This is a genomic window from Coriobacteriia bacterium, from assembly GCA_034370385.1.
In the GTDB taxonomy this organism is placed as follows: domain Bacteria; phylum Actinomycetota; class Coriobacteriia; order Anaerosomatales; family PHET01; genus JAXMKZ01.
The window spans coordinates 57,672-113,024 of sequence record JAXMKZ010000004.1; the positions used below are offsets into that span (position 1 = coordinate 57,672).

Annotated in this window: 61 protein-coding genes and 1 riboswitch (2 of these 62 running past the window's edge); of the genes, 20 read left to right on the top strand and 41 right to left on the bottom strand. The window is 66.2% G+C overall.

Translation table 11 applies throughout. The annotated features are described in order from the left end of the window. The 3 genes from U1E26_00320 to U1E26_00330 form a co-directional block, all read right to left on the bottom strand. Window positions 1-543: the 5' portion of a quinate 5-dehydrogenase gene (locus tag U1E26_00320; protein MDZ4168084.1), read on the bottom strand. The gene continues 378 nt to the left of window position 1, outside the view; 543 of the gene's 921 nt are visible here — the first part of the coding sequence; its start codon is at window positions 541-543; its stop codon lies beyond the left edge, outside the window. Continuing rightward, entirely contained in the window at window positions 522-1,139 is a 618-nt protein-coding gene (locus U1E26_00325) for a transcriptional regulator (GenBank protein ID MDZ4168085.1), read from the bottom strand. The genes U1E26_00320 and U1E26_00325 overlap by 22 nt, the downstream gene beginning before the upstream one ends. A 141-nt stretch (window positions 1,140-1,280) precedes the next feature. Further along, the gene (locus U1E26_00330) at window positions 1,281-2,045 is read right to left on the bottom strand and encodes a type III pantothenate kinase (GenBank protein ID MDZ4168086.1); all 765 of its coding nucleotides are present in this window, start codon (window positions 2,043-2,045) and stop codon (window positions 1,281-1,283) included. Between the two features lie 188 nt (window positions 2,046-2,233). Between U1E26_00330 and U1E26_00335 the strand changes: the two genes are divergently transcribed. Together U1E26_00335 and U1E26_00340 are read left to right on the top strand one after the other, a co-directional pair. Then, window positions 2,234-2,938, top strand: coding sequence for a response regulator transcription factor (locus U1E26_00335; GenBank protein ID MDZ4168087.1), 705 nt, complete (start codon window positions 2,234-2,236; stop codon window positions 2,936-2,938). A gap of 1 nt (window position 2,939) precedes the next feature. Further along, window positions 2,940-3,947, top strand: a complete 1,008-nt coding sequence (locus U1E26_00340) for a HAMP domain-containing sensor histidine kinase (protein ID MDZ4168088.1) — start codon at window positions 2,940-2,942, stop codon at window positions 3,945-3,947. A 16-nt stretch (window positions 3,948-3,963) separates the two neighbouring features. Here the strand turns inward: U1E26_00340 and U1E26_00345 are convergent, their stop codons facing one another. The 16 genes from U1E26_00345 to U1E26_00420 all read right to left on the bottom strand — a co-directional run bounded on the left by U1E26_00345 (window position 3,964) and on the right by U1E26_00420 (window position 19,112). After that, a complete protein-coding gene (locus tag U1E26_00345; GenBank protein MDZ4168089.1) occupies window positions 3,964-4,530 on the bottom strand; it encodes a biotin transporter BioY in 567 nt (188 codons plus the stop codon). A gap of 98 nt (window positions 4,531-4,628) precedes the next feature. Continuing rightward, entirely contained in the window at window positions 4,629-5,591 is a 963-nt protein-coding gene (locus U1E26_00350) for a biotin--[acetyl-CoA-carboxylase] ligase (protein ID MDZ4168090.1), read from the bottom strand. Beyond that, entirely contained in the window at window positions 5,588-6,343 is a 756-nt protein-coding gene (locus U1E26_00355; protein ID MDZ4168091.1) for a DedA family protein, read from the bottom strand. The genes U1E26_00350 and U1E26_00355 overlap by 4 nt, the downstream gene beginning before the upstream one ends. Beyond that, window positions 6,333-7,244 (bottom strand): carboxylating nicotinate-nucleotide diphosphorylase, encoded by a 912-nt coding sequence (gene nadC / locus U1E26_00360; protein ID MDZ4168092.1) that lies wholly within the window; start codon window positions 7,242-7,244, stop codon window positions 6,333-6,335. The genes U1E26_00355 and nadC overlap by 11 nt, the downstream gene beginning before the upstream one ends. A gap of 13 nt (window positions 7,245-7,257) precedes the next feature. Further along, window positions 7,258-8,931 carry an L-aspartate oxidase gene (nadB, locus tag U1E26_00365; GenBank protein MDZ4168093.1) on the bottom strand — a complete coding sequence of 558 codons (1,674 nt, stop codon included), beginning with the start codon at window positions 8,929-8,931 and terminating at the stop codon, window positions 7,258-7,260. Beyond that, window positions 8,924-9,847 carry a quinolinate synthase NadA gene (gene nadA, locus U1E26_00370; protein MDZ4168094.1) on the bottom strand — a complete coding sequence of 308 codons (924 nt, stop codon included), beginning with the start codon at window positions 9,845-9,847 and terminating at the stop codon, window positions 8,924-8,926. The genes nadB and nadA overlap by 8 nt, the downstream gene beginning before the upstream one ends. Next, window positions 9,840-10,718 carry a pantoate--beta-alanine ligase gene (panC, locus tag U1E26_00375; protein ID MDZ4168095.1) on the bottom strand — a complete coding sequence of 293 codons (879 nt, stop codon included), beginning with the start codon at window positions 10,716-10,718 and terminating at the stop codon, window positions 9,840-9,842. Before panC ends, nadA begins: the two co-directional genes overlap by 8 nt. After that, on the bottom strand, window positions 10,715-11,596 hold the full coding sequence (gene panB, locus U1E26_00380; GenBank protein MDZ4168096.1) for a 3-methyl-2-oxobutanoate hydroxymethyltransferase: 882 nt from the start codon (window positions 11,594-11,596) through the stop codon (window positions 10,715-10,717). The genes panC and panB overlap by 4 nt, the downstream gene beginning before the upstream one ends. Before the next feature lie 123 nt (window positions 11,597-11,719). Further along, a complete protein-coding gene (gene folK / locus U1E26_00385; GenBank protein MDZ4168097.1) occupies window positions 11,720-12,529 on the bottom strand; it encodes a 2-amino-4-hydroxy-6-hydroxymethyldihydropteridine diphosphokinase in 810 nt (269 codons plus the stop codon). A gap of 81 nt (window positions 12,530-12,610) precedes the next feature. Beyond that, window positions 12,611-13,384: a dihydropteroate synthase gene (gene folP / locus U1E26_00390; protein ID MDZ4168098.1), complete on the bottom strand. Its 774-nt coding sequence runs from the start codon at window positions 13,382-13,384 to the stop codon at window positions 12,611-12,613. 68 nt (window positions 13,385-13,452) lie between these two features. Beyond that, window positions 13,453-14,016 carry a GTP cyclohydrolase I FolE gene (gene folE, locus U1E26_00395; GenBank protein ID MDZ4168099.1) on the bottom strand — a complete coding sequence of 188 codons (564 nt, stop codon included), beginning with the start codon at window positions 14,014-14,016 and terminating at the stop codon, window positions 13,453-13,455. A 26-nt stretch (window positions 14,017-14,042) separates the two neighbouring features. Continuing rightward, window positions 14,043-14,510: a hypothetical protein gene (locus tag U1E26_00400; GenBank protein ID MDZ4168100.1), complete on the bottom strand. Its 468-nt coding sequence runs from the start codon at window positions 14,508-14,510 to the stop codon at window positions 14,043-14,045. A 23-nt stretch (window positions 14,511-14,533) separates the two neighbouring features. Next, window positions 14,534-16,516 (bottom strand): ATP-dependent zinc metalloprotease FtsH, encoded by a 1,983-nt coding sequence (gene ftsH, locus U1E26_00405; GenBank protein ID MDZ4168101.1) that lies wholly within the window; start codon window positions 16,514-16,516, stop codon window positions 14,534-14,536. A 42-nt stretch (window positions 16,517-16,558) separates the two neighbouring features. Then, complete coding sequence (hpt, locus tag U1E26_00410) at window positions 16,559-17,098, bottom strand: hypoxanthine phosphoribosyltransferase (protein MDZ4168102.1); 540 nt, start codon at window positions 17,096-17,098, stop codon at window positions 16,559-16,561. 15 nt (window positions 17,099-17,113) lie between these two features. Next, a complete protein-coding gene (gene tilS / locus U1E26_00415; GenBank protein MDZ4168103.1) occupies window positions 17,114-18,538 on the bottom strand; it encodes a tRNA lysidine(34) synthetase TilS in 1,425 nt (474 codons plus the stop codon). A gap of 73 nt (window positions 18,539-18,611) precedes the next feature. Next, window positions 18,612-19,112 (bottom strand): C-GCAxxG-C-C family protein, encoded by a 501-nt coding sequence (locus U1E26_00420; protein MDZ4168104.1) that lies wholly within the window; start codon window positions 19,110-19,112, stop codon window positions 18,612-18,614. Between the two features lie 165 nt (window positions 19,113-19,277). On the opposite strand from U1E26_00420, the gene U1E26_00425 reads away from it, so the two are divergent. The 4 genes from U1E26_00425 to U1E26_00440 are packed head-to-tail and all read left to right on the top strand — an operon-like array spanning window position 19,278 to window position 23,192. Beyond that, the gene (locus tag U1E26_00425; protein MDZ4168105.1) at window positions 19,278-20,246 is read left to right on the top strand and encodes a glycine betaine ABC transporter substrate-binding protein; all 969 of its coding nucleotides are present in this window, start codon (window positions 19,278-19,280) and stop codon (window positions 20,244-20,246) included. Between the two features lie 11 nt (window positions 20,247-20,257). Then, a complete protein-coding gene (locus tag U1E26_00430; GenBank protein ID MDZ4168106.1) occupies window positions 20,258-21,442 on the top strand; it encodes an ABC transporter permease in 1,185 nt (394 codons plus the stop codon). Beyond that, a complete protein-coding gene (locus tag U1E26_00435; protein MDZ4168107.1) occupies window positions 21,439-22,443 on the top strand; it encodes an ABC transporter ATP-binding protein in 1,005 nt (334 codons plus the stop codon). The genes U1E26_00430 and U1E26_00435 overlap by 4 nt, the downstream gene beginning before the upstream one ends. Further along, a complete protein-coding gene (locus U1E26_00440; protein ID MDZ4168108.1) occupies window positions 22,440-23,192 on the top strand; it encodes an ABC transporter permease in 753 nt (250 codons plus the stop codon). Before U1E26_00435 ends, U1E26_00440 begins: the two co-directional genes overlap by 4 nt. Window positions 23,193-23,230: 38 nt before the next feature. Here the strand turns inward: U1E26_00440 and U1E26_00445 are convergent, their stop codons facing one another. The 3 genes from U1E26_00445 to U1E26_00455 are packed head-to-tail and all read right to left on the bottom strand — an operon-like array spanning window position 23,231 to window position 24,526. Further along, complete coding sequence (locus U1E26_00445) at window positions 23,231-23,908, bottom strand: cytochrome c biogenesis protein CcdA (protein MDZ4168109.1); 678 nt, start codon at window positions 23,906-23,908, stop codon at window positions 23,231-23,233. A gap of 3 nt (window positions 23,909-23,911) precedes the next feature. Further along, on the bottom strand, window positions 23,912-24,208 hold the full coding sequence (locus U1E26_00450; GenBank protein ID MDZ4168110.1) for a hypothetical protein: 297 nt from the start codon (window positions 24,206-24,208) through the stop codon (window positions 23,912-23,914). A 27-nt stretch (window positions 24,209-24,235) separates the two neighbouring features. Further along, window positions 24,236-24,526, bottom strand: coding sequence for a hypothetical protein (locus U1E26_00455; protein MDZ4168111.1), 291 nt, complete (start codon window positions 24,524-24,526; stop codon window positions 24,236-24,238). 111 nt (window positions 24,527-24,637) lie between these two features. Between U1E26_00455 and mqnE the strand changes: the two genes are divergently transcribed. After that, window positions 24,638-25,747, top strand: coding sequence for an aminofutalosine synthase MqnE (gene mqnE / locus U1E26_00460; GenBank protein MDZ4168112.1), 1,110 nt, complete (start codon window positions 24,638-24,640; stop codon window positions 25,745-25,747). A 36-nt stretch (window positions 25,748-25,783) separates the two neighbouring features. On the opposite strand, the gene U1E26_00465 is transcribed toward mqnE, so the two are convergent. Further along, the gene (locus U1E26_00465; GenBank protein ID MDZ4168113.1) at window positions 25,784-27,748 is read right to left on the bottom strand and encodes a cation:proton antiporter; all 1,965 of its coding nucleotides are present in this window, start codon (window positions 27,746-27,748) and stop codon (window positions 25,784-25,786) included. 100 nt (window positions 27,749-27,848) lie between these two features. Here U1E26_00465 and U1E26_00470 point away from each other — a divergent pair, with 100 nt between their 5' ends. Genes U1E26_00470 through U1E26_00490 form a run of 5 tightly spaced genes read left to right on the top strand, consistent with a single transcriptional unit; the run spans window position 27,849 to window position 32,276 of the window. Then, window positions 27,849-28,682 (top strand): menaquinone biosynthesis protein, encoded by an 834-nt coding sequence (locus tag U1E26_00470; protein MDZ4168114.1) that lies wholly within the window; start codon window positions 27,849-27,851, stop codon window positions 28,680-28,682. Further along, on the top strand, window positions 28,682-29,797 hold the full coding sequence (gene mqnC / locus U1E26_00475; protein ID MDZ4168115.1) for a cyclic dehypoxanthinyl futalosine synthase: 1,116 nt from the start codon (window positions 28,682-28,684) through the stop codon (window positions 29,795-29,797). The genes U1E26_00470 and mqnC overlap by 1 nt, the downstream gene beginning before the upstream one ends. Before the next feature lie 54 nt (window positions 29,798-29,851). Next, complete coding sequence (locus U1E26_00480) at window positions 29,852-30,073, top strand: hypothetical protein (GenBank protein MDZ4168116.1); 222 nt, start codon at window positions 29,852-29,854, stop codon at window positions 30,071-30,073. Window positions 30,074-30,115: 42 nt separating this feature from the next. Continuing rightward, on the top strand, window positions 30,116-30,967 hold the full coding sequence (locus U1E26_00485; GenBank protein ID MDZ4168117.1) for an MTAP family purine nucleoside phosphorylase: 852 nt from the start codon (window positions 30,116-30,118) through the stop codon (window positions 30,965-30,967). A gap of 7 nt (window positions 30,968-30,974) precedes the next feature. Continuing rightward, complete coding sequence (locus tag U1E26_00490; GenBank protein MDZ4168118.1) at window positions 30,975-32,276, top strand: amidohydrolase family protein; 1,302 nt, start codon at window positions 30,975-30,977, stop codon at window positions 32,274-32,276. 96 nt (window positions 32,277-32,372) lie between these two features. Here the strand turns inward: U1E26_00490 and U1E26_00495 are convergent, their stop codons facing one another. From U1E26_00495 to cysK, 7 genes are all read right to left on the bottom strand, one after another. After that, window positions 32,373-33,080: an ABC transporter ATP-binding protein gene (locus U1E26_00495; GenBank protein MDZ4168119.1), complete on the bottom strand. Its 708-nt coding sequence runs from the start codon at window positions 33,078-33,080 to the stop codon at window positions 32,373-32,375. 3 nt (window positions 33,081-33,083) lie between these two features. After that, entirely contained in the window at window positions 33,084-33,911 is an 828-nt protein-coding gene (locus tag U1E26_00500) for an ABC transporter ATP-binding protein (protein MDZ4168120.1), read from the bottom strand. Between the two features lie 27 nt (window positions 33,912-33,938). Then, window positions 33,939-35,177, bottom strand: coding sequence for an ABC transporter ATP-binding protein (locus U1E26_00505; GenBank protein ID MDZ4168121.1), 1,239 nt, complete (start codon window positions 35,175-35,177; stop codon window positions 33,939-33,941). A gap of 2 nt (window positions 35,178-35,179) precedes the next feature. Beyond that, window positions 35,180-36,124, bottom strand: a complete 945-nt coding sequence (locus tag U1E26_00510; GenBank protein ID MDZ4168122.1) for a branched-chain amino acid ABC transporter permease — start codon at window positions 36,122-36,124, stop codon at window positions 35,180-35,182. A 133-nt stretch (window positions 36,125-36,257) separates the two neighbouring features. Then, entirely contained in the window at window positions 36,258-37,475 is a 1,218-nt protein-coding gene (locus U1E26_00515; protein ID MDZ4168123.1) for a branched-chain amino acid ABC transporter substrate-binding protein, read from the bottom strand. Between the two features lie 163 nt (window positions 37,476-37,638). Beyond that, complete coding sequence (locus U1E26_00520) at window positions 37,639-38,055, bottom strand: Rrf2 family transcriptional regulator (protein MDZ4168124.1); 417 nt, start codon at window positions 38,053-38,055, stop codon at window positions 37,639-37,641. Continuing rightward, entirely contained in the window at window positions 38,056-39,021 is a 966-nt protein-coding gene (gene cysK / locus U1E26_00525; protein ID MDZ4168125.1) for a cysteine synthase A, read from the bottom strand. Between the two features lie 157 nt (window positions 39,022-39,178). Here cysK and U1E26_00530 point away from each other — a divergent pair, with 157 nt between their 5' ends. After that, complete coding sequence (locus U1E26_00530) at window positions 39,179-39,646, top strand: NfeD family protein (GenBank protein MDZ4168126.1); 468 nt, start codon at window positions 39,179-39,181, stop codon at window positions 39,644-39,646. Between the two features lie 51 nt (window positions 39,647-39,697). Next, the gene (locus tag U1E26_00535) at window positions 39,698-40,612 is read left to right on the top strand and encodes an SPFH domain-containing protein (GenBank protein MDZ4168127.1); all 915 of its coding nucleotides are present in this window, start codon (window positions 39,698-39,700) and stop codon (window positions 40,610-40,612) included. Here U1E26_00535 and U1E26_00540 read toward each other — a convergent pair. From U1E26_00540 to U1E26_00550, 3 genes are read right to left on the bottom strand one after another with little or no spacing between them, the layout of a single operon-like run. Further along, complete coding sequence (locus tag U1E26_00540) at window positions 40,516-41,058, bottom strand: hypothetical protein (protein ID MDZ4168128.1); 543 nt, start codon at window positions 41,056-41,058, stop codon at window positions 40,516-40,518. The genes U1E26_00535 and U1E26_00540 overlap by 97 nt on opposite strands. A gap of 12 nt (window positions 41,059-41,070) precedes the next feature. Further along, complete coding sequence (locus U1E26_00545; protein ID MDZ4168129.1) at window positions 41,071-41,733, bottom strand: Rieske 2Fe-2S domain-containing protein; 663 nt, start codon at window positions 41,731-41,733, stop codon at window positions 41,071-41,073. Window positions 41,734-41,767: 34 nt separating this feature from the next. Next, window positions 41,768-42,013, bottom strand: a complete 246-nt coding sequence (locus U1E26_00550; protein MDZ4168130.1) for a glutaredoxin family protein — start codon at window positions 42,011-42,013, stop codon at window positions 41,768-41,770. Between the two features lie 147 nt (window positions 42,014-42,160). On the opposite strand from U1E26_00550, the gene U1E26_00555 reads away from it, so the two are divergent. Both U1E26_00555 and U1E26_00560 read left to right on the top strand, forming a co-directional pair. Next, window positions 42,161-43,438, top strand: coding sequence for an NAD(P)/FAD-dependent oxidoreductase (locus U1E26_00555; protein MDZ4168131.1), 1,278 nt, complete (start codon window positions 42,161-42,163; stop codon window positions 43,436-43,438). A gap of 228 nt (window positions 43,439-43,666) precedes the next feature. Beyond that, complete coding sequence (locus U1E26_00560) at window positions 43,667-44,491, top strand: MBL fold metallo-hydrolase (GenBank protein ID MDZ4168132.1); 825 nt, start codon at window positions 43,667-43,669, stop codon at window positions 44,489-44,491. 16 nt (window positions 44,492-44,507) lie between these two features. On the opposite strand, the gene U1E26_00565 is transcribed toward U1E26_00560, so the two are convergent. The 7 genes from U1E26_00565 to U1E26_00595 all read right to left on the bottom strand — a co-directional run bounded on the left by U1E26_00565 (window position 44,508) and on the right by U1E26_00595 (window position 50,313). Further along, window positions 44,508-45,779, bottom strand: coding sequence for an ABC transporter ATP-binding protein (locus U1E26_00565; GenBank protein ID MDZ4168133.1), 1,272 nt, complete (start codon window positions 45,777-45,779; stop codon window positions 44,508-44,510). Beyond that, the gene (locus U1E26_00570; protein MDZ4168134.1) at window positions 45,776-46,798 is read right to left on the bottom strand and encodes an iron ABC transporter permease; all 1,023 of its coding nucleotides are present in this window, start codon (window positions 46,796-46,798) and stop codon (window positions 45,776-45,778) included. Before U1E26_00570 ends, U1E26_00565 begins: the two co-directional genes overlap by 4 nt. A gap of 1 nt (window position 46,799) precedes the next feature. Then, window positions 46,800-47,762: an ABC transporter substrate-binding protein gene (locus tag U1E26_00575; GenBank protein ID MDZ4168135.1), complete on the bottom strand. Its 963-nt coding sequence runs from the start codon at window positions 47,760-47,762 to the stop codon at window positions 46,800-46,802. Between the two features lie 156 nt (window positions 47,763-47,918). Continuing rightward, window positions 47,919-48,078: riboswitch (cobalamin riboswitch) on the bottom strand. A gap of 111 nt (window positions 48,079-48,189) precedes the next feature. Next, window positions 48,190-48,759, bottom strand: a complete 570-nt coding sequence (locus U1E26_00580) for a hypothetical protein (protein MDZ4168136.1) — start codon at window positions 48,757-48,759, stop codon at window positions 48,190-48,192. Continuing rightward, window positions 48,752-49,432, bottom strand: a complete 681-nt coding sequence (locus tag U1E26_00585) for a hypothetical protein (GenBank protein ID MDZ4168137.1) — start codon at window positions 49,430-49,432, stop codon at window positions 48,752-48,754. The genes U1E26_00580 and U1E26_00585 overlap by 8 nt, the downstream gene beginning before the upstream one ends. A 164-nt stretch (window positions 49,433-49,596) precedes the next feature. Then, window positions 49,597-49,755 (bottom strand): hypothetical protein, encoded by a 159-nt coding sequence (locus U1E26_00590; GenBank protein ID MDZ4168138.1) that lies wholly within the window; start codon window positions 49,753-49,755, stop codon window positions 49,597-49,599. Between the two features lie 117 nt (window positions 49,756-49,872). After that, window positions 49,873-50,313, bottom strand: a complete 441-nt coding sequence (locus U1E26_00595; GenBank protein ID MDZ4168139.1) for an Rrf2 family transcriptional regulator — start codon at window positions 50,311-50,313, stop codon at window positions 49,873-49,875. 179 nt (window positions 50,314-50,492) lie between these two features. Between U1E26_00595 and U1E26_00600 the strand changes: the two genes are divergently transcribed. Both U1E26_00600 and U1E26_00605 read left to right on the top strand, forming a co-directional pair. Next, entirely contained in the window at window positions 50,493-51,569 is a 1,077-nt protein-coding gene (locus tag U1E26_00600; protein MDZ4168140.1) for an acetoin utilization protein AcuC, read from the top strand. Between the two features lie 46 nt (window positions 51,570-51,615). Then, a complete protein-coding gene (locus U1E26_00605; GenBank protein MDZ4168141.1) occupies window positions 51,616-52,599 on the top strand; it encodes a hypothetical protein in 984 nt (327 codons plus the stop codon). On the opposite strand, the gene U1E26_00610 is transcribed toward U1E26_00605, so the two are convergent. Next, a complete protein-coding gene (locus tag U1E26_00610) occupies window positions 52,596-53,333 on the bottom strand; it encodes a vWA domain-containing protein (protein MDZ4168142.1) in 738 nt (245 codons plus the stop codon). The two genes, U1E26_00605 and U1E26_00610, sit on opposite strands and share 4 nt — an antisense overlap. Window positions 53,334-53,493: 160 nt before the next feature. Between U1E26_00610 and U1E26_00615 the strand changes: the two genes are divergently transcribed. Together U1E26_00615 and U1E26_00620 are read left to right on the top strand one after the other, a co-directional pair. After that, a complete protein-coding gene (locus U1E26_00615) occupies window positions 53,494-54,174 on the top strand; it encodes a helix-turn-helix transcriptional regulator (protein ID MDZ4168143.1) in 681 nt (226 codons plus the stop codon). 96 nt (window positions 54,175-54,270) lie between these two features. After that, window positions 54,271-55,353: the 5' portion of a DUF2779 domain-containing protein gene (locus U1E26_00620; protein MDZ4168144.1), read on the top strand. It continues 390 nt past the right edge of the window; the window shows 1,083 of its 1,473 coding nt (coding positions 1-1,083); the start codon lies at window positions 54,271-54,273; the stop codon falls past the right edge of the window.

Below are 55,353 nucleotides of genomic sequence, written 5' to 3' on the forward strand. Positions count from 1 at the left end.
GAACGGCAGCTGGACAGCGATGGGCGCAATGACCCGAATGGCGCGCTCGAGCGATGGACGCGTGGTCAGCATGAGCGGCACCCCGAGCGCGTAGAGCAGGTCGCCTGCGACCACCTGGCATCCGGCGTCGTAGAAGCCCTCGGTCATGCCCCAGCGATCGACCGCCGAGGTCACGAGCACGGACTTGCCGGCAAGCTCGAGGCCAAGATCCTCGACCATGAAGCGCACGACGTCGGCTTCGACGGCACCCTTGAGCCCGCTACCGTCCACGATCGGTGATCTGGAGACCGCGCGGCGAAAGCGCTTCGCATCGCGGAAGTAGTAGTCGTGTCCGACGGCCCGAAGATATAGGTCGATACCACCAAGCCCGAATGCGTCCACCGATCCGTCGAGCTCACTTAGACGTGTGACCGCCTTGTCCATCGACCCGTCGGTTCCCTCGCGCGCTATACGGAAGCGCTCCCCGAGCAGGTCGACTTCCACGGCGTGGTCCCTCGCGGACGAGCCGATCGAGACAGAGACTACTTCCTTGATTGCTGCCACCTCCCGGCGATCTCCTGCGCGGCATCTCGAAGCACGGAGCTGACGCTGCCCGTACGCCCACCCGGACCCGCGGGCCGGGCCATGATGCCCTCGAGCAGACGGTCGAGTTCCTCGACGTCGACCGCACGATCCTCGCGCAGCGGCGAAGACCCTAGGGGGATTCCCACCACCTCTGAGCCGAGGATCTTCTCGATGGTCGCGATGCGCCAGTCACTGGCCATCAGAAGCACCGTGTCGAAGTCGCGCAGGGTCGCAAGCGTCTCCAGGAGCCGGTTGAACACGTTGGCCGGAGACCCGGCCTCAATCGATTCTCGCTGGGCCTGGCTCATGACCAGCACGAAGTCGACGGCGTGGCGTTCGGCGACCTCCTGCACCTCACCGCAGTTGGCCACCGGGAATCCGACGAGTGCAACGCGCGGACCACGCCGAACCTCACCGAGCGTCTCAAGGAACGACACCACGCTGCGGGTCACACCCACGGCGCGCGCCGCCTCCTCCTGAGTGGCGCCGGCCTCACGGTCGGCCAGAATGGAGTCGACCGCGTCGACGAGCTTCTCCCGACTGATGACCTTCTCGCCGATCCTGAAGAAGCGCACCGCGCCATCCCCCCTCGAGCACTCGTGTACACGAAAATGTGCACAGCGAGTATACGCCGTAGGCGATGGCCACGGCCGGGCGCCCTCTTCGGGCAGCCGTCATGCCGGCATGCGTGCAGAACGCGGCCCCGGGCGTGTCCGTCAGCGGTTCAGATCGCGGATGAGGCGCAGTCCCGTCAGAGTCAGATCGACATCGACATGGCCGACGGTAGCGCACAGAGGGGCCATGATCGGAGCCAGCCCGCCGGTAGCGACGACAGCGGTTTCGACTCCCAGTTCAGCCCAGGCGCCCCTGACGAGCCCATCGACCATGGCCGCTTCGCCCAGCATGAGACCGGCCTGGACACTCGCACGCGTGTTGGTTCCGATGACTTTTGCCGGCGGTTCAAGGTCGACTTTGGACAGCCGCGCGGCTTTGGAGAACAGCGCCTCTGCACTCGTCTCGACACCCGGCGCGATCGCCCCTCCGAGGTAGGCGCCGTCGGCCCCCACGACATCGATGGTCGTGGCCGTGCCGAAATCGACCACGATGACCGGCGCACCCCAAGCGGCCACCGCGGCCACGCTGTTGACGATGCGGTCAGCTCCAACCTCGTGCGGGTTGTCGTAGTGAATCGGCAGCCCTGTCTTGAGGCCGGGGCCCACGATGATGAGCTCACAGGCCGCTGCGCCCTCGACCACGTCGTCCCAAGCCGCAGTGAGCCGGGGTACGACGCTTGACAGGATGACTTCGTCGATGTCGCTCCACGACCGAGCGTCCTGTGCGAGCAGCGCGCTCACGGTGATGCGCAGCTCGTCGGATGTGAGGGACGCGTTACTCGAGATGCGCCAGTGAGCGTCGAGGGCCTCCCCCGCGAACAGGCCGAGCACCGTTTGCGTATTGCCTACATCCACGGCGAGTAACATGTGACCCCCTCCCTCCCCCGAGCCGCCCTGCGTGCACCTGCGCGGGTGACGACACGGTGACGCCCCGCACCGAGTGGCGCAGGGCCGGTGCTATCATCGGCCCCGGGGCGATGCCCCACACCTGCGGGCGCGGATCGCTTGACCGCTGACCTGCCATGATACGCCAGTATCGCCGTAAGGAGGCGCGCATGAGCGACCTACCGGCCCGCATCCTGATCGTCGACGACGAGCCGTCCATCACCGAGTTCGTGAGCTACAACCTCGAGAAGGACGGTTACGAGGTCGAGATCGCATCAGACGGCGATACCGCCCTCGCTGCGGCCGCAGCTCGCAGCTTCGACCTGGTCGTCCTCGACGTGATGCTTCCGGGAATGGACGGGTACGAGGTGTGTCGCCGACTGCGTGCGACCTCCGACGTACCGGTCTTGTTCCTCTCGGCGCGCGACACCGAACTCGACAAGGTCGTCGGTCTCGAGATTGGTGGCGACGACTATCTCGCCAAGCCGTTCGGCGTCCGCGAGCTCTCGGCGCGCGTCAAAGCCCTCCTGCGCCGCGCCCAGCCGGGCGCTCGCGACGCTTCGGTCGCAGGCGAGCGCTTCGAGGTGTCGGGAGTGAGCCTCGATGAGGGTGCGCACTCCGCAACCTCGGCGTCGGGCCCGATCGATCTGACGCCCCGGGAGTTCGAACTGCTCGCCTGCCTCATGCGCCACGCCGGCAAGGTGCTCTCTCGCGAGCAACTCCTGCGCGATGCATGGGGGTGGGAGTACCTGGTCGAGACCAAGACCGTCGACACGCACGTGAAGCGCCTGCGCGACAAGCTTGAGGCGGCCAACGTGGATCCCGCGCTCGTGGAGACCGTGCGCGGATACGGCTACCGGTTCCGGACCTCGTAGCGTGTACACCCTGCGCTCGCGAATCGCCGTCACCCTTGCCGTGTTCGCGGTTACCGGAGCGTTCGCCGCGGTCGTGGCGACCGGTTGGGACGTCGAGATCGCCGTGGTCGTCCTCACGCCGATTCTGGCCTGGATGGCCGGGCGCGTCGTCGCGCGGTCCTTCTCCTCACCGCTCGAGCGGCTCGCCGCGACCGCCTCGTCCTTCGCCGCGGGCAACCTGGAGGTGCGTGCCGAGACAGGAGGGCCGCGCGAGGTACGCCTCATCGCCTCATCGTTCAACCGCATGGCCGACGAAGTGTCCGTGGCACTCGAACAGGTCACGAGCGAAGAGAGACGCAAGAGCCAGTTCGTCTCGGACGTCAGCCACGAGCTGAGGACGCCGCTCACGGCCATACGTGGCGCTGCCGAGACGCTCCTCGACGGCGACGTGGCCCCCGATGATCAGGAGCGGTTCCTGTCGACCATAGCGCTTGAGGCGGAGCGCCTGACGCGACTGGCCAACGATCTGCTCACGCTGCAGCGCATCGAGGGCGCAACCGGCGAACTGCCCATTCGCCGCTTCGGTCTGCGTCTTGCGGCCGACCGTGCCGCGGCGATGCTCGAGCCGCTCGTGGAGCACCGGGGTGTGACGTTGGCCATCCACGGTGAGTCACCTGACGTGCTCGGTGACGTCGATCGCATCCAACAGGTCGTGGCCAACCTCATCGACAACGCCACGCGCATGGTCGGCCCCGGAGGGCGTGTCGACGTAGAGCTGGGTGCCGACGCCGATGTCGCTTGGCTCACTGTCTCGGACAACGGCCCGGGCATCCCTGACGAGGACCTGCCCAACCTGTTCGACCGGTTCTACCGAGCCGATAGCAGCCGCACCCGGACGAGCGGGGGCGCGGGGCTCGGACTGGCGATCGTGAAGGCCATCGTCACCGCGCACGCAGGAACCATCGAGGCCACGAACCTTCCGGCCGGGGGCTCGTGCTTCACCGTGAGGCTTCCGGCGGCGCCTGCGTGACACCTCACGCGCGGCGCTAGCGCGTGCGCGCCTTCCTGACAGGACCGGCAACCGCAACCGCGGCTACGGCTTTGGCCACATCGAAGACGATGAACGGCGCAACCCCCGAAACGACCGCCTGCGCCAAGGACAGGTCCGCAACGCCCATCAGCTGCGCAACGCCGCACGCGTAGATGACGAACACCGCGGTTCCCGCTGCGATCGAATCGCTCGCGATCGGCCTGAGTGCCGTGCGACCGAGCCACGAGCGAATGAGCGAGGCCGCGACCGCTCCCAGAAGAAAGCCGATGAGGTATCCACCCGTCGGGCCGGCCAGCACGCCCAGTCCCCCCCTGCCACCCGAGAACACCGGGATTCCCGCGGCCCCCAGGGCGAGATAGGCGCCCATCGACGCGGCGGCCCAACCCGGAGAAAGCAGCAGCCCCGCAAGAACGACGAAGAACACCTGCAGGGTGAAGGGCACAGGCGTCAGCGGCACGACCAGGTACGCCGAGGCAGAGAGCAACGCCGTGAGCAGCGCTGCTGCAGCCAAGTCGCGTGTTCGGCCGCTGCCGGGGGTGGGGCCGGGTCGTGAATCAGCCACGTGGTGGACCTTTCCGTAAACATCACTGGAATCGTATGTTTACGGTAGCGAGTACCCGTCCTGGCAGTCAAGCGGCGTGGCCGCGCGGGTGCCGCCCGCTACGTTCGTAGCGTCGCCTCGCCGGACGACACTGCCTCGGTACCTGCCCGTCCCTGGACGATCAGGCGGCCCTCGTCGTCCACGCCGCGCGCGACTCCGCGCACCCGCACCGCGCCCGATGCATCGCTTACGACGACATCCCTTCCGTTGAGCAGCGAGCGTTCGTTGTAGGCCTCCTGGAGCGACCCGAAGCCCGCATCGAGCCACACCCCGTACGCCTCGGCGATGCCATCGAGCACCGATGCCGTCACCGCGGCGATGTTCGCGTCCGGCAGTTCGTCTCGCACGTAGGCTGCAACCAACGGGGCATCCGGCGGTCTGACGACGTTGAGCCCGAACCCGGCGACCACCCACGTCACCCGATCGGACTCCGCCGACATCTCGAGCAAGACGCCCGCGACCTTGGCCTCGCCCATCCACACGTCGTTGGGCCACTTGAGGCGCGGGCGCACTCCGACGCTCTCGAGCCCCTGCGCGATGCCCAGCCCGACCACCAGCGCGAGCGAGCCCGCGTCTGCCGGGGCAACAGGCGGACGAAGAATCACGGAGACGTAGGCGCCTCCCGCCGGAGACTCCCACGACCTGCCGAGCCGACCCCTGCCTGCGCTCTGGCGCGCCGCCACCACCACCGTGCCCTCATCCGCGCCCGCAGCGGCAAGCTCGCGTGCGGCATCGTTGGTGGACGGCAGCGTGGCGTCGCCGGAGAACGAGCGCCACAGCGCATGGCGCACGAGGGGTGCCACATCCCACGGGTAGGCCAGATCCGGTTGTGCGACGAGCCGATAGCCTGAGCCCGGCACCGCCTCCACCTGGTACCCCAGTTCGCGGAGCGCTGCGACATGCTTGCCCACCGCCACCCTGCTCACACCGAGCATGTGGGCCAGGCTCTCTCCGCTCACGCCGGCCGCACCGGCGTCACGTAGTCCGGTCAGAACGTGCTCGCGGGTACCGGCGTGCCTCACGACTCGTCGTGACCCGACGGCGCAGCCTCGGAATCGGCATGTGCCTCCACGTCATGGCCCAGCCGACGGCGAGCCACGCGCCTCAGCAGCACCAGCGAGCCTATGACGAGGACGACGACCATCAGCCCGAACCAGCCCACGCCCGCCACGATCTGGAGCGCGTAGTCCATGTTCTCGCCGAGGAACCAGCCGATCGCACACATGAGCGTCGTGTGCAACGCGGCAGCGAACACCGTATGGAACTCGAACCAGAAGACAGGCATGCGCACGGCGCCCGCCACCGCAGGCACCCAGTTCTTGATGCCGACCGCGAAACGGGCCAAGAAGACGGTCTTGGAGCCGTCCTCGTCAAAGTGTGCCTGGATCTCGTCGATGGCCGCCGGGTCGATCTTGAGCAGACGGCCGACCCGAGTGACTGACAACCGCTCGACCGCCCCGCGAAAGCCCTCCAGCCCCAAGCGTCGGCCGGCGAAGAAGGTGAGGTTACTGCCGATGAGAGTCCCCGCCATGGCGCACAGCCACACGAGCGGCAGCGACAGCCCGCCCCCCGTCGACACGAGCGCGCCCACCACGATGAACGTCTCGCCGGGCGTCAGTGAGCCGACGATGAAGATGTTCTCAAAGATGGTGATGATGAAGACGATGAGGTAGCCCCATGCGTCCATGAGACTGAGGAGCCAGTCGAAGATGGCGATGCCGGTCTCGGGGATCACTGCTGCCTCCATGTGTCGATACAGGCCACTAGCGTTCATCCAATCCGAAGTCCACGGGCGATGCGAGCGTCAGTGCGCTTGAGGATACCCTGTCCACGCCGATAGCAGCGATCGCGTGGAGTCGCTCCACACGGATTCCACCGGAAGCCTCGAGGACTATCGCCCGGCCACGGGCGGCCGCGGCACTTCGGCACTCCCTCACGGCCTCCGACAGCACCTCATCGTCCATGTTGTCGAGCATGACGACATCGGCGCCGGCTTCGACCCCCTCGAGCGCCTGCGCTCTCGTGTCGGCCTCCACCTCGATCATGAGGTCGGGGTTGAGGTCTCTTGCTCGGCGAACCGCTTCGGTGATGCCGACGTGGCGCAGGTGATTGTCCTTGACAAGCACCATGTCCCCCAGGCCTGTCCGGTGGTTGGATCCCCCGCCGACCCGTACCGCGTACTTCGACAGGCTGCGTAGCCCGGGCACGGTCTTGCGCGTGTCGAACACCGCCAGCTCCTGACCCGCAGCCTCAACCCATCGAGCGGTCTCAGTGGCTATGCCGGACAGCAGCATCACGAAGTCGAGGGCCGTCCGCTCCCCCATCAGGACGGCCGCCGCAAGTCCCTCCACCTCGGCAACGGCCGTACCCGCCTCGACGTGGGCGCCCTCGGCCACCAGCGGGAACATCTCGACCGGCTCGAAGAGCCCTGCCGCGTTCGACACCATCTCGAATACCGCGGCAGCCACGGGAAGCCCCGCGACGACGCCTGCCTCGCGGGCCACGATAGTGCCTGAGAACGGTGCATCGATTCCCACGGTTGAGAACGTGGTCACGTCCAGCTCGAGCAGGTCGGGCCCGGTCAGACTCGTATCGGTCAGCCGTGATGGCGCAACGCCAAGGTCCTCGGCGAGCGCTGCGGCTACGACGTCAACGATGTCGGGAAGCTCGAACATCCAGTTCACCCTCTCACGATTCGCGTACCGGTTCGAACCGAGGCCGCTCGTGACGCTTGAACACGAGATGGGCCCGCCACCGCGCATCATCGCGATCCGGGTGATCCAGACGCGAGTGGCAGCCGCGTGACTCCGTGCGCAGGGCGGCCGCCCGTGCCACCAGCTCGGCCACGCACGCTAGGTTCGCCAGCTCGCGTCCGCCCACGCCGTCGCCCGTCGCCGAAGCCGCGATCTGGGCGAAGCCGATCGCAGACGCTTCGAGCCCCTCGGCGGTACGGGCCATCCCCAGGCCCGAGGCCGCCAGGTCGTGCAGCCGCGAGAGCCCGGCCGAGAATCCGTCAGTTTCGCCTGCTTGTGAGTCTACGGATCTGGTCGCGGACACGGATGCACGGCGCGTCGGCACGCTCAGCTTCGCCTGCCCAGCGGGCGCCGCAGCCGAGGGCACCCCGTCGGCGTCCAACGCCCGGGCGATACGGCGAGAGAACACAAGCCCCTCAAGCAGCGAGTTCGAGGCGAGCCGGTTGGCACCGTGCAGTCCTGACGCCGCCGCTTCGCCGGATACGTACAGGCTCGGGACGCTCGAGCGCCCGTCGACATCGACGCGGATTCCGCCCACGAAGTAGTGCGCGGCGGGCACGACGGGAAGCAGATCGACCGACAGGTCGTAGCCGGCCTCGGCACACGCGGCCCAGATGTTCGGGAAACGCGAGCGCAGACGCGCCTCGCCGATATGCCGCGCGTCGAGCCAGGCGTGAGGGGTGCCGCAGCGCTTCATCACACGCTCAATCTCGCGGCTGACGACGTCGCGGGGCGCGAGTTCGGCCTGCGGATGCACGCCGAGCATGAACCGGACGCCATCGCAGTCGAGTAGGTACGCCCCTTCGCCGCGCAGTGCCTCACTCACGAGGAAGCGCGGCGCTGCTTCATGGTCGAGCGCGGTCGGGTGGAACTGCACGAACTCCAGGTCGGCGACCTCAGCGCCCGCCCGCCACGCCGCCGCCACACCGTCACCGGTGGCCTCGGGAGGGTTGGTCGTCACCGGGAAGATGCCGCCTGCGCCGCCGGTGGCCAGAACCACGGCACCAGCCACGATGGCCTCAAGCTCACCGGTGGTCGCGTCGAGCACGAGTGCGCCGGCGCACCCCCCCTCGTCGTCCAAGACGAGGTCGGCGAGGAACCGGTTCTGGAGCACCGGGATGCGCGAGCGCCCGACGAGCGTCTCGGTGAGGGCGTGCTGTATCACCGCCCCGGTGCGGTCGCCCGAATGCAGAACGCGCGGCAGCGAGTGCCCGCCTTCAAGCGCGAGCGCCACGCCACCGTCCCGCGCCAGGTCGAACCGCACGCCAAAGCCCAGGAGCGACTCGAGCGCTTCGGGCGCTTCGCCCACAACGGCTCGAACGACGGCTTCGTCGCACAGGCCTTGGCCGACCTGGAGCGTGTCAGCCACGTGGGACTCGATCGAGTCCTTCTCGGAGACCGCGCCGGCTATCCCGCCCTGCGCGTACCAGGTGTTGGTCTGGGTCAGGCGACCCTTGGTCACGACGGTGACCGAGCGGTCACGCGAGCAGTGCAGGGCAGCGGTCAGCCCGGCGATGCCGGTGCCGACCACGAGCACGTCGGTCGAGGTGACGCGTGCTCCTTCGGACAGCACGCTGCTCAGGCGCGTGAGCTCCACGGCGTCAGCCAATGGCTACCATCCGCTCCACCGCTGCCCGCGCCGCCCGCGCGACCTCGGGAGCCACCTCAACCGCGTACTGGTCGAACGCGAGCGCGTCACGCACCTTCGCCAGCGTGGTGAGTTTCATGTTGGGGCACAACATGCGCGGCGCAAGCTCATGGAATCGCTTGCCGGGCGCGGCCTTCTGCAGCGCATGGATGAGCCCGCTCTCGGTCACGACCACGAATTCATCCGCCGGATCGTCTGCCGCGAAAGCAAGCATCTGCGAGGTCGAGAGCACCGCGTCGGCAAGGTCGACGACGTCAGGTCGGCACTCCGGGTGCGCCATCACAGGTGCGCCCGGGTGCGCCTCGCGTGCGGCGAGGACCTGCGCGACGGTGACGTCATCGTGTGTCGGGCACCAGCCCGCCCACAGCACGACCTCCACTTCGGGAAGCGAGCGGGCAACCCACGACCCCAGGTTGCGGTCGGGCGCGAACAGGATGCGCGAAGCGCCGAGCGCCGACACCACTGCCACGGCGTTTGCGCTGGTCACGCAGACATCGCTTTCGGCTTTCACCTCGGCTGACGAGTTCACGTACGTCACCACCGGCACGCCGGGGTGCTCGCTCTTCCACGCGCGCAGGCCCTCGGCGGTCACCATGTCTGCCATGGGACAGCCGGCGCGCGGCTCGGGCAACAAGACGCGCTTGTCCGGGGCCAGGATCGCCGCCGTCTCGGCCATGAAGTGGACTCCCGCAAAGACGATGGTGCGCGCCTCGGTCCGGGCGGCCTGGCGCGACAGCCCCAGCGAGTCACCGGTGAAGTCCGCGACATCCTGGACCTCGGCGCGCTGGTAGTTGTGAGCGATCACAACCGCATCGCGCTCGGCCGCAAGGGAGCGGATCTCAGCCGAAAGCGCGGCGTTTACGGCGGCATCAGGCATGCGCGGCCTCGCACTCCGATGCGTCCAGCGCGCAGTTGTCGATGAGGCGCGTGGGACCGATGCGACCCGCGATGATCGCTCGGACACATCCGCGGAGCTCGACCACGGGCTCAAGCGATGATGCGTCGACGACGGCAGCATAGTCGAGCAGGAGCGCGTCGCCGGCCAGGCGCGCAACCGTGTCTCGCATGCCCGCCTCGATAGCCGCCGCCGAACGCTCTCCCCACGCCACCGCCAGTTCCGCCGCCTCGAGCGCGGCCGGCAGTGCCAGCGCCGCGACGCGTTGCTCGGAGGACAGATGAACGTTTCGGCTCGACAGCGCCAGGCCGTCCTCATCACGCACCGTGGCGCAGCCGACGATCTGGCAGCCCACGTCGAGGTCGGCCACGAGCCGCTTCACTATCTGGAGCTGCTGGTAGTCCTTCTCGCCGAAGAATGCGATATCGGGCCTGACAACGGACAGCAGCTTCGTGACCACCGTCGCCACGCCGCTGAAGTGCCCCGGTCGAACCGCGCCTTCCCAGCGCGCGGCTAAAGGACCCGGATCGACCGTCACGACCGGGAGCTCGCCGTACATCTCAGCGGCGCTCGGCGTGAAGACGATCTCGACACCGTCGCCTGAGAGCAGCGCGATGTCGCTTTCCAGGGAACGCGGGTACGCGGCGAAGTCCTCGCTGGGACCGAACTGCGTGGGGTTCACGAATATCGAGGTCACGACCACGTCGGCACGCTTGCACGCCGCGCTCACGAGCGAGAGGTGCCCGGCATGCAGGGCGCCCATCGTCGGAACGAAACCCACGCGCTTTCCCTCACGCCGTGCGGCGGCGACGGCGGCACGAATCTCGTCCTTGCTCGAGAGTCGCTCGATCACGATTGGCTCCGGTTCAAGACGTGCACGGCACTGAAGGCCTCATCGATCATCTCGCCCGACACGTGGGTGGATTGCTCGTCGCCGGGGAAGGAGCGGCCGCGCACGTCGTCAGCGTAACGCGCGACCGCCTCGCGGATGATCGAGCCTGCGTCGACGTAGCGCTTCGCATGGCGCGGCACGAACTCGCCCAGACCGAGCAGGTCGTGGAAGACCTGCACCTGTCCGTCGCACGCGACCCCCGCGCCGATACCGATCGTCGGCACTCCCGCGCGCTCCGTCACGCGTTCGGCCAGTTCGGCAGGGATGCACTCGAGAACGATCGCGAACGCCCCCGCCTGCTCAAGCGCATCACACTCGGCAATCAGCTTGGCAGCCGCTGTCGCGTCCTTTGCCTGCGTGCGGTAGCCGCCCAGAGCGTTCACCGATTGGGGCGTGAGGCCGACGTGCCCCATGACGGGGATGCCCGCCTCGGTCAGACCTCTGGTCAGCAGCAGCGTTGCGGCGCTCGCACCTTCCAGCTTGACGGCGTGGGCGCCGCCCTCGGCCACGAGCCTACCCGCGTTGCGCATGCCCTCCTCGTACGACACCTGATAGCTCATGAACGGCATGTCGGCAACGATGAGCGTGTGCGTGGTGGCGCGAGCGACCGCCGCGGTCGCCCGGGCGATATCGTCGACGGTGACCGGCAAGGTGCTCGAGTGCCCGAGCACCGTCATTCCCATCGAATCGCCGACCAGAATGGCATCGACGCCGGCTTCTTCGACCAGACGCGCAGACGGGTGGTCATAGGCGGTGATCATGACGAGAGGGCGCCCCGAACCCTTGAGTGCGGAAAATGCGGTCGCCGTCATCTTGGGTGCGGCAGGGGGCGTGGGCATGGCGCTCACGAGAACGCTCCTTTCGTGGTTCGCCGTCGCAGCCCGCTTCGGTGCGGGTCCACGCGGCCCTCCAACGAGGGGGTGCGAGTATACACCTGTCGGGTGCGCCGCAGCACTCCCCTGCTACACCACCGGCTCCGCCGGCTCCTCGCCCTCATCAAACGAGAGCTCGGACGGGGCGGCCTCGACCTGCGCGAGTAGCGTGCGAGCGCGTTCCTCGTCGGCCACCGGCACGAGCAACGAGAAGACGATCATCATCCCGAAGGGGTCGACATCCGTGCCCGGCTCGTAGGGCTCCCATCCCACGGGAATGCCCTCGCCCTCGAGCACCTGCCGCTTGAACTGCAGTGCCGCGTCGAACCCGGCGATGCGATCGGTCACATCCTCGCTCGACGCGATGGCCACCCACTCGGCAGGCTCGACAGGGACGTCGTGGCCAGCGCCGGCATCCGGAATCGGCCCGGCGTCACGCGTCACGCACCCGACCATGGTGCCCAGTCGCCCCGGACGCGTGCCGTCAGGCAAGATGATGTCGGGGGCGATCTCCAGCAGCGGTGTCACGACGAAATCTCGCTCGGCCAGCCCCGGATGCGGCAGGGTGAGCGACTCGGAGACCATCTCCTCGGAACCATACAGCAGCAGATCGAGGTCGATGACGCGCGGCCCCTTGTCGTCGCCGCGCACGCGACCCATGTCCGTCTCGATATCCAGAAGGTGACCGAGAAGGGCCTCGGGGAGCAGGCCGGTGGTCACTTCCGCCACAGCATTGAGGAAGAGCGGCTGGCTTTCGACGTAGGCCGGCTGGGACTCATAGGCGTTCGACACGTTCTTGACGTGAGTCTCGGGGAGGTGCGCCACAGCCTCAAGCGCGCTCGCCAGATTCAGCATGCGGGGGTCCAGATTGCTTCCAAGCCCGATATACGCGGTGTCCATGGCCAGTCATCTCCTGTTCGCGGGTTACGGGCGTACCTCAACAGATATTCCCTAAGCGGGCACCACTTCACCCCGTGCGCCTCACGAGCGAAGTGCGCTGCCTAGTGCGAACGCCTGCACCGTCGCCGCGACATCGTGGACGCGCAGCGCCGCAGCGCCGCGTTCAGCGACCGCGAGCGCGGCCGCCACCGAGCCACCGACTCTGCCTCTGGGGTCCGCTTCCCCGGTGATCTCACCGATGAAGCGCTTGCGCGATGCACCCACGACAAGCGGGTACCCGAGGTCCGCCAGTTCCCGCGTGCCACGCAGCAGAGCGAGGTTGTGCTCGAGGGTCTTGCCGAACCCGATTCCCGGGTCGATGGCGATGCGCTCGCGTGCGACCCCGGCCGCCTCGAGCACCGCGGCCTGCGCGAGCAGGTAGCCGCCGACCTCGACCACCACGTCGTCGTAGCGAGGATCGTCCTGCATCGACTCCGGGTTGCCGAGCATGTGCATGATGATCACTCCGCACTCTGAGGCTGCGACAACCTGAACCATCGCCGGATCGCGGAAGCCGGAGACGTCGTTCACGATGCTCGCACCCGCCTCCAGACATGCAGCGGCAACGGTGGGCCTTCGGGTGTCGACGGCGACGGGTACCGGCTCCACAGACAGGCGCTGGATCACCGGGCGGACCCGTGCCAGCTCCTCTGCGGGCGACACCGCCGCGGCGCCGGGCCTCGTGGACTCGCCACCGACATCGAGCAGGTCGGCCCCCTCGGTAAGCAACCGCTCGCCGTGGGCGACGGCGGCCGCGGGGTCCTCGTGGTCGCCGCCATCAGAGAAGGAGTCCGGCGTCACGTTCACGATGCCCATGACGAGCGGGTGGTCGAGGACGAGTTCGAACGCCCCGCACCGCCACACTCGGCTGTGTGCCGCCGGCGTCACTTGCCGGTGATGAGAGACATCGCCTCGGCGCGCGTGGCGGCGCTGCGCTGAAATATGCCGCGCACCGCACTGGTCACCGTCATCGAACCGGGCTTCTTGATCCCGCGCATAGACATGCACAGGTGCTCCGCCTCGATGACGACGATGACGCCGGCGGGATCGAGGTTGTCGACGATCGTGTCGGCGATCTGCGAGGTCAGGCGCTCCTGGACCTGCGGCCGCTTCGCGTACACATCCACAACGCGAGCGAGTTTGGACAGCCCGCAGATGCGCCCGTGCTTGCCCGGGATGTAGGCCACATGAGCTCGCCCGAGGAACGGCACGAGGTGATGCTCACACACGGAGTACAGCGCGATGTCGCGCACGAGGACCATCTCTTGGTGCCCCTCGTTGAAGGTCACGGAGAAGTGCTCGCTGGCATCGGCCCCCAGCCCGGAGAATATCTCGGAGTACATGTCGGCCACGCGCCTCGGGGTTTCGGCCAGTCCCTCTCGCGAGAGGTCCTCTCCGATGCCCTCAAGAATCAGGCGCACACCGGTCTCGATCTTGTCGCGGTCCATGTGGAAGCGAGCTCCCCCGGTCGGCGTCAGGACATGCGGCAAGTATCCCCCATCGGTGTCCCGGCGTGCGACCCCAACGAGCTCGCATCGGATGCGACCGCGTCCGGGCAGGGGCGCTCTAAGCGAAACGCCTCGAGCATCGCGCGGCTGCGCGTCTCCAGCCGCCGCCGGACCCGAGGCCCTCGATGCTGCCATCGGTCGATGCCCTTCCAGTGGTAGAAATGCCCCCAGAACCCGTGACCGACCGCATCCTGCATCGTGTGGAGCGCCTCGCCCAGAGCGACCAGATCGCCCCGCTCGACCGCCTCTCCAAACCGCCTGCGTGACAGGCGCTGTGCTCCCAACGCAGCCCAGTGGTAGCGCTTGCCGGCAAGTCCGGTGTGTATGCGGTCGCACGCCCAGTTCGCCGAAGCGATCGCCTCGGCATCGACCTCAGAGAAGCCCGCTTCGAGCGCCCACGTGCGCGTGAAGTCGTAGTGGACTTCACGATTCACGGTGGTGCCTCCCTTAGCTTCGCCTAGGCGTTGAGAATCGGTGGTGCCTGCGGCGGAATATCGGATCCGGCGCCGACGACGGGCTCATCAGCCACGACGGCGGCTTCGCTTTCTGCCGCATCAGGTTCAGGGGCCTCGGGCTCGTTGGCTATACGCTCGGCCTCGCTGTCGAGGAACTCCTGCCAGCGATTCTCCAGCAGCGCCATGAGCGCCTCGCGGTCCACCGTCTCGCGCTCGATGAGCACCTCGGCCATGAGGTCAAGCTGTTCCCGGCGATCCGCCACGAGTCTGCGCGCCTTCTCGTACGCCTCGTCGATGAGCCGCGCGATCTCCTTGTCGATCTCGTAGGCGATCTCCGGGCTGTAGTCGGCGTTTGCCGAGAAGTCGCGGCCCAGGAACACCTCGTGGCTGGCCTCGCCGAAGGTCTGCGGTCCGAGCTTCTCGCTCATGCCGAAACGCATGACCATCTGCTTGGCGATCTTCGTCGCGCGCTCGATGTCGTTGGAGGCGCCCGTAGTGATATCTCCGATGGCCAGCTCCTCGGCCACCCGGCCGCCGAGCATCATCGAGATCTGGTCGAGCATCTGGTTGCGGCTGGTGAGGAACCTGTCCTCTGCCGGCAGCGCCAGCGTGTAGCCCAGCGCCTGCCCGCGCGCGATGATCGAGATCTTGTGGATGGGATCGGTGTCTTTCAGCAGGTGGCCCACCAGTGCGTGTCCGGACTCGTGGTAGGCGATGATCCGCTTCTCTTCCTCGGAGATGAGTCGGCTCTTGCGCTCGGGACCCGAGATCACGCGCTCGATGGACTCGTCGAGCTCCTTCATGTCCACGCGCTTCTTGCCATGGCGTGCCGCCAGCAGCGCCGCCTCGTTCACGAGGTTGGCGAGGTCTGCCCCGGTGAAGCCCGGTGTCCGGCGCGCAAGGACCTCGAGGTCGATGTCGTCAGCGAGCGGCTTGCCGCGCGTGTGGATCTTCAGGATGCCGAGTCGGCCCTTGAGGTCAGGGCGATCGACGACGATCTGTCGGTCGAACCTGCCCGGCCGAAGCAGCGCCGGGTCGAGGATGTCAGGGCGGTTGGTGGCGGCGATCAGAATCACGTTGTCCTTGATGTCGAAGCCGTCCATCTCGACCAGCAGCTGGTTGAGCGTCTGCTCGCGCTCATCGTGACCGCCACCGAGCCCGGCGCCGCGCTGACGGCCGACCGCGTCGATCTCGTCCATGAAGATGATGCAGGGGTTGGCCGCCTTGGCCTGCTCGAACAGGTCGCGCACGCGCGAGGCGCCCACGCCGACGAACATCTCGACGAAGTCCGAGCCCGATATAGAGAAGAACGGGACGGCGGCTTCGCCGGCCACCGCGCGAGCGAGCAGCGTCTTGCCGGTACCCGGAGGTCCGACAAGCAGCACGCCCTTGGGAATCTTGGCGCCGAGTGCCTGGAACTTGCCGGGGTTGGCCAGAAACTCCCTGATCTCGTCGAGCTCCTCGATGGCCTCGTCCGCACCTGCGACATCCTTGAAGGTGATACGCGGCTGATCGCGCGTCATGCGCTTCGCCTTGGCTTTGCCGAAGCTCATGATCTTGGAGTTGCCGCCCTGCATCTGGTTCAGGAAGAAGATCATCACGAACACGAGAAGCAGAATCGGCAGCAACGAGGTGATGATCGTGACCCAGATGCTGGGTCCTGAGTTGTCGACGGTGAACTTGATGTCGTTGGCCGTGGCGAACTCGGTGAAGGAGTCATCGCCGGCCCAAGACGACGTGTAGGCAGCAGGCTTCTCCTTCTTCTGCTTGGCCTCGGCGCTCGCCCAGTACTCTCCCTTGATGTCGCCATTCCTGGCGATGTAGGTAGCCGAGGAGATGAGGCCGTCCTCGGCCGCCGTGATGAACGCGCTGGTATCGAGCTCTGCGGGCCCTTCTTGGGCCCCGGTGAAGGTGCCCGTCACGATCCAGACGAGCACGCCCAGGAGGACGAGGTAGATGATGACGGTTCGGAAGTTCTTGTTCACGTTCTCTCTTCTCCTATGACCGATGTGCCGCGGCGGTGCGGGTCAGTCGGCATACACCTCGGGTTTGAGGACTCCGATGTAGGGCAGGTTGCGGTACCGCTCGTCGTAGTCGAGCCCGTACCCGACAACGAACTCGTCGGGCACGTCGAAACCGATGTACTTGCAGGCGATAGGTACCCGCTGCTTGCCTTCCTTGCTCAGCAACGTGACGACTTCGAGCGAGCGGGGCTTGCGCGACGCAAGGTTCTTCAGGAGGTACTTGAGGGTGAGTCCCGTATCGAGGATGTCCTCGACGACGAGGACGTGCCGACCCTCGATGCCCTCATCCAGGTCCTTCAGGATGCGGACCACACCGGAGGACTTGGTGGACGACCCGTAGCTCGAAACCGCCATGAAGTCGATCTCCACCGGCGATGACACCGCACGCGCCAGGTCAGCGACGAAGAGTGCCGCGCCGCGCAGAACAGCGATGAGCAGAACCGGCTCGTCGCCATAGTCCCGGCTGATATCTGCACCGAGCTCTGCGACCCGCTCGCGGATGCGTTCCTCTGAAAGAACCACCGAGGAGATGTCGTCGTGCATGGATGCACCCACTCGCTACGCTCCCGTCTCGTCCGTCGTCCGCCACGCCACGCCACGTTCCCAGGTCAGGCGCACGGCGTGCTGTGTCTGTGCGCCCACTCGGAACTCGTCGCTCATCCTCACTCCGGCGAGCCACACGACGCGCTCGCCGTCGCGAACCACCGGCACGAGTCCACGGAGCCTTCGAGGCACCTTGGCATCGGTCAGCAGGTCGGATAGCTTCCTTCTCCCCGGCATACCCAGCGGACGCATGCGCTCGCCGTCCAGCCAGGGGCCCACGGTCAACTCCGTACCCACAGCCCCCGCGTCGATGACGATCGAATCGTCGCTTCCTGTGGTGTCACCCACGTCGACGCACTCGGAGAGCATCGTGCCAGCCCTCCCGAGCGCGGCCTGTCCCGGTAGCGGGAGCAAGCCAGGTGCCAGACGTGAACCCTCGAGCCCCCCTGCCGAGACGACCAGTGTACCGTACTCACATTCGGCCCTCAGCCCCCCCGGCAAATCGCGCGCGAATGCGTCATCAGCAAGCCCGTCCACCAGCGCCTCGATGTGATCGGCCTCAAGCCGCGACGCGTCAGGGAAGGCACGCCCAAGCGCGTCGCGCACGGTCCGTCTGGCCATGGTTCGCTCGAGCGAGCGCATCCACTCCCGGTTGAAGCGCGCCTCCCCCGTCACGACCTGCGCGAAATCGCGAGCGAAGCCGCCCGCGAGGCGGCCGAGCAGGGCATCGTCATCGGCGAGAAGGTCCATCGTGCGACGCATCGACACTCGAAACGCCGGGTTCAGCCGCTGCGCCGCCGGAAGGATCTCGGAGCGTACGAACGCGCGCGAGCGCTCAGTGTCGGAGTTCGAAGCGTCCTCGCGCCACGAAGCTCCGAGTTGTTCGAGGTACTCCCGCAGCCCGGCGCGCTCGCAGTCGATGAGCGGGCGCACGACGCGCCCCCGTCGGGCAGCGATGCTGGCCAGCGCACCTGCGCCCGCGCCCGCTATCGCCCGCATGAAGAACGTCTCGATGCGGTCGTCGAGCGTGTGTGCGACCGCGATCCGGCCGGCAGATCGCGCCACTCCCCGCTCGTCGCACAGGGCGTCCAGCTCATCGTCGGCGAACCGATAGCGCACGCGGCGCCCGGCGTCTTCGAGGTTCAGGTGGTCGGCACGCGCCAGGGCCGCCACATCGAACCTGACCTCCCGATGCTCGACGTCGAGCTCTTCGCACAGTTCGCGCACGAAACGCTCGTCCGCATCCGCGTGGTCGCCGCGCAGGAGGTGATTGACGTGAAGCACGCGCAGCCGATGCACCCCCAACTCGCCCGACGACAGCAGGCGAAGCAGCGCGACGGAGTCCGCTCCGCCCGACACCATCACCACCACGGGCGCATCCTCGGGAAGGAGGTCATGCCGGGCGACGGTCTGCCGAGCGGTATCGATGAACGAGGTCATGCTGGAGAAGGTACCCGATACGACGAACCAGGTGTGGAGAGGGAATGGGGACGCTCAGCCACCAGCCGCGAGGTCAGCCTCGCGGAGGCTCCTCCGCGATCTCGACGACCCAGCGAGCGGTACGGCCGACGAGCATCGTGCAGTGCGCCCAACGCTCGGGCAGGTGCATGCCGCCGATGCGCTTGACGACCTCATCGCACGATTCAGCATCTTGGTCCTCCACCCAGCGGCGCCTCAGTTCCGCGGCGCCCTCGTAGGACGGCTCCCACGCATCATCAGCATCCAAGCGCCCCCCGGTGAGTCCGATAGCCATCACGCCACCGGCGAGCGCCCCGCATATGCAGCGAGAGCCGCCGAGCCCTTCGCAGAAGCCCGAGGCCATCTTGAACACCTCGGGTGGCATCGGATGACCGAGCACCTCGTTGACCGCTTTGACGACCGACTCCGCGCAGTGAAAGCCCGCCTCGTAGTAGGACGCCGCCGCGAGCTCAGCGGCTTCGGCAGCAGACACGACATCGTCGTCGATGATCAGGCTTCGCGCCCCGCTGATGGGGATGTCTATGGCTGAGGACACGCCTGAGCCTCCCGGGAGAGATATTCAGCAATCGTATACAGTTTATCACGGAACGCAATGATTGAGGATGGCTGCGAGAACGGGTAAGGACACACAACGAGTCAGGTCCTGCTATCATGTGTCCTGATAGTTCTTCACGGTATTGCTGATACGAGAGGGGAACTCATGTCTGCACGATGGTCGCGGCCCCTACTGGCCGCATTGCTGGCAGCATCGCTCATGCTGGGGGGCTGCGCGGCGCCCCCCACGGAGCCCGCGTCTGAACCAGCGGCACCGGTGGCCAAAGAGGGCCCGGAGGTCAAGGTCGCGTCACTGCTGGATTCCGAGGGCGTCGTCCTCGGCTCGATGATCATCAAGATGCTTGAGGCCGATGGCATCAAGACCGTCGACAAGACGAAGTTCGGCACGCCGGACGTCGTGCGCAAGGCGCTTCTCGCGGGGGACGTGGACGCGACGATCGACTACACGGGTAGCGGTCAGTACTACGTAGGCCCTGAAGGCGACCCCCTGTGGAACGACCCGGTCGCGGGCTACGAGCAGATCAAGACAGAGGACGCCAAGTCCGGCATCGCGTGGCTCTCGCCCGCGCCCGCCAACAACGGCGAGTACCTTGCGGTGACGAAGGCCTTCGCGGACGAGAACCAGCTCGTGACCATGGAGGACTTCGCCACCTTCGTGAGGGGCGGAGGAACGGTCAAGCTCGTGGGAGACCAGTCCTGGATGGACAACCCCTCAGGCCTCAAGGCCTATGAGAAGGCGTACGGATTCACGCTCAAAGACAACCAGAAGATCGGCCTGTCCAACGGCGTGACCGCGCAGTTCATCGAGGCGGTCGTCAAGGGCACTGACGGCGCGAACGTAGCCGAGGTGTACGCCACCGACGGCGGCCTTGCCGAGCAGGGACTCGTCGTGCTGACAGACTCCAAGAACGTGCCGCCCTTCTACGCGCCGACTCCGCTCTTCCGCAGCGCCATACTCGAGGCGTACCCTGAGATCGCTTCGATCCTTGCGCCCGTGTTCGCTTCTCTGACGACCGAGAAGCTCCAAGAGCTGAACCGCGAAGTGGCGTTCGGCGGCAAGTCAGGTCCCGCGGTCGCCGAGGAGTACCTGAGGGCGAACGGGTTCCTCGAGTAGAGAGCCAGCACGTGACGGATTCCACCGGCACGGTACGTGAGTACGCGAAGGTCGTCGCGGTCACCGGGTCACTCCTCGGGGCTGCGGCGGCCTTCGTTCCTCACGGGATATCGTTCAATCCCAACCGGATCATGGAAGGCGAGCCCGTCTCGCTCGCAGCGGGGCTGGGCGCGTGGGGCTGGTTGCTCGTTGCCGCCTGGATCGCTGCCGCGATTCTGACGCTCAGTCCCCTGTCGGATCGCGCGCGCGGCATCAGCGTGACACTCCTAGGCGGCGCGGCTCCCGTCGTGATGCTGGCAGGTGCCGGCGCTGAGGCCGCCGCATGGGTCGCCCAGGAAGGCGACATCGCCCGGACCTCGCTTCTATGGGCGGCGTGGCTGTCGCTGTTCTCCTCCTACGTCGTGATCTTCGCTGCCACTGCATGGGTGCCCGCAGGCAAGCTGCGCGTGGTGCTCACCTACCTACCGGTAATCGCAGTCATCGCGCTGATGGTCACCGGCCAGCTCTCGGAGCTGGCCGTAGCCCGTGAGTACGCCAACAACGCCGAGAGCTTCGCCCGCGAGCTGCGCCTGCATCTGGCCTACGTCGCCGGAGCCGTGTCCATCGGACTCGTGTTCGGGTTGCTGCTCGGCCTGCTCGCTGCTCGCCGGCGCTCGCTCGAACCTGCGGTGTTCGGGACGCTTAACGTGCTGCAGGTCTTCCCCACCCTGGCGTTCATCGGACTCATGTACCCGGTGCTCTCGGGGCTCTCGCAGCGCTTCGCGATCTTCGAGCAGCTCGGCGTCCGCGGGGTCGGTTGGGCGCCGGTGATCATCGTGCTGTCCGCTTACGCCGTCTACCCCATAGCGCGCAACACCTACACGGCGCTCGTCACGCTCGACACGAGCGTGCTCGATGCAGCGCGGGGCGTCGGGATGGGCCGCCTGAGGCTGCTCGCCGAGGTCGAGCTCCCGCTGGCGCTGCCGGTCATCGTCGCCGGTTTGCGCATCGCGCTCGTCCAAACGACCGCCGGTGCGATAATCGCCGGGCTGATCGGCGGGGGCGGACTGGGTACGTTCGTGTTTCTGGGTGCCGGTGAGACCGCGACCGACCTCATCATGCTCGGGGTGATCCCGATCATGGCTCTGGCGCTCTTCTTCGACCGGTCAGTGCTCGCCTTGCAGCGGGCACTGCAACCCTGGGACGAGACGCGATGATACGGATCGAGGGACTCACCAAGACCTACGGCGATTTCACCGCCGTCGACCACGTGGACCTTGAGGTGGCCGATGGACAGTTCTGCGTCCTGCTCGGCCCTTCCGGTTCGGGCAAGACAACGATGCTTCGCATGGTCAACCGCATGATCGAGCCCACGAGTGGCACGGTGACGCTGGACGGCGCTGATACATCCGAGATGAAACCCGAGCAGCTCCGCCGCACGATGGGCTACGTGATCCAGAACACCGGCCTGTTCCCCAACATGACGATCCATCGAAACGTCGCCACCGTTCCTCGCCTGCTGGGTTGGGACAAGAAGCGCATCGACGCCCGCGTCAGCGAACTGCTCGATCTGGTGGGGCTGGACCCCGAGGTGTACGCCCGCAAGCGTCCGGCACAGCTGTCCGGGGGCGAGGCGCAGCGCGTCGGCGTCGCCCGCGCGCTGGCGGCCGATCCGCCGGTCCTGCTCATGGACGAGCCCTTCGGGGCCGTGGATCCACTCACGCGGGAGCGTCTGCAGCAGGAGATGAAGCGACTGCAAGCCAAGGTCCGCAAGACGATCCTGTTCGTCACGCACGACATCGACGAGGCGGTCTTGCTCGCCGACCGGATCGCGCTGCTCAAGAACGGTGTTCTCCAGCAGTTCGCGACACCCGAAGCGATGTGGCGCGAGCCGGCAAACGAGTTCGTGCGCAGCTTCTTCGGCGAGAACCTGGGGCTACGGATCATGGCGAGGCACTGTCTGGCCACAGTCACGCTTGAACCCCTGGAGTCCGGCGCCTCGCTCGACGGCCTGCCCCGGATCGCGGCGACCGCAACCCTCAAGGAGGCGCTGGCAGAACTCGTCGGCTCGCGTGCGGAGCGCGTCCTCGTCATGGACGGCGACCGTGGACGGGGCACATTCGGCTACGACGATCTCGTGCGCGCGCTGGGCGACGGGAGCACAGGAACTGCGGGCGAATGCCCTCCGGCTGCCACCGGGGGAAGTGAGCGGGCATGAGGTCGAGCCGGGCGGTGGTAGCGCGACACTGGGCCACCGTGGCCGTCCTCGCCGCGGCCACCCTGTGGATGACCTTTGACACCGAGGGCTTCTCTCGCCTGCTCTCTGCACTCGTACCGGAGGCGGATGTCGTGATGTACCCGACCAAGCCCCTGTCCCAACTGATGGCCGAACAGGTATTCATCGTCGCTGTGGCCAGTGCGGTGGCGCTCGTGATCGGCGCCCTGCTCGGCGCCCTCGGGCTCTCACGGATCGGCAGACCCTTCCGCGACGTCATCGTCAGCGTCGCCAACCTCGCCCAGACGATTCCGAGTGTGGCGATCATGGCGCTCGCTGTGCCGGTCATCGGCTACGGAGCCGAGCCGGTGGTTCTGGCGTTGGTCCTCTACAGCATCCTGCCCGTCACGCTGAACGTCATCGCCGGCATCGAGGGTGTGCCCGCCGACGCGCATGACGCGGCCATCGGCATGGGGATGTCCGCACGTCAGCGCTTCATCTCGGTCGAGATGCCGCTGGCCATGCCCGTCATGGTGGGCGGCGTGAAGAACATGCTCGTCATCAACGTGAGCGCGGCCACCATGGGGGCGATCGTGGCGGCCGGCGGACTCGGGATGCCGATCCTTGCCGGCTTCAAGGAGTACAACGATGCGTTCATCCTCGAGGGTGCTCTGCCCGCGATTGCGCTGGCGCTGCTCCTGGACCGCCTGCTGACCAGTCCCAGCGAACTCACGGCGGAGCCGACGGCGTAGCGGCCGAAACACCGGCGAGCCCTCGACCCGCGCGCGCTTCAGCCGACTGCCCCGAACACGTCGAAGACGACGACGAGGTAGTAGACGGCCACGCTCGTCATCACCGCACCGGCCACGAACGAGATCGCTCGCTCCCGCTCGACGAGCACGTTGACCATCCGCCGGCTCGCCGCGCGGGTGACCAGCGAGAACGCGATGAGCGGCGTGCCGATACCGAGGCCGAAGGCCACGAAGTTGGCCAGACTCGCAACGGGGTCGGTCACCAGCACGCTTCGGGCGAGGAACGCAGCGATGAAGGCAGGGTTACAGGGGATGACGATGGCGCCGAAGAAGAAGCCGTAGAGGTAGCTCGCCAGCAGCGGATTCTTCGGCTCGGGCAACCGCACTTTGCGACGGACCTCGACGCCGGCCATCATGAGCACGCCGATGACCGCCAGAATGGCGAACGCTATCGGCGAGATGACTCCGATGACCTGCTGAAGCGACTCCTGCAGCAGGGTCGTGAAGACGAGCCCGAGGATGAGCATGAAGCTCACCACGCCTGCGGTCACCACGAGACCCGTGAGGGCCAGCACCCGACGATCATCTCGATCGGCGTTGGCAAGCCGCGCCATGCGAGCAAGGAACGCGGGATACAGCGGAATGACGCACAGCGCCGTCAGCGGCGTCAGAAGACCGAGCAGGTAGCTCGCTCCCACAAAGCGAAACCAGTCCACCCGTCAGCGTCCTTTCGCGATCTCGGACTTCAGCTCTTCGATGTCTTTGAGCCCGCTCGGCAGCAACCGGGCCGAAGTCTGGTCTGCCGAGATGAGCACGATAGGCGCCTGCGGCGGCGTCACGATCTCGGGACCGAATTCCTGAATCAGCGCGGCAGTGAGGGGTCCTGGAGATATCGCGACCGGCTCAGTGAGCCCACGCTCCTTCCACACCTGACGCAGCAGTCCCGCGTCCTCGTTCTCGTCGATGCCCAGTGCCACCAGAACCGTCACGCGGTCCTCGTCCAGCAGCTCATCCAAGATGGCCTGCTGGCGCTTGCACGTGCTTCACCAGGTGGCGAAGGAGTGCAGCAACACGGGCTTGCCCTTGTAGTCGGCAAGCCGGAACTGCTTGCCCGTCACGGCGTCCTCGAGTTCCGTGTCGAGCCAAGCTATCTGGCTCGCGGGCGGCGATGTCGGTGCCGGATCGGGCTCGGCGGTGTCAGGAGCCGCCGTGTCCGTCGCGGGTTCCGAGGGCACCGTCGGCACCTGGGCGACCGGCTCCGGCGAGGGGGTGCATCCTATTCCCACCACCGCGATCAGCAGCGTCGCGAAGGCGAGTATCATCCTGTACCTCATGTGACTCCTGTCGTCGTGGGTCGTGATGATGATACCCACGCACCGACGCTAGCGACGCCCCGCGACAGGGCATAGACTACGGCGGTGGCCCGACAACCTTGGGAGATTCAGTTGACGCACTTCAACCTCACTGACGCCGCGCTCGAACCTATCGCAGTCAAGGTCGCGGCAGGCGAACGACTGACGCGTGACGACGGCATCGCGCTCTACGCATCCAACGACCTCATCGGCATCGGCCAGATGGCCGATCACGTGCGGCAGCGCATCAACGGCGACCGCGTGTACTTCATGGTCAACCGCCACATCAACCCGACGAACATCTGCCGCAACCGCTGCAAGTTCTGCGCGTTCGCACGCAACGCCGACGAGGCGGGCGCCTACGAGATGACGCTCGACGAGGTCGCCAAGGCCGCCGCTGAGGGCGCTGCCGACGGTGCCTACGAGATCCATATCGTGAGCGGGCTGCACCCCGACTGGAGCTACGAGTTCTACATCGACATGGTCGCCCGCACGCGCGCCGCCGTGCCCGACCACGTCATCGTCCAGGCGTTCACCGCGGTCGAGATCGAGCACATGGCGATCATCAGCGGCAAGACCACGAGCGACGTGCTGACCGACCTCAAGGCCGCGGGCCTCGACGCACTACCCGGCGGCGGCGCGGAGATCTTCAGCGAGCGCACGCGCGTAGCCGCTTGGGACAAGAAGACGAAGGGCGATGTCTGGCTGCGGATCCACGGTGAGGCGCACGCACTCGGCATCAAGACCAACTGCACGATGCTCTACGGTCACATCGAGACGCGCGCGGAGCGCGTCGACCACCTCATCCGCCTGCGTGAACAGCAGGACGCATCCGGTGGCTTCCTCGCCTTCATCCCGCTTGCTTTCCATCCCGCCAACACCGAGCTTGCCGACCTGCCCGCGACGACGGGCTTCGATGATCTCAAGACGCTCGCGATCGCACGCCTGATGCTCGACAACATCCCGCACATCAAGGCGTTCTGGATCATGGTGGGGCTCAAGGTGGCGCAGCTGTCGACGGCTTTCGGCGTCGACGACATCGACGGCACGGTGGTCGAAGAGAAGATCACGCACATGGCCGGCGCCACGACCCCCGAAGCGCTGTCGAAAGACGATCTCGTCGGGATGATCGAGGAAACGGGACACACGGCTGTCGAACGCGACACGCTCTATCGGGTCGTCCGCGTGTACGGCGAAAAGTAGCGTCCGGGGCGCCGGGAGACCGCGACCGCCATCGGCTCACGTGACCGCCGACGCGTCCCAGCCGGCCGGCCCGATCACGAACAGCACATCGCCCTCGAAAAGCCGCATGTCCCCGCCCGGATTGCCGAACGTCTCGCCGTCGCGCGTCACGGCGAGGACGGTGACACCGTGGTCAGCGCGCAAACCACTTTCCGCGATGCTTTGACTCTCGATAGGCGAGTTGGCCGTGAGCCTCAGCGTGTGCGTCATCACGTCAGGAACATGCACGCGCAGGTCCGCCGCCGACGTCGACTCGTGCGACAGGCTCCTCGCCATACGGCGCCACTCGCCCCGGACGTCCCCTATCAGCTGCTTGATGTCCTCGCGGGGGACGAGCATGCGCGTGAGCACCCGGGAGAAGACCTCGATCGAGACCTCCATCTCATCGGCGATCACCTCGTCTGCCCCGAGGGCGAGCAGGACCTCGACCTCGCGCAGATAGCGACTGCGCACGAGGATGTAGGCATCGGGCGCGATCCGGCGGCACGCTTCGACGATGCGGCGTGCACCGGCTGGATCGTCGATGACGATCACGACCGCCCGCGCCTTGTCGGCGTTGACGTGGCGCAACAACGACTCATGGCTCGCGTCACCGTAGTGGATGGGCTCTCCCGCGGCCTTCGCCTCGCGCACGGTGGCGGCGTTGAGCTCAAGGACCGCGTAGGGCACATCGGAGGCGCGCGCAGTCATCGCGAGGTTACGGCCGGTGACGCCGAAGCCGACGATCACGACGTGGCCGGCGTAGGCCGCGCTGCCACTGTCCTCCGACGCCTCAGCACCGCGCCCCAGCCGCACGAGCGGCGTCGCGCAGACGAAGTCGGCGCAGCGCGGCCCGATTGCCACCAACACCGGCGTGAGCATCATGCTGAGCACCGCAACATCGAGCACCGTCTGGAAGACATCGGTGCCGAACAGCCCCGCCGCCACGCCCGCCTGAGTGGCGACGAGCGAGAACTCTCCCACCTGTCCCAATGCGAGACCCGCGAGCACGGCGCTGCGCAACGGCAGTCCGGTGGCAAGCGAGGCCACGGCGCCGACCAGCGGCTTCACGACGATCACGCCAAGCGTGAGCACCGCGATCCGCACCGGATCGGCCAGAAGGTAGTCGATGTCGAGCAGCATGCCGATAGAAACGAAGAAGAGGCTCATGAACACATCCCGGAAGGGCAGCATGACGCCGACCGCCTGATGCGAGTACTCCGATTCCGAGATGATGAGCCCGGCAAGAAACGCGCCCAACGCGAGCGAGAGGCCGGCCGACTGAGTGAGCACGGCGATGCCGACACACAGCGTGATCACGCCGAGCAGGAACGCCTCAGAGCTGCGGGTTCGCGTGATGCGCTCAAGAACCCACGGCACCGCCCACCGGTAGGCGACGTAGGCGAAGACACCCACGCCGACGATGCGCGCCACGAGCCCCAGCGCTGACGCCGACCCCCCGTCGAACCCGTCGCCCGCAAGCAACGGTGCGGTCAGCATGACCGGCACGACAGCGATGTCCTGATAGATGAGGGTGGCGACCACGTTGCGTCCGTGCGGGGTGTTCGACTCGGCGCGATCCTGCAGCATCCGAAGGACCACGGCCGTGCTGGACAGGGCAACAACGAACCCGATATAGATGCTCTGCTGCAGGGTCGAGCCCATCGCCATCGTCACCGCGCCGACGACCAGAGCCGTCCCGAAGAACTGCACCGAGCCGGCCACGAGGAACTGGCGCTTCAGCTTCAAGATGTCTGACAGCGAGAACTCGAGGCCGATGACGAACAGCAGCAAGACCACGCCGATCTCGGCAAGCAGCTCGATCTGGTGCACGTTGCGCACGAGCCCCAGCAGCTCGGGCCCGGCGAGGACGCCTGTCAGGAGCAATCCGATCGAAGTCGGGATCCGCAACTTGTGACAGATGATCGCAGCGGCCACCGATAGGGCGAAGATGATCACGATGTCGAAGAGCAGTGACTCCACGCGCACCCCTCACTGTCGCGGATGCTCATTGTATCGCGCGACTCCCGTCTTGAACCTGCGAAAGCGGTACCATGAGTCGTCATCTCGAAAGGAGCCGCGCATGCCGCGCCCCCGTCTCGGTCACATCCAGTTCATCAACTGTTTGCCGCTGTACTACGGCATGGTGAAGCAGGATGTGTTGCTCGACGTCGACCTGGTTCGCGCCAACCCCGCGGACCTCGCCGAGATGATCGTGGCAGGCTCGCTCGAGGTCGCCCCGATACCCGCCATCGAGTACGCCCGGCACGCTGACGAGCTGATCCTGCTCCCCGACATTGCCATCACCAGTGATGGCGAAGTGCAGTCGATTCTGCTGGTATCGAAGAAGCCCGTCACGGAACTCAGTGGCGGCACGGTGGCGCTGGCAGCGAACTCGCGTACCTCGCAGGTGCTCGCCCGCGTTCTGCTCAAGCGGCGCTGGGACGTCGAGCCCGACTACGTCACGATGCCCCCCGACCTGCCTGCGATGCTGCGCGACGCGGATGCGGCGCTCCTGATCGGTGATGAGGCGCTCCGCGAGCACTGGGAACCGACCGACGGCCTGTTCGCCTACGACCTCGGCTCCGAGTGGACCGAGTGGACCGGGCTTCCGATGGTCTACGCGGTCTGGGCGGTGCGCCGCTCGTTCGCCGCCGAGCACCCGCGCGAAGTCCGCAACGTGAGCGAAGCGCTGTCGGGCTCACTCGCCTACTGCCGGGGGCACCTCGACGAGATCAGCGCGTATGCAGCGCGATGGGAAAGCTTCGGCGCCGAGCAGTTCAAGAGCTACTTCGACGCGCTGAGCTTCCGTTTCGAGCCGCGCTTCCGCCAGGGGCTCGAGCGCTTCTTCGCCGAGGCCGTGGGCATAGGCCAGCTTGATGAGGCGCCCGAGATCCGCGTCTTCGGGGAGCAGTGATGTCGGTCGGAGACGTGCTCGCCGCGGTCGCGCGCGGCAAGAGCAGGCTGCACGAGGACGATGCCGCTCATCTCATGGCCCACGGAGATCTGCTCGAACTCGCCGCCGCCGCGAACGCTGTTCGCGCCCGCGTCGTGCCGAACCGCGAGGTCACCTTCATCGTCGACCGCAACGTGAACTACACCAACGTCTGCGTCTCGGAGTGCCGCTTCTGCGCCTTCTTCGCCTCCGCCGACTCCGCGGACGCCTACGTGCTTTCCCGCGAGGAGCTGGCGGCCAAGGTCGCGGAGACGATCGATCTCGAGGGCACGGCGATCCTGCTGCAAGGCGGAATGCATCCCGACCTGAAGATCGAGTGGTACGAGGAGATGCTCGCCGGCATCAAGGCCGATCACCCGGCGATCCACGTCCATGGTTTCGGGCCGCCCGAGGTGTTCCACATCGCGAAGGTGAGCGGTATCTCGACGGTCGAGGTGCTCACGCGCCTGCGCGCCGCCGGTCTCGATTCGCTGCCGGGCGGTGGCGCCGAGATACTCGTCGACCGGGTACGCGGACACGTCAGCCCCAAGAAGGCCACGAGCGACCAGTGGCTGGGCGTGATGCGCGAGGCGCACGCCCTCGACATCTCGACGACGGCGACGATGATGTTCGGCGGTCTCGAGACGTTTCCCGAGCGCGTGGAGCACCTGCGTCGCGTACGCGAAGTGCAAGACGCCGCCGTCGCCGCCGGGCACGTCGGATTTCGCGCGTTCATCCCCTGGAGCTTCCAGCCCGGCAACACCGCGCTGGCCGAGGATGAGTACGCCGCCAGCGGGATCGCTCTTGAAGCCGCCAGTGGCTGGGACTACCTGCGCACGCTCGCGGTGAGCCGCCTGTACCTCGACAACGTGCGCAACGTCCAGGCCAGCTGGGTGACCCAAGGCGCTAAGATCGGACAGGTTGCACTGGCGTTCGGCGCCAACGACATGGGCTCGACGATGATCGAGGAGAACGTCGTGGCAGCGGCAGGGACGCGCTTCATGCTCGCTCGCGAAGAACTCGTCCGGCTCATCAGCGACGCGGGCTTCACGCCTGTGCAGCGAGACACCCTCTACCGCGAGGTGCGCCGGTTCTGACACGCTTCGGGTAACCTCTATCCGCACGCATGAACATCACGCATCGAGGATACCGTGGACGAGAAGAACGTCGAAGCCAAGTCGCGCGCCGTCGTTCTTGTGATGGTCGGGGCCATCGAACTCGTGCTCATCGGGTTTGCCTCGTGGGCCACCCACATGGCGACCACCCAGCGGGTGGCAACCGACACACCAGCTCTAGGATGGGCGGTGCTTGGCGGTAGCCTCGGGCTGGTTGCCGGGGTGCTCCTCTTCACGACAATCATGAAGCGCGACTAGCGAGCCCTCACTCAGGTACCCTAGTCGTGAGGAGGTGGCCCCATGGCGGACAACGGAATCCCGCGCGTGCAGTTCGGCATCTGCGGTGGCTCGGGCTCACTGAGCTTCGACTTTCCCGGCGCACTCGGCGATGAGCGCGTGACGGTTCTCTCCGACGGGCTCATCTTCGACACCCCGTTCGGACGCTCGCCCGCGTTCACGCACTTCCGCGTCGAAGCCGAAGACGGACCGCGCGATGCCCTAGCGGTGAAGATGCACGGTTGGCGGCGTGGCGTGAAGCGTGCGGACGCCTCACTGCAGGTCTTCTGGGTGTTCTCCGAGGCCGGCGTCAGCAAGGTGCTCGCCGATGGCGGTGTGGGCTCCCTCAACCACCTGCTCGACCCGCGCGACATCGTCATCCCGAACGACTTCATCGACACCACCATCAAGCAGGACATCTACGTGCGCGGCGACCACCTGCTGATCATGCGCAAGCCCGTATGCCCCGAGCTGGCGAACCACCTTAACGCCGGTGCATCCGACCACTTCGACCGCGTCTTCAAGCGCGGCGTCTACCTTGTGACCGACGGTCCGCGCTTCGAGTCGGTCGCCGAAGTAGACTACCTGCGCCGCCTTGGCGGGGACGTCGTCGGGCAATCGCTCGCACCTGAGGTGTTCCTCGCCCGGGACATCGGTGCGTGCTTCGCCGGCATCTACATCGTGGTGAACTACGGCGAGGGCGTGGTACGCGACTGGGAGCATGACGAACTCAAGGCCGTGTTCTTCGAGGAATCGGCCACGATAGCGCGAATCGTAGTAGATACAGTGGCAACCGCCGACCTGGGCACCGGCTGCGGCTGCGGTGAGTTCCGCAAGCCGAGCCTTCTGGGCCTACCCGACGAGCGAAAGGACTAGCCGGCACATGCTGATCACCGCCGACTGGGTATTGCCTGTCTCTCGTCCTCCGATCAGGCACGGCGCCGTTCTCGTCGAACACGGGATCATCGTCGAGGTGGGAAGCGCCCGCGAGCTGGAACGCCTCAAGTTCTCCGGCGAGCACAGGCACTTCCCCGGCTGCGCTGTGACGCCAGGCCTGGTGAACGCACACACACACCTGTCGCTCACGGCACTTGGCGGGCTTCTGGAGTCGACCCCGTTCGAAGAGTGGCTACCCCGACTGGTGCGTGCCATGAGCGACTGGGGTCCCGAGGAGTTCGCCGCTTCCGCGGCGCTCGGTTCCCTCAAATGCCTCCAGGCGGGCGTCACCGTGGTAGGCGACGTCGCGTACGGACCCGAAGCCCCCGCTGCCGCAGCGGACGCCGGCCTTGCGGGCGTCTTCTTCTGGGAGGTCTTGGGGGTTTCGGCTCCGAGGCTGTATGCGGAGCTTGAGAAGCGCGAGTTCCCCGTGACGGAGCGCGGTTGGTGCGGCACGCGTCTGCGTTGCGGGCTATCCCCGCATGCTCCGTATACATGCGAGCCGCGCCTCATTGCCGCCGTGCACGAGGCATCCGTCGAATTCGGCATCCCGTTCGCCATGCATGTCGCAGAATCGTCCGCGGAGGTGGAACTCCTCGCGCACGGAACAGGACCGCTGGCAGAAGCCGCGGCTCGCCTGGTCCCGGGTTTCAGCGCGCCGGGCAGCAGTCCGATCGCGTACGTGGATCGGCTCGATGCACTCGACGGATGCACCGTGATACATGCGTGCCACGCGGAGCCTTCCGATATCGCGCGCTTGGCGGCCGCCGCGCGCGGCGTCGTGACCTGCCCCCGATCCAACCTCTTCCTCCACAACCCGATCGCGCCGGTCGCGAGGATTCTTCGCGCAGGTGTTCCCGTCGGGGTGGGCACGGACTCGGCAGCGAGCAACTCCGACCTCAACCTGATGGAGGAGCTGCGCTGCCTCCATCACGAGAACCATTCGATCAAGCCATCCCAGCTCATCGAGATGGTCACGGTGATGGGTGCCCTCGCGCTCGGGCTCGAGGACCGATTCGGCATACTCGAAACGGGCATGCAGGCCGACATGGCGGCTTTCGAGATCGGTGAGACCTCGGACCCGGAGAGCGACTTTGTGAAGCACGCAGACGCCACCACGCTTCGCGGGGTCATGTCATCCGGAATCTGGCGCGTGCTTGACGGAGAGCTGATCGAGCCGATTGCAGAGGTCGCGCGCTCCGCACAAGCCGCGCGCATTCGCGCCGAGCACGCCCTGACCCGGACGTAGCCGCGCGCGCGTGCCGATCACCTGTTCCTAGCCATACAAGACACGAACGGGCGCCCCGAAAGGGCGCCCGATTCAGAGCCAGGAGGCGAGCGGCGGCTACCCCTCGCCGAGATACGCCTTGCGGACGTCGTCGTTAGCAAGCAGCTCCCTGCCGCTTCCCTGGAGCTTGATCTCGCCGGTCTCAAGCACGTAGCCCCGGTCTGCGATCGATAGTGCCAGGTTCGCATTCTGCTCGACGAGCAGAATGGTGATGCCGTCTTCGTTGAGCTTCTGGATGATCTCGAAGATCGTCTCGACGACCACCGGCGCCAACCCCATGGACGGCTCGTCGAGCATCAGCAGTTTCGGGTCCGCCATCAGGCCGCGTCCCATAGCCAGCATCTGCTGCTCGCCACCAGACAGGGTGCCGCCCTTCTGAGCGATGCGCTCCTTGAGCCGAGGAAAGAGCTCGAACACATGGTCCAGATCGCGGGCGATTCCCTCTTTGTCGTTGCGGAGAAACGAACCCATCTCGAGGTTCTCGAGAACGGTCATGCGCGAGAAGACGCGTCGCCCCTCGGGAACCTGGACGATGCGCTTCATGGCCACTTTGTGCGCGTCGGTCCCGGCGATGTTCTCACCCTCGAAGTCGATGCTTCCCGAGACGGGGTTCAGCTGACCGGAGATCGTCTTGAGTGTCGTTGACTTCCCCGCGCCATTCGCGCCGATCAACGTGACGATCTCGCCCTCGCTGACGCTGACCGAGATGCCTTTGAGCGCCTCGATCTTGCCGTAAGCGGTCTTCAGGTCGGTGACTGTGAGCACGTGTTACTCCTCCCCGCCTGCGACGGGTACTTCCTCGCGGATCTCATCGTGCGCGGCCATCATGGCTTCCGCGCCCTTGCCGAGGTACGCCTCGATGACCTTGGGATCACGCTGAATCTCTGCGGGCAGCCCCTGCGCGATGAGCTCGCCGAAGTCCAGGACGTAGATGCGGTCCGCGATGTCCATGACGACCTTCATGTCGTGCTCGATAAGAAGCACCGTCACGCCATTTTCGCGCACCTTGCGAACCAGGCCGTTGAGCGACTGGGTCTCCTGCGGGTTCATGCCTGCGGCCGGCTCGTCGAGCAGGATGAGCCGGGGCTCCGTCGCCAGGGCTCGCGCGATCTCAAGTCGGCGCTGGTCACCGTAGGGCAGGTTCTTCGCGAGCTCGTTTGCGACGTTCTCAAGGCCTACGAACTGCAGCCACTCGCGCGCCTTGCTCTCGGTCTGACGCTCCTCACGCTTGAACTTCGGCGTACGAAAGATCGCGCCGATGGGGCCTTCCTTGGTTCGCGTGTGACGTCCGACCATGACGTTCTCGAGCGCGGTCATGTTCTGGAAGAGCCTGATGTTTTGGAACGTGCGTGAGATGCCCATCTTGGCAATCTTGTGTGGTTTGACGCCACCGACGGACTGGCCCTCGAAGGTCAGCGTCCCTTCAGTCGGCGTGTAGATGCCGGTGAGCAGGTTGAAGAACGTCGTCTTGCCGGCGCCGTTGGGGCCGATGAGCGCGACGATCTCGCCCTCTTCGACATTCATGGTCACGTTGCTCACGGCCTTGAGGCCGCCGAACTGCATCGTGACGTTGTTTGCTTCTACCACGCGTGCCATGTCACTCCGTACCTCTCTGCGACCGGCCTACAAGTCCTCGCCCGGGGTTGCGGTGTCGTGCTGAGCGTCATAGATGGTCTGGTTCATATCGTCGAGCGTCTTGTCGTCATCCGGATGCAGCTCGCGCGCCCTGCGCTTTGACGGCAGGATCCCCTGCGGTCTCCACGCCATCATGATGACCATGAGCAGTCCGAACACGAGGTACCGGTAGTTCGAGACGGCAGACTGGGCTTCTGCGGAGAGATCCAAGATGCCCGACGAAGCCATCCCGCGAATGAACTCAGGTACGCCCTGGATGATGAGCGCGCCGACGATGGCCCCAGGGATGGACCCCATGCCGCCGAGGACGACGACGCAGACCACGAAAACCGACTCCATGAACGTGAAGGACTCCGGACTCACAAAGCCCTGGAAGTTCGCAAACGTGATGCCGGCGATACCGCCCCATAGGGCGCCCAGCGAGAAGGCGTAGAGCTTCGCACCCGTGATGTTGACGCCCATCGAGGCCGCAGCCACTTCATCCTCGCGCATGGCGGTCCACGAGCGACCAAGACGCGAGTCATCAAGACGGCGCACCACGAAGATGGTCAGCAGACACAGCAACACGATGATGTAGTACCAGTACACGTTCGCCGTGAACAGGAACGTGAACCCGTTCGGTCCGATCTCCGGGAGCTTGAAGTACGTCACTCCCGCGAGCCATTCGAGTCCGAACGGCTTGGGAACCACCTCGCCCGCCTTGGGCAGACCGGCGGCACCGTTGGAAAGGTTGAGCACGTTGTTGTTCAGGGCGATGCGGACGATCTCGCCGAAGCCCAGTGTGACAATCGCGAGGTAGTCGCCGCGCAAGCGCAGAACAGGCGTGCCGAGTGCGACACCGGTGAGCATGGCCGCGACTGCGGCGATCGGAATCATGATGAAGTACGACAGCCCCGGCATCCACGGCTGATCAGGGAACGTGACGGCCAGCCAGTTCGAAAGTGGCATCCCGCCGATCATGCCCGCGTAGGCGCCGATGGCGTAGAACGCGATGTAGCCGAGATCGAGCAGCCCCGCGTAGCCGACCACGATGTTGAGGCCGAGCGCCAACATGACGTAGAGGCCGACGATTGCCAGGATGCGGACCATGAAGAGCTGCCCGAATCCCTGGAAGATGATCGGGGCGAGTGCCACGACGAGGCCGATGCCCACGAACAGGGCGATCCGTGCTGGCGTCATCTTGTCTGAGGCGACTTTGGTCGCCACGTTCATTTTGCTCCCGCCCATAGTTACACCTTCTCCACTACGGATTCGCCGAGCAGGCCGCCCGGCCGGAAGATCAGGACAAGAATGAGGATGCCAAACGCGATGACATCCTTATAGCCGGTAGAGAGGAACCCGGCTCCAAGCGATTCGACGATGCCAAGAGTGAAGCCCCCGAGCATGGCTCCACGTAGGTTTCCGATTCCACCGAGAACCGCCGCTGTGAACGACTTGATTCCCGGGATGAAGCCCATCGAGAACACGACGGTTCCGTAGTACATACCATGAAACACACCAGCGACCGCGCCGAGCGCCGGACCGATGAAGAAGGCGAGCGCGATGATGTAGTTGATGTTGATGCCCATGAGGCCTGCAGCCTCGCGGTCCTGCGAGGTCGCGCGCATCGCCTTGCCTATCTTGGTGCGCGAAATGAACGTGTCCAAGATGAACAGCAGTGCGAGCGAGGTGCCGATGATGAGCAGTTGCAGCGTACTCAGGGTGGCTCCACCGATCGTGATCGCCGGCTTCACCGGGAAGAACATGGGATACGGGAGGGCCTTCGAGTCCACCCACAGCAGCACGGCGTTCTGAAGGAAGATCGACACGCCGATGGCTGAGATGAGCGGGGCCAAACGAGGCGCATGACGCAGCGGCCGATAGGCCAACCGTTCGATCACGACCCCCAGAACGCCGATGGCCAGCGCCGAAACGGCGAAGACGATCACGTAGAGCGCGATCAGCCCGAAGGTGCTGCCCGTGAAGAATTCACTAGCAGGAAAGCTCTCGTTGGTAAGCCACAGCAGCATGCCGAGACCTACGTACGCGCCGCCCATGAACATCTCCGAGTGCGCGAAGTTGATCATGAGCAGGATGCCATAGACGAGCGTGTACCCGAGCGCGATGAGCGCGTACATGCCACCCAAGGTCACGCCGTTCATGAGCTGTTGGATGATGACGTCTGCAGACGACACGTTGGGGTTCCTGTTTCTCTCTCACGCGCCGGCCCCTGTGACCGCCGCGGCACCCTTCACGCAGGGACCGGGCGGGCACCGTTTCCGATGCCCGCCCGGCGCATTGCGTCAGAGCGGTTCAACACCTGAACACTTACTCAGGCAGGATCTCCGCGGCCCACGCGCCACTCACGACTTTGTAGGTGGTGATGGCCTTGTTGGTGGTGTCGCCGTTCTCATCAAACGAGATGGGACCGGTGACGCCTTCGCCGCTGAAGCCGCGAACGGCCGCGATGATCGCGTCGCGACCCTCAGGAGAGGTGACCGCGTCGGCACCCATCTCCTTGGCAACCGCAAGTGTCGCCGCGATGATGACGTTGGCAGCGTCGTAGGAGTAAGCGTCGTAGGCCGCGATCTCGTCGTTCGGGAACAAGGCCTTGTACGCTGCAGAGAACTCCTGTCCCTTCGGCAGCTTGTCGACGGGGAGGCCGATAGAGGTGCAGAAGTCGCCCTCAGCCTGCTCGGCGCCAGCAAGGTTGATGTACTCGCCGTCGTAGAGACCGTCGCCGCCCATGAGGGGCGCCTTGACGCCGGCGTCAGAGGCCTGCTTGGCCAGGATCGCGCCAGCGTTGTAGATGCCACCGTAGTAGATGAGGTCGGGATTCGCGGCCTTGATCTTGGTGACCAGGGCGTTGAAGTCCGAATCCTTATCGGAGGTCTTCTCGGTGAAGAGGACCTTGCCGCCCAGCTCCTCGAACTTCTTGGCGAACTCAGCCGCGAGGCCCTCGCCGTACGGCGTCGAGTCGTCGATGACAACGACGCTCTTGAAGCCCAGCTTGCCGAAAGCGCTCTCGGCGCCCACAGGACCCTGAACGTCGTCGGTCGCGCAGACGCGGTTGACGGCGGAGAAGCCCTGCAGCGTGAGAGCGGGGTTCGTCGAGGCCGGGGAGACCATGACGATCTTGTTGTCCTGGTAGACCTTCGACGCGGGGATGGAGACACCTGAGTTCAGGTGGCCCATGACGCCCACGAGGTTCGGGTCCGACGCGAAGGTGTTGGCCACGGTCACGCCGGTCTTCGGGTCACCCTGGTCGTCACCGTCAACCGCCTGGAACGTGATGCCAAGCTCCTTGGCCTCAGCGCTCTCGTTGGCCTGGCTGATGGCGAGGCCAGCGCCGCGCTTCATGCCCTGGCCAAGAGCAACCGCGCCCTGGGTCAGCGGGGCACCGATACCGATCTTGATGGCCATTGCTTCGGCCGCAGGCTCCTCGCCTGTGTCCGTGGTCTCTCCGCCACCGCAGCCCGTCGCGATCATAGAAACCGCGACGAGGGCCGCCATGATGGCGAGGAGGCGCCTGTTGCGCACCTTCATAGTCCCTCCCTTGCTTGTTGAAACTCTTGCCGACAGTGGCGGCGCGGCAATCCCTCTGATAGACCGCGCATTGCTGGCGGTCATCCCACCGCACCGCAACCCAAATAGCGTAGCACAGTGACTCGCGAGGCAACAACGGACTCGGGGAGGAGCGCGAACCTGCTCAGATGTAGTACAGAGGCTGTGAATCCGCGTCGAGTTCGGCCTGCCGCCTGCCCAGCTCCTGGAGAGTGACATTCGCCAGGAACGAGTGCAGGGTCCCCGCCGCCTCCGCCCACAGCTCGGCGCTGGCCGAACCCGGTTGGCGCGGCACGTCGAGCACCTCGCCCTGAACGGCCTCCACCACCTCGGCCACGGTGATCTCCGCGGCAGGTCGGGCAAGAGCGCATCCGCCCGCTGCACCCCGACGGCAGGTCACGATGCCGGCGTGCGCCATGAGGGTCACCTGCTGCTCGACGAAGCGCTTCGGCAACCTCAGGTTCTGGGCGAGGTCCCCCGCAGCGATGTGGGTACCCGCCGGCATCGTGGCGAGCATGACGAGCGCCTGCAGTGCGTAGTCCAGCCGCTGGGAGACTCGCATCTACCCGGCCTGTTCCCACAGCGCGGTGCTCAGGTAACGCTCGCCGGTCGACGGTGCCACCGTGACGATGACGCGTCCGGCCATCTCCTCGCGCGCGGCGATCCTGAGTGCGGCTGCCACGTTGGCTCCGCTTGAGATGCCCACGAGCATGCCCTCCTCCGAGGCGAGCCTGCGAGCCGTGGCGATCGCATCGGCGCCAGACACCGTGAGCACTTCGTCGAGCAGCTCGATGGCCAGGTTGGCCGGAACGAAGTTCGCGCCGATGCCCTGAATGAGATGGGGGGCGGGAGCAAGCGGTTCGCCGGCCCGTGTCTGGGTGATCAGGGGCGACTCTGCGGGCTCGACCGCGATCAGGAGCGCGCCGGGGCGGTGCTCCTTCAGATAGCGGCCCACGCCGCTGATGGTCCCGCCGGTGCCCACGCCCGCCACGAAGGCCCCGAGGTCATCGTTCTCGGTCGCCACGTCGACCTCCGGCCCGGTGGTCAGGTAGTGCACGTGCGGGTTTGCCGGGTTGTCGAACTGGCTCGGCATGAACGCGCCTTCGGTCAGCTCGACCAGGCGCAAGGCCTCGTCGACCGCACCCTGCATCCCCCGCTCCTTGGGGGTCAACACGAGCTCGGCGCCGTAGGCCGCAAGCAGTTTGCGCCGCTCGACAGACATCGACTCCGGCATGGTCAGAATGACGCGGTAGCCCCGTGTGGCCCCCACCATCGCAAGCGCGATTCCCGTGTTGCCGCTCGTGGGCTCCACGAGGACCGACTCGCCCGGGCGGATGATCCCGCGCGATTCGGCGTCGTCGATCATGGCACGTCCGATGCGGTCCTTGACCGAACCACCCGGGTTGCGCGACTCGAGCTTGACGAGCACCGTCCCCGGTAATCCGCTGCTCAGAGTGCGCAGCGGGACGACCGGGGTGTGCCCGATGGTTGCAGCGATGTCGGTGAACCTGTGTGCAAATCCGCCCATGATGGAGCTCCTCTCGTGTGGCTCAGAGACAGTCTACCCGCACGCGCTTCGGATTACTCGCACCATTCTAGTGCTTTATGTGCGATTACCCTGCCCGGTGAGCGAACGTCGCTGTTGTGGAATACCACCAACAGGGAACCTGTCCAAGGGAGCGCCGATGGAATTCGACTGGGTCTGGGTGTGGGTATCGCTGGCGGTCATTCTGAGCGTCGCTGAGATCTTCACCGGAGGATTCTTCCTGCTTCCCTTCGGCATCGGAGCCGCCGTCGCGGCACTGATTCAGTTCTTCTGGGGGCCCAGCTCCATCGGTTGGCAGTGGGCCGCTTTCGTCGGGGTATCGAGCGTTCTGCTGGTGACGATGCGCCGCTTCGCCGACCACATCACTGACAACGACGTCCCGCAGTCCATGGCCGCCAACCGCCTGCTGGGCAAGACCGGCGTCCTCCTCGGCGCAATTGAACCGCCTGAGTGCCAAGGACTTGTCCGCGTGGACCGTGAAGAGTGGCGGGCAGAGTCACCCGGCTGTTCGGTTCTCATGCCCGGTACCCAGGTCGAAGTGATCGGGGTCGAAGGTGCCCATCTCGTCGTACGACCGTTGAGCGAAGCGTCGGCAACCGACGCCTGACCGAAGGGAATCGTCATGACCGGAGCTGTTGTCGGCATCGTTCTGCTCGGGATGTTCGGGGCGCTGTTCGCGCTCATCTACTTCGCTGCGGCGATCCGCATCGTCCGTCCGTACCAGAAAGGCGTGCTCGAGCGCCTCGGCAAGTACCAGAAGACCTTCGAGCCGGGGCTGCACGTCATCATCCCGTTCTTCGACAAGATCACTAAGGTCGACATGCGAGAAAACGTGGTCGACGTGCCCCCGCAGGAAGTCATCACCAAAGACAACGTCGTCGTCACCGTCGACGCCGTCGTCTACTACGAGGCCACCGATCCCGTGAAGCTCATCTACAACGTGGCGAACTTCTACATGGCAGCAACCAAGCTCGCCCAGACGAACCTGAGAAACGTCATCGGCGAGATGCAACTGGACGAGTCACTGACCAGCCGCGAGAAGATCAACGCCACGCTGCGACAGATCCTCGATGACGCCACGGACAAGTGGGGCGTGCGCGTGGTGCGCGTGGAGCTGCAGCGCATCGAGCCGCCGCTGGACGTCACCGAGGCCATGCACCGCCAGATGAAGGCGGAGCGCACGCGGCGAGCACTCATCCTCGAAGCCGATGGCGACAAGCAGGCCGCCATCACGCGCGCTGAAGGTTCGAAGCAGGCGGCTATCCTCGATGCCGAAGGTCGCGCGACCGCCATCAAGGAAGTCGCAACTGCCGAGAAGTTCCAGAAGATCGCGGTCGCCGAGGGCGAGGCCCAGGCCATCGAAACGGTGTATGCGGCTATCCACCGTGGCGATCCCACGAGCGATCTGCTCGCCGTGCGCTACCTGGACGCACTGCCCAAGATCGCCAATGGCCAGGCGACCAAGATATTCATGCCCTACGAGATCAGCGACGTGCTGGGCGCGATAGGCGGACTCGCGGAGGCGTTCAAGAGCGGCTCAACCCCGATAGACGCACCCAACAACGCCGTCTGACGAACCGGGGCGGCTCCCTCCAGCGTCACGTACTGAGCTATTCCCAGACCGGACAGGATGAGAAGCGCGACCACGGCCGCAACCGTGACCGACGCCATCGCCGGCTCCTCGCTCGCTGCGGTGAAGTGCGTCAGTCCGGCAAGCAGGAGAGCGACGCTCCCCCACATAGCCACGAGAAGCCACGAGACGGCGCTGCCACTCACCAACGCGATGGCCGCCGCAAACGACGCGAACGCGCCCATGATCACGAGCGCATAGGCCGCGAGACGCGGCGAGAAGGGATAGGCGAGCCCCGCCAGCCCAGCGAACCCTGCCGCGGCGAGCAGCGGGGTCGCGTTGGCCGGTCTGGCGGCCACTGCCATTGCGCCCGCCCCGCACAGCGCGCACATGACCACGCTGACGCGGACGAGAACTGAAGGTGATGATGTCGCCGATGGAGCGCTCATGCGCTCAGGGTACTACCGCGCGCGGCCGAGCGGTACGGTGACCAGGACCTCGCCGTTGCGAATCATGGCCGGAAACGTCCTGACATCGGCGTTCGGGTGGTCCGTGGTGCCGTCGCGCACATCGTAGCGCCACCCGTGCCACGGACAGACGAGCGCATACCCGTCCACAAACCCCTCGTCGAGCGGCGCGAACGCATGGCGGCAGACGTTGGACAGAGCGAAGACCTCCTCGCCCACTCGGACGACGGCAAGGTCGACCTTGCCCACCTTCACGTGCCGCGCGGTTCCGGGCTGAAGGTCTTCGACCAGGCAGACCGGCACGTCGACCTGAGTGCCAGGTTCAGGCTGCTCGATGACGCCGATCAGGTCGGCGCCGTCTTCGACATCTTCGCGGATGAACAGTCCGCACCAGCACTTGCGCAGTGCGGCGAACTCGTCGAGGTAGAAGGGAATGCAGGGGCAGACGATCTTGAGGTCCTCCTTGGGATCACCCACCCTCACCCGACACGGACAGTAGACGTCGCCGTCACGCTCGAGGACGACGAGCTCGCTCTCCAACACCTCGTCGACGAACTCGATCTCGGTGTTGAACTTGTAACCGAGACGCTCCGCGAACGGCCCCATGTAGGCCTTGAGATCGTCGACGGTCGTACCCTCGAAGAAGACGCGGCGCACGCGCTCTCCCCTCTCGTCTGAAGAATGCGGAGCCCTAGATGCCGAGGATGTCAGCCATCTTGGTCTTGTTGAAGCCCACGATGACCTCGTCGTCAGCGACGAGCACCGGGAAGGAAGTGCCGTTGGACAGGCGCTTCACCTCATCGATCGCCGCCTGCTTCTCGTCGCCATCGAGCAGGTCGACCTCGGTCATGTCGTAGGTGATGCCGTGGTCGTCCAGATAGCGCTTGGTCATGCGACAGTACGGGCAAGTCGACAGACCGTATAGGTGAATCTTCATCACTTCTCCTTCGCGGGCCGGCCCCGAGAGTTCCAGCGTGTTAGAGGGTTGTATTCCCCATTCGCCGAAGGAACCGCTCAGCAAGGGGCATGAATAACGGGTAGCATCGTGCGCTTCGCCCGAGTACGACAACAAGAGGAGACCCCCGTGGCACCGTCGCATGACGAAGAGGCTCCGCGCGCTGACACCGATTCCGACGCACGGCGCGTGCTGATCGCCGGAGGCGGCTACGCTGGTGTGACGCTCGCGGTGAAGCTGGGAAAGGCGCTTGCGAAGCGTTCCCGAACCGACGTCGAGATCGTGCTTGTCGAACCGAATCCCTGCCAGCAAGCGCTCTCCGAGCTCGATCTGGTCGCTGTGGGTCCGGAGCGTCCGGAGTTTTGCGAACTGTGGCTGCCCGCGGTGCTCAAAGGGCTGCCGGTGCGTACGTGCTTCGACAGAGTCCAAGGCATAGACCTCGCCAAGCGCGTGGTCTACACCGGCGACGGTCATGAAGTTCCGTATTGGCGAGTGGCCGTCTGCACGGGAGCGGTGCCCAGCCTGCCGCCGGTTCCCGGTCTGGCGGAGCGCGCGGTCACCATGTGGTCGGTGGCCGACGCACAGGAGCTCCAGCGCCGCGTGAACGACCAGATGAGGGCCGCCGCACGGATGCCCTCGGCGCAGGACCGACGTCGCGCACTTACCTTCGTGGTCTGCGGAGGGGGCGCCACCGGCGTGGAGATCATCGGCACCATGGGCCAGCTGCTGCCGAAACGCGCCGAAGAGATCGGCCTGGGCCGTGAGGAGTTGAGTATCTCGCTTGTCGAAGGACGCCCGCAGATCCTGTACGACCTGCGCGAGGAGCAGCGCGCCAAGGCCACTGCGCGCCTCGAGAAGCTCGGCGTACGCGTGGTGACCGGCTCGATGGTGTCGCACGTGACCGAGGATGCGGTGGTCCTGCAGGACGGGCGCGACGTGCCGGCCAGCGTTCTGGTGTGGGCCGGCGGGGCGAAGGCCGACCCTCATGCGGCCGACTGGGGCTTCGAGATGGACAACGCGAATCGTCTCATCGCCGAAGCCGACCTCAAGGCGAAGGGTCACGACGACGCCTACGTGCTGGGCGACGTGGCCGCGTTCAAGCACCCGGAGACGGGCCGCACCCTACCGATGCTCGCACAGTACGCCATACGCGAGGCGGAGCATACCGCTGACAACATCCTGCGCGAGCTCGACGGCCTGCCCACCGAGCCCTTCCAGCCGCACATGCACGGCGAGTTCGTCTCGGTGGGGCCGAGCTGGGGCATCGGCTGGGCGCTCAACATGCAACTATCCGGAATCCCCGCGATCTTCATGAAGCGGCTGACCTACGTCATGTACTGGTGGCAGGTCGGCGGTCTGCGCCTTGCGTGGAGCCGGACACGCGAGCTGTTGGCGATGCAGCGGTAGGACGCGGGCGAAGCCGATCGCCGTTCGCAGCGTCTGACGAAGCGATTCACACGCTGACAATCGGGTATAGTAGTTTGCGGTGAACCCGCCCGCGCGCGCCGCTCAAACGCATTGAGTGCGGCGTTGCGAGTGGGGAGGGGAAGACAGTGGAGGCGGTTCTCTTCGTGAGAGCCGCCTCCACTTGCGTTTCGGGGCAGGCGGGGCATCGCGGCGGTGTAGACTGCGAGCATGACTCGCCCCCCCTCCGACACACACTGCCCGGCCCTGCGCATCGTCGTGCTCGGCTCGGGCTCATCGGGCAACGCCACCGCGATCGCATACGACGGCACCCTCGTGCTCGTGGACTGCGGCTTCTCTGCGCGCGAGACCGCGAACCGGCTCTCAACGGCAGGCCTCGAGCCCGCAGAGGTCAGCGCGATCCTCGTCACCCACGAACACGGCGACCACGTGAAGGGCATCGACGTCTTCGCTCGCCGCTATGCTCCCGGATGCACCGTGTACGCGACGCCCGGTACCCTACGCCGAATGGCGCTGAACCGATCCGTCGAGTGCAGGTGCGCCGACGTCGTGGACGGCTTCTCTGTCGGGGCTCTCTCGGTGCACTCCTTCGAGACCTCGCATGACGCCGCCCAGCCGGTGGGCTATCGCATCGAGGCCGGGGGTGACGTATTCGGAGTCGCCACGGATTCGGGCGTGCTCACTCCGGCGGCCCTCGATGGCCTTCGTGACGCCACGGTACTCGGCCTGGAGTTCAATCACGACGTCGACATGCTTGAGCGCGGCCCCTATCCCTACCACCTCAAGCGGCGGATCCTCTCCGAGCAAGGGCATCTGTCCAACGCCGACGCCGCATCCGCCCTCGAGCGCCTCGCCCACGGGGGACTGAACCGCGTGATCGCCCTGCACCGGTCGCACACCAACAACACCGCCGATCTGGCCGCCGGGGCGCTGCGTGCCGCGCTCGAGCGGCTGGGGCATCCCGCCGCTGCCGAGGTGGCTCGGCAGCACGGAGTGAGCGTGCCGGCCGCACCGTGCGTGCCGACCGAAGGGTGACGGCAGCGCGTTCCCTCTACGGCGCTGTGGGCCTGACGATCTCGAGCACCGCGCGCTCGGCGCCGTCGGCATCCGGCACGACCACCGCGCCGGATGCCAGCGCCTCGATCCAGTAGGAGTCCGCCGCTCCGCCCGTGAAATCGCGGTCGTCGATAGCGCCCATCAGCACGAGCGGTTTGCCGGCACGCACGGCTATAAGCAGGTTGTCGATGTTGCCGTGCCCGAACGGCACCGGCCCCACCACGACGACGTCGGCGGTCTCGGCCAGCTGCGCCCCATGAATCGCCGCAGCCGAGTCCATCGGCGCGAACGGCGGGATGAGCGCGAACCGAACTCCAAGCGCCTCAGCCACGAGGGCATCGGCATCGCCTGCGTTGAGCGCCCCCGCTGTCACCTCGAGCCCCGCCAGAACGAGACGCCGCAGAAGCGGCGCCGCGCTGCCCGCACCACCCACGACGTGGATGCGCGCTCGCCGCCCTGCGTCGCGAACGGCCCCCTCGCGCAAGACGGGGGTCACGGCGACGCTCCCGGTAATCGGGTCGGTACCGACGACCGCGCGCACGCCGAACACAGCACGCAGCATCTCGGCGGTGAGCACGACCGTGGGAGCACCCGCATCTCCCAGCCCCCCGTCGGCCACCACCGCGATGCGATCCGCGTAGCGCGCCGCCAGATCGAGGTCGTGAAAGACCGCCAGTACCGCCAGGCCCTCATCTGCCAGCGCGTGGACGAGGTCGAGCACCTGCATGCGGTGGTTCAGGTCGAGGTGCGCCGTGGCCTCGTCCAGGAGCAGCACCCGTGGTTCGGTGGCGAGCGCCTGGGCAAGCGCCAAGCGCTGAAGGTCGCCGCCCGACAGGGCATCGACGGGCTGGTCGGAGAGGTGCGCGGTATCGGTGAGATCGAGGGCCCGGTCGACCGCCCTGCGGTCGGCTTCGGTCGGATGCCCGAACCGCGGAAGATGCGGGTGGCGACCCATCTCGACGAACTCGCGCGCGGCGATCGAGAAGCCCACGCTCACCTGCTGCGGCACGACTCCCACGAGTCTGGCGCGTTCCCGGGCCTGAATCCCGCTTGCATCGAGACCGCAGATCTCAATCGCACCCGAGATCACCTGCGCATCGCGGGTCACCGCCCGAAGCAGTGTCGACTTGCCTGCGCCGTTCGGACCGATGAGTCCCACGATCTCTCCGGCTCGCACGGACAGACGCGCGCGACCGACCACGCAGCGCCCGCCGTAGCCGACCGATACGGTGCCAAACCGCAGCGCTGTGTCGCCGAGGCGGCTCACGCGCGCTCCCCCCGCACAAGCAGCCAGATGAAGAACGGGCCGCCGAGCAGCGCCGTGACGATACCGACCGGCACCTCGATCGGCGCGATCACGGTGCGCGCCACCAGATCGGCCAGGACCAGTGCCGTGGCTCCGCCCAGCAGCGACGCCGGCAGCAAGACCCGGTGGTCGGGACCGGCAACCAGTCGTACCGCGTGCGGCACCATGAGCCCGACAAACCCGATGAGCCCTGCCACCGCCACGGCAGCCGCCGTGAGCAGCGAAGCCGTCCCCAGCGCGATCATCGTGAACCGGCGAGAGTCCAGACCCAGATGGCCGGCACGTTCATCTCCCAGCAGCATGAGATTGAGCTCACGCGTCGACAGCAGGGCGATGGCGGCGCCCACCATAAACATGGGGGCGATCATCATCACGTAGGGCCATGAGGCGGCGCTCAGTCCGCCCATCATCCAGTAGACGACGGTCGCCATCTGCTCGCGCGCAAACACCATGATGAACGAGGTGAGGGCGGCGAGTGTGTAGGACAGTGCCACACCGGCCAGAAGCAGCGAAGCGGTGTCGAGCTGACCGCGCCACGATGCCAGACGCACGACCAGCAGCATCGTCAGGGAGGCGCCCACGAACGCGGCAAGCGGAACCGTGCCGTAGCGCGCACCCGTGAAGCCCGTCGTGGCCACGAGCGCGATCATAGCCCCCAGCCCGGCACCGCTCGAGACCCCGAGGATATAGGGATCGGCGAGCGGGTTGCGGAACAGCGCCTGGTAGATCGCCCCGGCGCCCGCGAGGGCGGCTCCCACCAGCGCCGCCAGCACGACGCGCGGAAGCCGCACCCCGATGATGAGCGCATCTTCGAGTCCGGATGACCGTCCGGTGAGGGCACGCCCGATAGCCGAGATCACGTCGCCCGCCGCCACCGGCACTGCCCCGAACGCGACACCCGCGATGACCGCCGCAAAGAGCGACACCGCGAGCACGCAGAACAGGACGACGTTCGATATGCGTCGGCGGGCGACAGGCATGCTACTGGAACGCCTCGGGGTGGATCGCCTCGGCGATCTGCCTCAGACCCAGCATGATGCGAGGTCCGGGCCGCGAGACGAGGTTATCGTCCAAGACGTAGACACGTCCGGCTTTGACGGCCTGAAGTTCGGCGAATCCCGGCCGCTTCTCGAGTTCAGCCGGATCAGACATCGAACCCTTGGTGGCCAGATACACCGACGGGTCGGACTTCACCACCTTCTCGGGCGAGTACGGCACCCATCCCGCTTCATCGACGACGTTGTCGCCACCGGCAAGCGTCACGAGTTCATCGAGCAGCGTGCCGGATCCCGTGGTGAACAACGGATTCTGGGCGATCTCGACGAAGGTGCTCGCTGTTTCCTTGCCAGCCACCGCATCGGCGACCTTCTGAGCCTCAAGTCTCATCTGCGCGACGACGCCCTCTCCGGCCTCGACCTCGTTCACCGCGGCCGCAACCTCAGAGATGACCTCGTAGACCCCGTCAAGAGACTGCGGATCGATGGCGATGACCGTGGCGCCCAGCTCCTCGAGCTGAGTGATCACGTCGGCTTGCACCCCTGTGGTAGCGAGGATGAGATCCGGATCGGCCCCTGCTATCGCCTCGAGGTTGGGTCCGGCGAAGTCGCCCACCTTCGCGATGTCAGCGACCTCGGCCGGGTAGTCGTCGTAGCTGGTCACGCCAACCACGCGATCGCCCGCACCGACCGCGAAGAGCATCTCGGTGTTGGCGGGTGCCAGCGAGACGATGCGCTGCGGCTCTACCTTGATGGTGACCGTGCGGTTTGCGTCGTCGGTGATCGTGAGCGGGTAGGTGGTCGACACCGGCGTCTCGGCCACCGGCTGCAGCGCCTCTTCCGCGGGCGCGCCACAGCCGGTGGCCAACGCCGCGACTGCGGCCAGTGCAAGTGCGGCCATGCCCAGTCGGGCACGCCTGGTGCGGGTCGAGCGGGCGATGCGGGTCATGCGCTTCTCCTTCTCCTTCGTCGGATGACGCGCCCGCGGTTCGGAAAACGAAAAGACCCGCTGTCCACGTGGGACGGCGAGTCTTCGAATGCCGGTACGGAGCGGTTCGGGGCCCGGTGGTTCACTGAGCCGCGAGCCGGCCTTGGTCCTCGAAGGCCGCGTCGCGCACCGCATGGCAGGTCTCCTGACTGACGAGGACGCGTTCTCCCTCGCATCACAGTGGCGGGTCCCGTCCCGGATTCTCACCGGGTTCCCTATTCTCCCCGCAGCCGAGTTTCGCGGCCATACGCGGGGCACCATGCGGCACCTATTCGATTGACAATGTGCGTGCAGTCTAGCGCACGCAACCGCCCCGGCGCCATGCGCTCTCAACCGCCCGCTGCCCTGCGCTCTCAACCGCCCGGTGCCCGGCGCGGTCAAGGGCCGATCAGAACAGGTCGTCGAACGCCTGCACCGCGGCCGCCGTGCCGTGCTCGTTGGGAAAATCGTCGATCGTCACGTAGATGGGCGGCTCGAGCACATGCCCGAGTATCTGAAGCCCCTCCAAGATCGCGTCGAGAAGCACGTCATGGCTCACGAAAACGAGCAGCATCTGATGATCGATCGTCGCGTGGGCATCTCCCGTCAGCGCATAGCGGCTCGTCGCGGTGTGCGCGACGATTCCCTCACACAACGTGCCCTCGCCGATGAACTCAAGTCCGAACACGCCATGATCCGACTCGAACAGCCGTCGGTACGACCGGCCGGTGGGCTCGTAAGCTCCCGCGCGCTCGAGGGCATCCAGTCCGGTGCCGCTGGTGAAGGGAGACTCAGGCAGAAGCGCGATGATCTCACGAAGGTTGGCGAGCATCAGAAGCGCCCTCGCCGGCAAAATCTCTCGCAGCACTCCGTACGCGAGCACCGCCTCGGCATCGGAACGCGACGTCAGCAGTGTCTCGACCAAGTCGAAGTCGAGGTCGTCGGGGATCTGGTGCAGCGCACGCCGCGTGTCAGCCATCTGCGCCCCCCTGGAGCCTCCCTGCCCGAGCCCGTGCGATGACCCATGCGCCTGCCAGTGTCGCGATCGCGAGCGATATCACGATCCCGAAGAACATCGCCTTGATGATGATCTCATCGGAGTTCATGACCGGGCTGTCCGGATGAAGCGCACGCCCCGGCCCCAGAACCGCTCTCAGAATCACGACCCACATGAAGGTGACGAAGCCCAAGTCGATTCCGGCGAGCACGCGCCGGTCCTCGAAGACCAGGGCGAGTGCGATCACGGCGAACGCCGCGACGAGGATCCAGAACTGGGCAAGCAGCCGTGGGTCGGCGGCCGCAACCGTCAGCGGCGACGCCTTCGAGCCCGTGAAGTCCCACGTGGAAAGCGCCGCATTCAGACCGAGGATCGAGCCGACGAGCCACATAGGAATGGCGATCCAACGCAGTGCCTCTTCCCACCGATAGGCTCCTTCGCGCCGCGTGAAGAGGTACACGAGGGCGAGCAGGGCCACGGATGAGAATGCCCCGAGATTGACCCACGTCATCGCTCCGTGAAAGACCGGTAGCCTCACTTTGGTGCCGAGGCCCTGGACTGCGGGGAAGTTGGCGGCGCACAGCAGAGCGCCGATCAGGCCCGCGGCGACCAGTGTCCAGGGCAGCCACGCCGGTACCCGCGAATCCCGCCTCATCAGACCCCATTCTTCATCAGACCCAACGGACAATCACGAGGTCAGTCTAGCAAGCGGCGCGCCGTGTGGGTGCGCAGAGTTCACAAACGCCGAGGGACGCGGAGTGGGCACTCCGCGTCCCTCGTCGTGGCCGCGCGTGGTGGCGGCCTGTGTTGGTACCCCGCCTAGGAGGCGGGCAACTCCGAGTCATTGACCGGTGCGGTGGGGGCACCGTCGGCGTGGGGGGAGACGGTTCCGGTCGACTCAGCTGCGTACGTCGGCTCGTCGGAAAGACCTGAGTGAAGGGGAGCTGCGGCGGCTGCGATGTGGACTACGTGCCTCATTACTCCTCCTCCCGTCTGCGAGCCTTACACAGGCATCATCGAGCGAGAGTCTCTCGCAGTGAAGAGCGGCGCGACTTGTGCATGTGACCGGCGTCACATGCCAGTCCGAAGCAAGCGTCAGCGGCAGTCTTCCGCAGATTCCGGGAGCGCGCTGCCTATCTCGACCGCGTCGCGGAACGACACACGTCCCAGGTAGTCGGCCATCATCGCATCAAGATCGTTGTAGATGGCCACGTGCATGGGGCAGGTGTCCTGACGTCCGCATACGCCGCCCGCATCGGTGCACAGAGCAAGCGAGACCGGCTCGCCAAGCGCACGAAACACGTCCAGGATCGTGATCTCTTGCGGTGAACGGGTGAGCTCGACTCCCCCGCCCACACCGCGAAAGGAGCGCATGATCCCCGATGTGACAAGATCGCGAACGATCGTCCGCGCGTAGTCGTAGGGAACCTCTGCCGAACCCGAGAGGTCGCGCACGGTCGCGCGCGTTCCTTCCGGCTTCTTGGAGATCTCATAGACGAGGCGGACTCCGTAGTCAGTGCGCCAGTTGATAGGCATGCCGTCTACCCTTCTTGTCAGCGTGGTTCTCGCAAGGGTGCACCTGCTACTCGGGATTCTATTCCAAATGCGAGCGAAAGTACCAAGAATCAAGGTTCCTTGGGTACCATGTGCGGCAGCGTGTCACCGTCTTTGCGCTCGCTCCTTGTCCGATCACAGGCCACACCGGAGGTCACGGCATGACCCGCCCGAAGCACGGCGTCGAACTCATCTACGCACCGGCGGTAGCCGGCTACCGGTTCCCGGCGGGTCATCCGATGCAACCGGAGCGGTTCACGCTGTGCGTTGAACTCGCACGTATGTGGGGGCTTCTCGACGAAGGCGGAGCCCGGGCGGTGGAGCCCCCCACCGCCACCGACGAGGACCTGCTCCTCGTTCACTCGCTCGACTACTTAGAGCATGTGAAGGCCGTCAGCGAGTCCCCTGAGTCGGCCGATTCGTCGCGCGGTCTTGGCCCCGGAGATACACCCGCGATACGCGACCTGCACGCAGCGGCAGCACTGGGCGTCGGAGGGACCATCGATGCCCTTGAAGCTATCGCGTCGGGACGAGCCTCGCGCACGTTCAGCCCAGCTGGGGGCATGCATCACGCGCACCGTGACCGTGCGAGCGGCTTCTGCGTCTACAACGACCTTGCCGTGGCCATCGAGCGCGCCATCGAACGGCATCCGAGCCTGCGCGTGGCCTACATCGACATCGATGCGCACCATGGCGACGGCGTACAAGAGGTGTTCGCCGAGCGCAGCAACGTGCTGACGGTCAGCGTGCACGAGAGCGGGCGCTACCTGTTCCCGGGCACGGGAGACGCCCGCGACCGAGGCACGGGGGCAGGCGAAGGCTTCGCACTGAACGTGCCGCTCGAGCCCCACACCGACGACGAGGGATTCAACGCCGCCATCGAGCGTTTCGTGGTCCCCGCGGTCACGGAGTTCGCCCCGCACGTCATTCTCGCTCAGCTCGGCGCCGACACGCACGTCGATGATCCGCTCGCCCACCTCGATGTCTCACTCGCCGGGTATGTCGCCGCGGTGCGAAGGCTCGTCACCCTTGCAGACGACGTGTGCGGAGGTCGAATCGCCTGCACCGGCGGGGGCGGATACCAGCCGTACTCGATGGTGCCGGTGATGTGGGCGAGCGTGCTCGCCGTGCTCCTCGACGTAGACGTGCCCGAAACGCCTCCCGACGAATGGCAGGCTCTCGCTGCAGCGGCAGCAAGCGCGTCCAAGACGTCGGGCGAAGCGTGGTCGCGCAGCTAGGGCCCCGACCAGAATGCGCCGTGCGCGCACGAACGAAAGGTACCCCGTGGCAAAGAAGACCTCAGCAAAGCGAGCGTTTGACTGGAGGACCTACAGCAAGCCCGCGCGCCACCTCACCGACGCGCAGGAAGAAGCCTTCGTCTCCGGACGGCTGGCCGGGATTCTGCAGTGGACGCACGAGGATCCGCGTACCCGGTTCGAGATTCGCGCGCGCCAGGCGGGGCTCTACCACCGCGGCGTGAGCCTCGCACGCATCGGAGGCGAGGGGCCCTTCAGCGTCGAGATCGATGGCACTGACGGCACGGTGGCCGACCGCCACGAGGTGGCAGGCGACCAGGACGTGCTCCGCTTGATCGAACGGCTCAGCTCGGAGAGTGCGCGCGTGGATGCGGCTATCGGCGGCGGCTCCGAGACGCGTCACCGGCGCTCCTTCGCGGCCGCCATTGCCGCCGGCAACTGCGGCTCCGATCTTGCCTCTGATGGGCTCATTGCGCTGGATACCGACTACGCGCTTGGACGGCGCAAGCTCGATCTGGCGGTCGTGCTTCGCAGCGAAGGCGTGGCCGGTCCGGGTGGCTTCGCTAACCCTGAGCTTGCTTTCATTGACGTGCGCGTGCCGGGCCAGACGCTCACGGGACAGGGCGGCCTCGCGCCATTGGCTGAGGACTTCGCCGACTACGCGAAGGCCCTGTCCGGCGAGCACGTGCGTCGGAGCTGTGAGGAGCTGGCAGCTCTCGCAGCCCAGAAGGTCAGGCTCGGATTGCTGCCGGGTGACCTCGATCTTCGGTCGATATCCGAGGGGCTGCCGCATCTGGTGATCGCGTTCGCCGAGCGTGACCCCTCGGCCCAAGAAAGCACCGCGCCGCTCGTGGAGATCCACGAGCGGCTCTCGGCGCGCCACTATCCGACCACTCGACTGCACTTCGTGCACTTCACGCTCGTCCCCGAGAGCGGTGACGGCCTCGCGGTCGGCGAAGACGACCTCATGGACTACCGAGCGTTCAAGGCGTACCGAGCCACGCTCGGTTAGCGCTTGCCGCTGTCCTTCTGACGGCGGTGCTCCTCGTACGACAAGTCGCCGGATTCCTCGAACTGAGGACAGAAGAACGAGTTCTCGTCCATCTGACGCGAGCCGTCCCGACGGTATGCCTTGACGTTGCGCGAGGCGCGCTCCATCGCGATCTTGGCTTGGAGCGGGTCGGCTGCCCAGTCCATCGACTTTCCCCCGCGGATGCCGATCGACTCGGCGGCGCGCATGCTGTCTTGGTTCGCGCCCAAGTAGATGAACTCGTAGCCGGCGTCCCTCTTGCGCTTCTCGATCATGTCGAGAATCCGACTTCCGTTGAACTCGCGACTCGCGTTCTCGTGACCGTCAGTCATGATCACGAAGAGCACCTGATCCGGACCGTGCGCCGCGACGTAGTCGTCGGTGAGGCGCAACGTATGGCCAATCGCGTCGAACAGAGCGGTCATGCCGTCGGGCCGGTAGGTGTGATGATCGAGATCGCGCATCTCGCGCACGGGCACGGCTGTCGCCACCGTGCGGCTCACCGAATCGAACAGCGTCAGCGTCATCCGGGCGTCGCCGCCTTCAGGGCGTTGGTCTCCCAAGAACTCGTTGAACCCGGAGATCGTCGCGTCGCGAATCACGTCCATCGAGCCCGACGTGTCCAACACGAAGTTGATGAGGATGCTGCGCTCCTCCTGCTCCTTGACCTGCTTGCCTCGCTTGTCCCGCTTGTCCTCGCCTGCGTTCTTCGCCACGGTGCTCCCCTTTCTTCAGGCTGCCAGCAGTGTGCACTGAGGGTCTGACATTCGCCCTGTCTGGCATATTTGCCTGATTTGTCAAAGGGACTATACCCGGGATTTGACTCCTCTGTCAATTCGCTTTGCCAACGTGGTAGAATCGACGTCGGAGGTGCGCATGTACGACGTTGGAGCCAGACTGAGGATCCTGCGCAAGGAGCGAGGCGAGACGCTGGAACAGGTGGCCGACGCGACCGGGTTGTCCATCGCCATGCTCAGCCGCGTCGAACGCGGTGAGCGACTCCCCTCGCCCGATTCCGCTGAGGCCTTGGCCGCCTACTTCGGACTGCCGCCCGAGGAACTGCTCGGTGAGACGATCGCGAACCAGATGATCGGCCGCTATGGCGGGAGTCGTGCCAGTGCGGCCGCCGACCACGTGCGCCGCGCGCTGAGCGAGGATCCTCAAACGGGAGCGCCCAGGTCGTACGGCGACGTCTTCCGCGAGATGCCCATCGAGCGAATCCTCCAGGACGACGGCTTGACGCACGGGACTCACCACGCTTCGAGTTCGCTCAATGACGCGCACTCCATGTCATCGGCATCCTCGCCGCAACCGGAGAACGACTTGCTCAGGAGGCAAAGTCCGTCCGCGCGCTCGTGGGAGATGGCTTCGCCGTCGGCTGCCCACGAAGCAGCCGAAACACTGGAGACCGCGGAGCGGGTCTTTGAGCGGACAGCTCGCGACCTCGATCGGCTCCGCGCCGGACTGGGCAAGAAGGATCGCTACCTGCTCTCGATGCGCCTGCGTCAGACCGCCGTTCGCCTGCGTGATCTGGCCGACAGCGTGGAGCGCGACTGACGAGAGTCCACTGGGGAGCCGCACTGCGTCGGCGCCCCGTGCGGCTGCTCGTGTCAGAGGGTCGCGTTACGCTGTGTGTCGATGGAGGTGAACCTGATGACACACCGACTTTCGAAGTCACGGTTCCAGACTGGTCTGCAATGCCCCAAAGCGCTCTGGCTGTCCTGCAACGCGCGTGAGCTCGCCGATCCGGTCGGCGAAAGCCAGCAACACATCTTCGATACGGGCACCTCTGTGGGGGAGCTTGCCCGAACGGACTTCCCGGACGGGATACTGGTTGAAGAGGACTACACCCAGCCCTCACAAGCGCTCGAAACCACGTCGCGCCTACTGGCGGACCCGCCTCCCGCGATCTTCGAAGCGGCACTGCAGCACGGCAATGTCTTCGTGCGTCCCGACGTGCTCGTACGCACCGAAACGGGCGAGTGGGATCTCTACGAGGTCAAGTCGTCGACACGTCTCAAGCCCGAACACGTCACTGACGTAGCGATACAGACGTGGGTGCTCGAAGGCGCCGGGCTTCCCATCCGACGCGCGTACCTGATGCATCTCAACAACACCTACGTCTACGACGGGATCGAGCACGATGTGTCCCGCCTCTTCACCGCCGAAGACGTCACCGACGAGATGCGCGACTGGATCCATGAGGTCCCGCGTCGGGTTGCCGACCAGCTCGCCCTGCTCGAGGAACCGGTCCCCGACGTCCGCATCGGCAAGCACTGCGACTCACCCTACACCTGTGCGTTCTGGGGCCACTGTCACGCCGACATGCCAGACCGTCCCGTCACCAAGCTCCCCCGACTCAGTGCATCGCTGCTGGACGCCCTGCTCGCCGACGGACATCGCGCCATCGCCGACGTCCCACTGGACTACCCGGGCCTGAGCACGGCCCAGCGCTCGGTGTGCGAACTCGTCCGAACCGGCCAGGCGCAGATGGTTGGCGATCCTGCCTCAACGCTCGCGCCGCTTCGCTACCCTCTGCACTTCGTCGATTTCGAGACGATCATGAGCGCGTTGCCGTTGTTTGCCGGAACACGCCCCTGGCAGCAGGTGCCCTTCCAGTGGTCCGACCACGTCCTGCACGAAGACGGCTCACTCGTTCATCACGAATTCCTGCACACGGGGCCAGGAGATCCGCGCCCCAACTTCATCGACAGTCTTCTTGACGCGCTCGGTGAT

What these genes read in the sequence shown, in the direction of transcription:
- U1E26_00330 (MDZ4168086.1), bottom strand. Translation starts at nt 2,045, where the DNA reads ATGTTACTCGCCGTGGATGTAGGCAATACGCAAACGGTGCTCGGCCTG.
- U1E26_00335 (MDZ4168087.1), top strand. Translation starts at nt 2,234, where the DNA reads ATGAGCGACCTACCGGCCCGCATCCTGATCGTCGACGACGAGCCGTCC.
- U1E26_00355 (MDZ4168091.1), bottom strand. Translation starts at nt 6,343, where the DNA reads ATGAACGCTAGTGGCCTGTATCGACACATGGAGGCAGCAGTGATCCCC.
- nadC (MDZ4168092.1), bottom strand. Translation starts at nt 7,244, where the DNA reads ATGTTCGAGCTTCCCGACATCGTTGACGTCGTAGCCGCAGCGCTCGCC.
- nadA (MDZ4168094.1), bottom strand. Translation starts at nt 9,847, where the DNA reads ATGCCTGATGCCGCCGTAAACGCCGCGCTTTCGGCTGAGATCCGCTCC.
- panB (MDZ4168096.1), bottom strand. Translation starts at nt 11,596, where the DNA reads ATGCCCACGCCCCCTGCCGCACCCAAGATGACGGCGACCGCATTTTCC.
- folK (MDZ4168097.1), bottom strand. Translation starts at nt 12,529, where the DNA reads ATGGACACCGCGTATATCGGGCTTGGAAGCAATCTGGACCCCCGCATG.
- folP (MDZ4168098.1), bottom strand. Translation starts at nt 13,384, where the DNA reads ATGGGCATCGTGAACGTGACGCCGGACTCCTTCTCTGATGGCGGCGAC.
- folE (MDZ4168099.1), bottom strand. Translation starts at nt 14,016, where the DNA reads ATGGACCGCGACAAGATCGAGACCGGTGTGCGCCTGATTCTTGAGGGC.
- hpt (MDZ4168102.1), bottom strand. Translation starts at nt 17,098, where the DNA reads ATGCACGACGACATCTCCTCGGTGGTTCTTTCAGAGGAACGCATCCGC.
- tilS (MDZ4168103.1), bottom strand. Translation starts at nt 18,538, where the DNA reads ATGACCTCGTTCATCGATACCGCTCGGCAGACCGTCGCCCGGCATGAC.
- U1E26_00425 (MDZ4168105.1), top strand. Translation starts at nt 19,278, where the DNA reads ATGTCTGCACGATGGTCGCGGCCCCTACTGGCCGCATTGCTGGCAGCA.
- U1E26_00435 (MDZ4168107.1), top strand. Translation starts at nt 21,439, where the DNA reads ATGATACGGATCGAGGGACTCACCAAGACCTACGGCGATTTCACCGCC.
- U1E26_00440 (MDZ4168108.1), top strand. Translation starts at nt 22,440, where the DNA reads ATGAGGTCGAGCCGGGCGGTGGTAGCGCGACACTGGGCCACCGTGGCC.
- U1E26_00455 (MDZ4168111.1), bottom strand. Translation starts at nt 24,526, where the DNA reads ATGAGGTACAGGATGATACTCGCCTTCGCGACGCTGCTGATCGCGGTG.
- U1E26_00470 (MDZ4168114.1), top strand. Translation starts at nt 27,849, where the DNA reads ATGCCGCGCCCCCGTCTCGGTCACATCCAGTTCATCAACTGTTTGCCG.
- mqnC (MDZ4168115.1), top strand. Translation starts at nt 28,682, where the DNA reads ATGTCGGTCGGAGACGTGCTCGCCGCGGTCGCGCGCGGCAAGAGCAGG.
- U1E26_00485 (MDZ4168117.1), top strand. Translation starts at nt 30,116, where the DNA reads ATGGCGGACAACGGAATCCCGCGCGTGCAGTTCGGCATCTGCGGTGGC.
- U1E26_00490 (MDZ4168118.1), top strand. Translation starts at nt 30,975, where the DNA reads ATGCTGATCACCGCCGACTGGGTATTGCCTGTCTCTCGTCCTCCGATC.
- U1E26_00500 (MDZ4168120.1), bottom strand. Translation starts at nt 33,911, where the DNA reads ATGGCACGCGTGGTAGAAGCAAACAACGTCACGATGCAGTTCGGCGGC.
- U1E26_00505 (MDZ4168121.1), bottom strand. Translation starts at nt 35,177, where the DNA reads ATGGGCGGGAGCAAAATGAACGTGGCGACCAAAGTCGCCTCAGACAAG.
- U1E26_00515 (MDZ4168123.1), bottom strand. Translation starts at nt 37,475, where the DNA reads ATGAAGGTGCGCAACAGGCGCCTCCTCGCCATCATGGCGGCCCTCGTC.
- U1E26_00520 (MDZ4168124.1), bottom strand. Translation starts at nt 38,055, where the DNA reads ATGCGAGTCTCCCAGCGGCTGGACTACGCACTGCAGGCGCTCGTCATG.
- cysK (MDZ4168125.1), bottom strand. Translation starts at nt 39,021, where the DNA reads ATGGGCGGATTTGCACACAGGTTCACCGACATCGCTGCAACCATCGGG.
- U1E26_00530 (MDZ4168126.1), top strand. Translation starts at nt 39,179, where the DNA reads ATGGAATTCGACTGGGTCTGGGTGTGGGTATCGCTGGCGGTCATTCTG.
- U1E26_00535 (MDZ4168127.1), top strand. Translation starts at nt 39,698, where the DNA reads ATGTTCGGGGCGCTGTTCGCGCTCATCTACTTCGCTGCGGCGATCCGC.
- U1E26_00540 (MDZ4168128.1), bottom strand. Translation starts at nt 41,058, where the DNA reads ATGAGCGCTCCATCGGCGACATCATCACCTTCAGTTCTCGTCCGCGTC.
- U1E26_00550 (MDZ4168130.1), bottom strand. Translation starts at nt 42,013, where the DNA reads ATGAAGATTCACCTATACGGTCTGTCGACTTGCCCGTACTGTCGCATG.
- U1E26_00560 (MDZ4168132.1), top strand. Translation starts at nt 43,667, where the DNA reads ATGACTCGCCCCCCCTCCGACACACACTGCCCGGCCCTGCGCATCGTC.
- U1E26_00570 (MDZ4168134.1), bottom strand. Translation starts at nt 46,798, where the DNA reads ATGCCTGTCGCCCGCCGACGCATATCGAACGTCGTCCTGTTCTGCGTG.
- U1E26_00575 (MDZ4168135.1), bottom strand. Translation starts at nt 47,762, where the DNA reads ATGACCCGCATCGCCCGCTCGACCCGCACCAGGCGTGCCCGACTGGGC.
- U1E26_00580 (MDZ4168136.1), bottom strand. Translation starts at nt 48,759, where the DNA reads ATGGCTGACACGCGGCGTGCGCTGCACCAGATCCCCGACGACCTCGAC.
- U1E26_00585 (MDZ4168137.1), bottom strand. Translation starts at nt 49,432, where the DNA reads ATGAGGCGGGATTCGCGGGTACCGGCGTGGCTGCCCTGGACACTGGTC.
- U1E26_00590 (MDZ4168138.1), bottom strand. Translation starts at nt 49,755, where the DNA reads ATGAGGCACGTAGTCCACATCGCAGCCGCCGCAGCTCCCCTTCACTCA.
- U1E26_00595 (MDZ4168139.1), bottom strand. Translation starts at nt 50,313, where the DNA reads ATGCCTATCAACTGGCGCACTGACTACGGAGTCCGCCTCGTCTATGAG.
- U1E26_00600 (MDZ4168140.1), top strand. Translation starts at nt 50,493, where the DNA reads ATGACCCGCCCGAAGCACGGCGTCGAACTCATCTACGCACCGGCGGTA.
- U1E26_00615 (MDZ4168143.1), top strand. Translation starts at nt 53,494, where the DNA reads ATGTACGACGTTGGAGCCAGACTGAGGATCCTGCGCAAGGAGCGAGGC.